Here is a 55,986-nt window from a genome sequence, read left to right as displayed (position 1 = left end):
TCTGCTCGAGGAAGACACGAGCCTGCAAGCAGCTGAAAAAGTGCTGACACAGGCGGACGTGTTGAATGCGCAAGCGCTAATGATCTGCAATGCGCTGCGTGGGGCGATGCCGGCGCGGCTGGTTCATTAGAGCGCGGACCGGGCCGCGGCCGCTTGTATAACGAGACGGCAGAGCGATAAGTGCTCGATATGCAAGGGCGTGAGCGGTGGTGAGCGCTGTGAGCACGCTCACGCTATTTGGCTCACGAACCGTAGCACCATCCAGCCTGCGCCTTCGTCACCGTCGTCGCTTGCGCGCTACGACCGGCGCACCGACCGACATCGCGGCCCTTGGTCGCCCGATATCCGCGCCGCCGACCTGTGCTTAAAAAGTGTGCTCAGGCCCAGGAAACGTCCCATCCTTCACTGCGCGCACATAGGCTTCCACCGCCGCGAGGATGCTCGGCTGCCCGTGCATGAAGTCCTTCACAAAGCGCGGGCGCTTGCCCGGAAAAATCCCCAGCATGTCGTGCAACACGAGCACCTGACCCGAGCAATCGAGCCCCGCGCCGATGCCGATGGTGGGAATCCGCAACTGCTTCGTGACCTCGCTCGCAAGCAGCGTGGGTATGGCTTCCATCACGATGAGCTGGGCGCCTGCCGCCTGCATCGCCAGCGCGTCGCGCAGCAACTGGCTCGCACCCTGCTCGGTCTTGCCTTGCACCTTGAAGCCGCCGAACGCGTGGACCGACTGCGGCGTCAGGCCAACGTGCGCGCATACGGGAATCGAGCGTTCGACCAGAAAGCGCACCGTGTCGGCCAGCCACTCGCCGCCTTCGAGCTTCACCATCTGCGCGCCGGCGCGCATCAGTTCGACCGAGCTTCTGTAGGCTTCTTCACGCGTGCCGTAAGTGCCGAACGGCAGGTCGGCGACGATCAGTGCCGCAGGCCGCGCACGCGCCACACTGGCCGTGTGATACGCAATGTCCGCGAGCGAAACCGGCAGTGTGGTGGTCTGCCCTTGCAACACATTGCCCAGCGAGTCGCCGATCAGCAGAACGTCGACGCCCGCGCGATCAAGTAGCGCCGCGAAGCTCGCGTCGTAGCAGGTGAGCATGGCGATTTTCTCGCCGGCGTCACGCATGGCCTGCAGTTTCGGCACGGTGATCGCGTTGCGGCTCGTTTCCTGCAAATAGGTCATGGGTCAATCCGTTGAAAGAGAGGCGTGCGCTGCTTAGAGCGACGTGCCTTTGACAAAGAATTCCTTGCGTCCGCGCATGGTTTCGATGCGTTCGGCGAGCAGCGCAAGGTCCGCGTCGGAGTCGAGCGGATTCAGATGTTCGGCGTTGACCGTGAGCACCGGCGTGCGGTCGTAGTGGTAGAAAAACTGGTTGTACGCGTCGCACAGCGCGTGCAGATATGCATCGGAAATCTGTAGCTCCATAGGCACCGCGCGTTTCTGGATTCGCGAGAACAGCACCTCCGGGCTCGCCTGCAGATACACGACGAAGTCCGGCGCGGGCGCGCTCACCTCGAGCCGCGCGGCAAGCGCGCGGTACAGATGCCACTCGTCTTCCTGGAGCGTGAGGCGCGCGAAGATGTCGTTCTTCTGCGTCATGAAATCCGCGATGAGCGGCGTGCCCTCCATGTGCGCGGCGCTCACTTCCTGCGCCTGTTGCGCGCGTTGCAACGCAAAATGAAGCTGGGCGGGCAGCGCATAACGCGCGGTGTCGCGATAAAAACGTTCGAGGAAGGGATTGTCCTGGGGCCGCTCGAACAATTCCTGCATCGACCAGCGTTGCGCGAGGCGCCGGGCAAGCGATGTCTTGCCGACGCCGATCGGCCCTTCAATCGCGAGGTAGCCGAACGGAGGCCGCAATTGCGGCGCGGTCACGGTGAGAGGCGGTGAATTCATTCGCAGCGGCCCTTGCCGGCGTTGAGTGCGTTGAGCGTCGGGCACTGACAGGGCCCTTTGATTTTCTCAATGCGTTGCGCGCGCACGCCGTCGAGCAGCGCGTCGGCGCGCCCGTGCCGCGGAATGACGAGCGCGGCGTCGATTTCGACGAGGGGCACCAGCGCAAACGCGCGTTCCACGAGGCGGGGATGCGGAACGATCAGGTCGGCTTCGTCGATGGATTGATCGCCGTAGAGCAGGATGTCGAGATCGAGTGTTCGCGGTGCGTTGCGAAAGGGCCGCTCCCGGCCGAACTGATGCTCGATCTTATGGCACAGCGCGAGCAGATGCCGTACGGGCAGCGTCGTGTCGATCTTCACGACGCAGTTGAAATAGTCGTCGCCGCCCGCGTCGATCGGGGCAGTGCGATACAGGCTCGACTTGGCGAGCACGGTGATGGTGTGCTGTTGTGCGAGGCACACCACCGCGTCTTTCAGGGTCTGGCGCGCGTCCCCGAGATTCGCGCCGAGGCCGAGATAAGCAACCGTCATGGCATAACTTCCTGCAACTAACGTTCGACGGCTTCAGCGAAACGCTGCGTCAATCTTCGTGCGGGCTGTCGTGGCCCGCTTCGGTATCCGCGCGTTCGGCTGGCGTGCCGCCCTCCATTCCGTCGCCCGATTTGCGGTTTCTGGCGCCACCGCCGCGCCGCCGTCGTTTTCTGGGGCTTCGGTCCTTCCCGCCTTGCGTGAGCAGTGCTTCACGCGCCGCGGCGTCTCCTTCTATGAACTCCGTCCACCACGCTCCGACCGACTCGTCGAGTTCGCCCGACTCGCAGCGCAACAGGAGGAAATCATACCCCGCTCTAAATCTTTGGTGTTCCAGCAGCTTCAGCGCGCTTCTTCCCGAGCGTTTCTCGAGGCGCAGCTGCAAGCCCCAGATTTCGCGCATATCCGACGAGAACCGCTTGTGGATGGCGAGTTTCTCGGTTTGCATGTCGAGCACTTCGTCCATCGCGCGATGCAGCGCGGGCACCGGGTATTCGCCGTTCGCTTCGAACTTCTGCCAGCGTTGCTGTACGTCGTGCCACAAAAGTGTTGCGAAAAGAAAACCCGGCGACACCGGCTTGCCGGCTCGCACTCGCGCGTCGGTATTGTTGAGCGCGAGCGTGATGAATTTTTCGCCGGTGGGCTGTTCGAGCACCACGTCGAGCAGGGGCAGAAGCCCGTGATGCAGACCTTCCTGACGCAGGCGCTTCAGGCACGCGAGAGCGTGACCGGAGAGCATGAGCTTGAGCATCTCGTCGAACAGACGCGCGGCCGGCACGTTGTTGATCAGATCGGCCATGCTCGCGATCGGCTCGCGCGTCGCCGCGTCTATTTCGAAGTCGAGCTTGGCGGCAAAACGCACCACGCGCAGCATGCGCACCGGGTCTTCGCGATAGCGCGTGGCCGGATCGCCGATCATGCGCAGCAGACGCGCACGCACGTCGGCCATGCCGTTGTGATAGTCGAGCACGGTCTCCGTGGCCGGATCGTAATACATCGCGTTGATCGTAAAGTCGCGGCGCGTGGCGTCTTCGTGCTGCTCGCCCCAGACGTTGTCGCGCAGCACGCGGCCGCTCGCATCAACGGCGTGCGTGCGGCGGTCGAGCTCGTCGCGCTTCAGGCGCCGCGGCGGCGCAGCGTCCGCCGCGGGCGGATCGACCAGCGCGCGGAACGTCGACGTTTCAATGATCTCCTGGCCAAACTGCACGTGTACGATCTGAAACCGCCGGCCGATGATGCGCGCGCGGCGAAACAGCTTCTGCACCTGTTCCGGCGTTGCGTCGGTCGCGACGTCGAAATCTTTCGGCTTGATGCCAAGCAGCAGGTCGCGCACCGCACCGCCGACGATAAACGCCCGGTGCCCGGCCTGTTGGAGCCCTTCGGTCACCCGAATCGCGTTGCGCGAGATCAGCGCGGGGTCGATGCCATGCACGTCGTGCGGAATGATGACCGGCACGTCCGGGTCGCGCACCGCCTTGGCGGGCGCGCCGCCGCGGGCCGGCTTGCGGCGCGCGCGGCCTGCACCGGCGGCGCCTGCTGCGTTGCGTGCCGGTGCGCTGCCGGCTTCGTCTGCGTCGGCTTCAGCCGGCAGCGTGTCTTCGGCGGAAGCTGTGTCCTGCCCGAATAGCTTGCGAATGAGTTTTTTGATCACGTGGGTTGAAAGAGTTCGAGGATGCGCCAGCCTTTGGCCTCTGCATGGGCACGCAATGTGTCGTCGGGATTGGTCGCGATCGGGTCGGTGACCTTTTCGAGCAGCGGAATGTCGTTGTGCGAGTCGCTGTAGAAATAGCTGTGCTCGAAGTCGCTCCAGTTCTTGCCGAGCGACGCGAGCCATGCCTCGGTGCGCACGATCTTGCCTTCCTTGTAGCTCGGCGTGCCGGTGGGGCGGCCGGTGTAGGCCGAATGCGGCTGACCGTCGACGGTTTCAGCTTCGCAGGCGATCAGCGTGTCCACGCCGAATGCGCTCGCGATGGGACGGGTGATGAATTCGTTGGTGGCCGTGACCACGCAGCACAGGTCGCCGGCTTCGCGGTGTCGCTTGACCAGTTCGACCGCCGCCGGAAGGATGGCCGGAGTGATCACCTCATGCATGTACTGCGCGTGGAAGTCGGCGAGTTGCGCGCGCGTGTATTTGGCGAGCGGCGTGAGCATGGCGATCAGGTACGCGTGAATGTCGAGCTTGCCGGCCTTGTAGTCGGCGTAAAAGCGGTCGTTTTCACGGGCGAAATTTTCGGCGTCGACCATGCCGTGTTTCACCATGAAGCGACCCCATTCGTGGTCGCTGTCAGTAGGAATGAGCGTGTGGTCGAGGTCGAAGAGTGCGAGATTAGCCATGGGGGTCTATTTTACTTGAAGCGGCGGACGACGCGGCGGGCGCCTCCTGGGCGGGGGAAGCCAGCATCGTGCGCAAAAGCGGCAGCGTGACCGCGCGCTTCTGTTCCAGCGAAAAACGGTCGAGTGCGTCGAGGAGCGCCATCAGGCTCGGCATGTCGCGGCGAAAATGCGTGAGCAGATAGGCGGGCACGTCGTCGGCGAGCATGATGCCGCGCTCGCGCGCCGCGCGCTTTAGAACCGCCGCCTTGGCCTCGTCGGGCAGCGGCGCGAGATGGAACACGAGGCCCCAGCCGAGCCGCGTGCGCAGGTCCTCGCGCACCGTCATGCCGATGGGCGGCGCGTTGCCGGTGGCGACGAGCGCACTCGTGGGGTGCGCGCGTACCTCGTTGAAGAGGTTGAACACGGCGATCTGCTGTGCGGCGGAAAGAGCGTCGCAATCGTCGATCGCATAAAGCGCCACGCGCGGATCGAAACCGAACGCGGCGAGGCTGCTTTGCGGACCCGCGAAGCGCGCATGGCCTGGCGGCGCTTCGTGCACCAGCGCCTGCAATAGATGTGTGCGGCCGCTGCCCGCTTCGCCCCATACGTAGAAGGTCCGGTCGGCGAGCGGCCCGGCGGCGAGCGCGCTGTCGAGCTCGCGCAGGCGCGTCACCAGCTCGGCGTTCGCGCCGGCGAAAAAATTGTCGAATGTCGATGGCGGCGGAGTGCCGAGATCGAGCGTCAGTTGACGAAGCACAGTAGGTTAATGCCGAAAATAGGGCTCGCGCCGCAAAGCGCCGCACGAGCCGGAACAGCGAAGCAAAAAATCAGTTGTTGTACAGCGTGCTTTGCAGATAGCTTTGCCGCAGCTCGCGCACCGCCACGGAGAGAATCGCGCTTACCGGCAATGCGAGCAGCACGCCGAAAAAGCCGAACAGCTGACCGAACGCGAGCAACGCGAAAATGACCGCGAGCGGATGCAGTCCGATGCGCTCGCCAACCAGGCGCGGCGTGAGGAAAAAGCTCTCGACGATCTGCCCCACGCCGTAAATCAGCGCGACGGCGCCGAAGCCGTACCAGTTGCCGAACTGCAGCAAAGCCGCGAGCAGCGCGAGCGCAAGACCGGTCGCGAAGCCGACGTACGGAATGAACACCGCGAGCCCCGTGAAAATGCCCACCGGCAGCGCGATCTCGAAGCCGGCAATAGACAGCGCGGCCGCGTAGAACACGGCCAGCACGCCCATTACGAGCAACTGGCCGCGCAGGTATTGCGAGAGCATCTGGTCCATGTCGCGCGCGAGTTGCAGCGTCTTGTCGAGCCAGCGCCGCGGCACCACGCTTTGCACGCGCAGCAGCATGCGGTTCCAGTCGTACAGCAGATAGAACAGCACGAGCGGCACCATGATCAGGTTGCCGATTACCGCCATCATGACGTTGCTGCTCGTCACAATGGAGGTCCACGCATAGCGCGCGACGGTCTGCGCGCTGCCTTCGAGCTGTCCCATCACGAGATCGCGCACGCTTGCGAAGTCGAGCGAATCCGCGAGGCCGAGCAGCGCGAGCTTGGGTTGCAGCCATGCGTTGACATGGGTGAAGAGCAACGGCACCTGCTGGCGCAACTGCGGCCCTTCTTTCTGGATCACGGCAAACACCAGCAGCACGAGCAGCGTCATCAGCAGCGTGAACAGCAGCATCATCAGCAAGGCTGCGAGCGCGCGCGGCACGCGCCGGCGCACCATCCACGCAACGCCCGGTTGCAGGATGTACGCGAGAATCGCGCCGAGCAGAAAGGGCGTGAGAACCGGGCTCAGCAGCCACAGCAGAATGCCGACGCCGAGCGCAATGGCGAGCCAGATGAAGGCGCGGCGCTGCACCGGAGTCAGTATCGGGGCGTTCTGTTGCAAAGTTGTTTCCCTGGTGTCGTTGGAACCGGACGAGCTAATTCCAGCCAGCCGGCCCGCAACGCTGTATGGACCGCAGTCAGCGCCAAGCGCCAACTCTGGATCGGCATCGGGTAAAATCGCATTTTACCGACCTTCGAGCACTCCCCCCATGAATCAACCGAAATCCGCCCCGAATTCCACTGATTCGGCCCAAGGGTTGTCGTACCGCGACGCTGGCGTGGACATCGACGCGGGCGACGCGCTGGTCGACGCAATCAAGCCTTTTGCCAAAAAGACGATGCGCGACGGCGTGCTTGGCGGCATCGGCGGATTCGGCGCGCTGTTCGAGGTGCCCAAGCGGTACAAGGAGCCTGTGCTCGTGTCGGGCACGGACGGCGTGGGCACCAAGCTGCGCCTCGCGTTCCAGTTGAACAGGCACGACACCGTGGGCCAGGACCTGGTCGCGATGAGCGTGAACGACATTCTCGTGCAAGGCGCGGAGCCGCTCTTTTTCCTCGACTACTTTGCGTGCGGCAAGCTCGACGTGGGCACCGCGGCCACGGTCGTGAAAGGCATTGCGCAGGGTTGCGAACTCGCAGGGTGCGCGCTGATCGGCGGCGAAACGGCTGAAATGCCGGGCATGTATCCGGACGGCGAATACGACCTGGCCGGTTTCGCGGTCGGCGCGGTGGAGAAAAGCAAGATTATCGACGGCAGCACGATCGCCCCGGGCGACGTGGTGCTCGGTCTCGCCTCGAGCGGCATCCATTCCAACGGTTTTTCGCTGGTGCGCAAGATTATCGAGCGCGCGCAGCCCGATCTGAACGCGGACTTCGACGGCCGTTCGCTCGCCGACGCACTGATGGCGCCCACTCATATCTACGTGAAGCCGCTGCTCGCGCTCATGCAGCAGATCGCCGTGAAGGGCATGGCGCACATCACGGGCGGCGGGCTGGTCGAAAACATTCCGCGCGTGCTGCGCGAGGGCCTGACGGCCGAGCTCGATCATCGCGGCTGGCCTCTGCCGCCGCTCTTTTCGTGGCTGCAGAAGCACGGCGGAGTGGCCGACGCGGAAATGCATCGCGTATTCAACTGCGGTATTGGCATGGCAGTCGTCGTGTCGGCTGCAGATGCGGACGCCGCGATCGGTCTGTTGTCGGCTGCGGGCGAGCAGGTCTGGAAAATCGGCGTGATTCGCGAGAGCGCGGCTGGTGAAGCACAGACGGTTGTCGTCTAACTGCGCGTTTTATAGGCGCTTTTTATAGGCCTCGGTTCATAGGCCCGTCTCACGGGCCGGTTTCATAGGGCCGTCTCACAGGCGCGCCGTAAACCGCCACAGCCTGCACGGCGCGAAGGTCGCCGTCGCCGTGCAGGTTTCAGGATTCCGGCCGCACGATCGCGCCATTGCGCGATCGCTCAATAGCGGCATCAAGCGCCAATCAGTCTTTCGACCACCTCGAGCACCCGCGCCGTCGCCTGTGGGTCGCAGCAGTCCACCACCATCCGCTCATTCATGCCGCGCAGCCATGTGAGCTGCCGCTTGCACAGTTGCCGGGTCGCAAACACGCCCTTGTCGCGCATGGTCGAATAGTCGACCGCGCCGTCCAGATACTCCCATACCTGCCGGTATCCGACGCAACGCATCGACGGCATATCTGGCGACAAGTCTCCGCGTGCGCGCAGCTTTACCACTTCATCGACGAAACCGTTGGCCAGCATCGCGTCGAAACGCTGTTCGATGCGCGCGTGCAGTACGCTTCGCTCGGACGGCTCGAGCGCAATCGGCACAAAGTGCCATTGGGCCGCGACCTCGTCGGGGCGGGTCGGGGCTGCGAGCAGTGCCGACATGGGTTCGCCGGTCAGCAGGAACACTTCGAGCGCGCGCTGGATGCGCTGCGAATCGTTGGGCGCGAGGCGCGCCGCTGTCGCCGGATCGACGGCCGCGAGCCGCGCATGCAGCGCGGGCCAGCCGTCGCGCGCGGCGTCGGCGTCGAGTTGCGCGCGCACGGCGGCATCGGCGGCGGGCAGGTCGTTGAGCCCCTGGGTCAGCGCCTTGTAGTACAGCATTGTGCCGCCGACGAGCAGCGGCAGTCGCCCGCGCGCGCTGATTTCGGCGGTCAGACGCAACGCGTCGGCGCGAAATTGAGCGGCTGAATAAGCGTCGGCAGGATCGACGATATCGATCAGATGATGTGGCGCGACCGCCCGTTCCCCGGCGCTTGGCTTGGCGGTGCCGATGTCCATGTCGCGATAGACCAGCGCCGAATCGACGCTGACGATTTCGACCGGGTGCCTCGCCGCCAGCGCGAGCGCGGCCGCCGTCTTGCCGGACGCGGTCGGCCCGAGCAGACAGGGAACCGGCGTGGACTTGCGCGCGCTCATGAGCATGCCGCCGCTCGCGGCGCAGGTTGCAGAAAACGCACGGTCACTGTCCGCGCATGAACAGGCGGTCGAGATCGGCAAGCGTCAATTGATACCACGTGGGACGTCCGTGGTTGCATTGATCGGCGCGCTCGGTTGCCTCCATCTGACGCAGCAGCGCGTTCATCTCATCGAGCGTGAGGCGCCGGTTCGCGCGCACCGCGTGATGGCAGGCGAGCGTGCCGAGCAGTTCATGCTGACGCTCGGTCAACACGCGCGAGCCGCCGTACGCATGCAGATCGGACAGAACCGCGCGCGCCAACGCCTGCAGATCGGCGTCCTTGAGCAACGCCGGCACCGCGCGGATGGCGAGCGTGGTCGGCGACAGCACGGCAAGATCGAAGCCGAGTGCGTCGAGCGTGGCGCGCTCTTCTTCGACGGTGCCAATTTCCACCGCGTCGGCCTGCATGGTCTGCGGAATCAGCAACGGCTGCACGGCAATCGAGCGATCGGCAAGCGCATTCTTGAACTGCTCGTACAGAATGCGTTCGTGCGCCGCGTGCATGTCGACAATGACGAGGCCGTGCGCGTTCTGCGCGAGCACATAGATGCCGTGAATCTGGCCGAGCGCGAAACCGAGCGGCTGGTCGTCGGCGGGATTGAAGGCGGGCGGCGCGTAGGGCGCCGACGGGTTGTAGGGCGACGAACCTTCGGCGGCGGAATCGCGCGCTTCGAAAAGCGTCGCCGCCTGCGGCGAGCCCGCCTGGGTGTCTTTGCGGCCGAACAGGGCGTCGTAGAAGGCGAGCGGCTGAGCGACCGGGAGCGTGCCTTGGGTCATGCGCGACTGGCGCATCCACGTATTGCCGGGCTGCGACTGCGAAGCGTTGAAGCCACCGGTTGCCGGACCGGCTGATGGGTTATGAGCGAAGCCGCCCGCGCTGCCTGCGCCGTTCCCGGTGTTCATCGCGCCTGCAGCGCCCGATCCGACACCGCCCACAGGCGACGCGCCGAACGAGACCGCTCCGCCAGCGGAAGCCTGCAAATGCGCTGCGTGGCCGCCCGCGGTGGTCTCCGGCGACGCGCCCGCATGACGCGCCAGCGCCCGCTGGACCGCATGAAACACGAATTGATGGATCGAACGCGAGTCGCGAAAGCGCACTTCGATTTTCGACGGATGCACGTTCACGTCCACCGCTTCGGGCGGCAAATCGAGAAACAGCACATATGATGGGTAACGGTCGCCGTGCAGCACGTCTTCATAAGCGGCGCGCACCGCATGCGTGAGCAGCTTGTCACGCACGAAGCGCCCGTTGACGAAGAAGTATTGCTGGTCCGAGCGCCCGCGGCTCGCGGTCGGCAGACCCGCGCAACCGTAAATGGCGAGCGGACCGGCGGATTCGTCGAGCGGCAGATGAGCCGTCGCGAAGGTTTCGCCGAGAATCTTCGCGACCCGCACCGGCGGCTCGCTTGCGTTCCAATGCTCGACGGCCTTGCCGTTGTGCAGCACCGAAATCGCGACGTCCGGGCGCGCGAGTGCAGCGCGGCGAATCTGTTCGAGGCAATGACCAAGCTCGGTCTGTTCGCTCTTCAGGAATTTGCGGCGCGCCGGCGTGTTGAAGTACAGCTCGCGCACTTCAATGGTCGTGCCTTGCGCGCCCGCTGCCGGGCTCAGAACGCCGGTTTGCGCATCGACGCGCATCGCGTGCGGCGCCTCGGCCGTGCGGCTCGTGATGGTCATTTGCGCGACCGACGCGATGGATGCCAGCGCCTCGCCGCGAAACCCGAGCGTGGCGACTGCCTCCAGTTCGGCGAGCGAGCGGATCTTGCTCGTCGCGTGGCGCATCAGGGCGAGCGCCAGTTCGTTCTCGGGAATGCCGCAGCCGTCGTCGGTAATGGAAATACGTTTGACGCCGCCTTCGTCGAGCAGGATGCGCAGCGTGCGCGCGCCGGCATCGAGCGCGTTCTCGAGCAACTCCTTGACGACCGATGCGGGCCGCTCGACTACTTCGCCGGCGGCAATCTGACTGATGAGCTGATCGGGCAGCGGCTGGATTGCGCGCAGCGGCCGCGGGACTGGCGCAGCGGCAGCAGTGGGCGGGGCGTCGGCGCGGGCGGCCGTTTCGGAGAATTCGGACATGGCGAAATTATAGCGATTTGAGCGCGGCGGCCGCCAAATGGCGGAAACATGCCCGAGATTTTTCAGGCCCGCCCGGGCACTTTCGGTATCATGACGCGGTCAATTTGTGGCGACAGGCGATGCCTGACGCTATCACTCGCAGATCTTTGCCGAACACCCCGCCGCAATCACTCTCGCTTCATAAAGGACGCTTTTTGGACACGCTGCTACATCTCGCCAACCTTGTGCTGCACATCGACAAGTTCCTCGGAGAATTCATCCACGTGTACGGCGCCTGGGTCTATGCGGTGCTGTTCCTGATCGTTTTCTGCGAAACCGGGCTGGTGATCCTGCCGTTTTTGCCTGGCGATTCGCTGCTGTTCATAGGGGGGGCATTCTGCGCGTCGGGACAGATGAGTCTGGGGCTGCTGATCGTTCTGCTGGTCGTCGCGGCCACCACCGGCAATACCGTCAACTATATGATCGGGCGGGCCATTGGTCCGAAGGTTTTCAATTCGCGCATTCCCATGCTGGAGCGCTTTCTGGACCGGCGCGCGCTGCAGAGAACGCACGACTTTTATGAAAAACATGGCGGCAAGACCATCGTGCTCGCGCGCTTCATTCCGATCGTGCGAACATTTGCCCCGTTTGTCGCAGGCGCTTCGGCAATGACGGTCAGCCGCTTTCAGCTTTTCAATATTGCCGGCGCGCTGTTCTGGGTGTTGCTGCTCGTGCTGCTTGGCTACTTCTTCGGCAACATCCCATTCATTCGCCAATATCTGAATGTGATCGTGCTGGTCGGCATTGGTGCCGCGATTGTGCCGGTCGTGCTCGGCGCGTTGTGGAAGATGATGCGCAAGAACGCGTCAAAGCCAGGTTGAGAGGGAGGACGCGCGGTCTACTCGCCGCGTTGGCAGCATGAAAAAACGGCGTCGCGATCTTTCTCGCGACGCCGTTTTTGTTTGCGTGCTGCGCACGCTCGAACGGCTGCGCCGCTCACATCGGCAAATGAGATTTCGAATACGGCGATGTGGGGATGACGAGGCCTGCGCGCGGGCTGGCGTTGGCCGGCTGGTTGCGGCGGCGCACGCTGTTCCAGGCGAAGGCCACAACGACAGTCAGCGCGTATGCCGCGCTGCGGACGACGAACGCCGATGGCGTGCTGAACTGGCCATAGCGCGTCCGGGCGTCGGCGAATACGAGAAAGGTGAGCGCGGCGTCCAGCAGCACCGCTGCGCACGCAAGCGCTGCAAACACGCGCGGACCGTTCAGCGCAACGCCAGGGATCAGCCGATTGCAGACATGGCACGCAATGACGACGATCGCCAGCAATGCAAGATTCGAGACGAGATCGAACAGAAAATTGGTCATATCCATGAAATGAAGGCGCCGCGCATTGCGGTGTTGCGGGAGCGTCTGCCTGCGCTGATGGACAGCGGCCGGGCCAGACGGCGGCGATCATTGCACGTCTTTGTGTCTCAATAAATGCTCAGGTTCGCAGTCCGTAGCGTTGTCGGAAGGCGCGAAGTCGGGCGGACGAAAGGGCGGGGCTTGGTGTGGGAAATATCCTGGAAGCGCTGCAGGACTGCGGCTTTCCGGCTGATGGATTTTGCTTGGAAGGAGCGACGACAAGTTGTGGCCCGTTGCAGACGGAAACCGCGACGCAAAAAAGAAAAGGGCTTACGACGCCAACGCGTGTAAGCCCTCGAATCTTTTGGTAGGCCGTACGGGATTCGAACCTGTGACCAACGGATTAAAAGTCCGCTGCTCTACCAGCTGAGCTAACGACCCAAAAGAGAAGCGAAATTATAGCGATGGCCCTAAGGAGCTGTCAACCCATTAGGCGTATCGGGCAACCGCAGCGCCGGGAAGTAGTTCAGATAGTGAAAAGCCCGGGCACGAGACCCGGGCTTTTCAGCGAGAGGCGCGCGTGACTATCTTGCCTGCACGTAGACACTGCGCGTTACTGCCTACTGCTAGACGTCACTAGCGGAACGCGGCCACCGGAAGGCAGCCACCGGAACGCAGCCACCGGAACGCAGCCACCGAACCGCGGCCACTGAACCGTGACTGTGCCGACGCAACTAGCCAACGCGGACAGCCAGCACAATCAGCCAACGAATTCTGCAACCGCCGGCCTACTTGATTTGCGACAGCTTGCTTTGCGCGGACTGTGCAACGTTCGAGCCGCCATATTGCGCAACGATCTGCTCGAGCGTTTTCTTGGCCGCAGCCTTCTGGCCTTGCTCGATCTGATTGTTGGCAATTGCCAGCAATGCTTCCGGCGCCCGCGGATGCTGCGGATAGTTCTTCACCACACCCTGCCACGTCGCGGTCGAACCCTTGTAGTCGCGCAATGCATACTGCGCATTGCCGAGCCAGTACTGCGCGGTCGGCTGATACGGGCTGTTCGGGAACTTCGCGATAAAGCTGCGGAACGACGCCGCCGCGCTCTTGAAGTCTCCATTGCGAAACTGCTGTGAAGCCGCGTTGAACGCATCGGTTTCGCCCGGCTGGACCTCGCCCTGAACGCCGTCCACCGTTTGTTGCTGCGGCTCGAACTTCTTCAGGCGCGTGTCCAGATCGGTGTAGTAGTCCTTCTGCTGTTTTTGCAGCGTGGCGAGCTGATTGCCCATGTCCTCGTTCTGCCCGCGCAGCGTCGCAACTTGCTGGTTGAGCTGGTCGAGACGGTTGGACTGATCGAGGATGGTGCGCTGGGCTGCCGACAACTGGCTCGACAGACTGTCAGTCTTCGCCCGCAGATCGAGAATGGCCTGGCGGGCCTGATCGTCGTCGAAGATGCCGGCATGCGCGGGCACAGCCACGAGGACCGTGCCCGCGACACAGGCCGCTGCGGCAAACCGCGGCCAGGGGAAACGATGCGTCATTCGGCTCATCACCCGTTACTTACTGTTGATACACGAGATCGGCGCGGCGGTTTTGTGCCCACGACGATTCGTCATGACCCGTGGCTTGCGGCTTTTCCTTGCCGAGGCTCACGGCTTCCATTTGCGAGTCCGTCACGCCCATCAGCGACAGCGAGCGACGCACAGCCTCAGCACGCTTCTGGCCGAGCGCCAGGTTGTATTCGCTGGTGCCGCGCTCGTCGGTGTTGCCCTGGATCAGCACGTGGCGTTGCGGATGGCTCTTCAGGTATTGCGCGTGTTGTTGCAGCAGCGACTGGTAGTCGTCCTTCACCGAGTAGCTGTCGAAATCGAAGTAGATGCTGCGCTTCGCGAGCGGGCTGTTCGGGTCGTTCAGCGGGTCGACGTTCACTTGCGCGACATCGTTCGGGTTCGGCTGCGTGGAGACAGCGCCACCCTTGTTGGCGTTTTCATCGAGCTTGACGCCCGAATGGCACGCGGCCAGTGCACCGACCATCAGAACTGCAAATGCGAAGCGAAGTTTGGACATCATTTTTTACTCTCCTTGTGTTATTGCATCAACGTTATTGCATGAATGGGCCCCAGGACGGCTCGCGTACGCTGCCCCCCTGCACTGACAGGACCTGCCGGGTGCGACCGTCGGTCGAAACCGCAGCCAATACGCCACGGCCGTTCACCTGAGTGGCGTAAAGAATGTACTGACCGTTCGCCGCGAAGCTCGGCGATTCGTCATGTGTCGTGTCCGTCAGGCCCGTGGCGGTCCCGCCTTGCAGGTCCTGGATGTACAGCTTGAAGCCGCCGCCGACGCGCGAAATATACGCGAGTTGTTTGCCGTCTGGGCTCACGCGTGGGCTCGTGTTGTAGCTGCCGGTGAAGGTGACGCGCTGCGCGGCGCCGGCGCTTTCGCCCTGCGCCGACATCTTGTAGATCTGCGGCTGGCCGCCACGGTCGCTGGTGAAGTAAATGGTCTGGCCGTCCGGCGAGAAGGTCGGCTCGGTGTCGATCGAGCTGCCCTGCGTGAGGCGGCGCAGGCCGCTGCCGTCAGCATTGACCGCGAAGATCTGGGTGTTGCCGGTACGCGAGAGCGCCACGGCGAGCGTGCGCCCGTCCGGCGACCATGCAGGCGCGCTGTTATTGCCCTTCTGATCCGCCACGACAATGCGGCGGCCCGTGGGCAGATCGTGAATGTAGACGATCGGCTTCTTCTTCTCGAACGACACGTAAGCGACCTTGGTGCCGTCAGGCGACCATGCCGGCGAGATGATCGGCTCAGGGCTGGAGAGTGCGATGTGCGCGTCCTGGCCGTCCGAATCCGAAATTTGCAACTGATAGCGGTTGCCGGTTTTGATGACATACGACAGGCGCGTGGCGAACACGCCGCGGCCGCCCATCAGCTTCGCGTAGATGTAGTCGGCCACCTTGTGTGCGCTCATGCGCAGGCCGCTTTCCGGGCTCACCAGCACGAGGCCGCCCAAGCTTTCGCCCTTGACCGTGTCGTACAGCTTGAAGCGCACTTCGTACTGGCCGTTCGGCAGGCGGTTCACGCTGCCGGCGACAAAAGCATTGGCGCCTTTCGCCTTCCAGCTGCCGAGGTCGACCGAAGCCGTTTCGGGCACAGGCGCAGAACCCGCGTCGATATTCGTGAATTTGCCGCTGCGTTGCAGATCCTGACGCACGATGGTGCTGACCTGCTGCGGCGAGCTCGCTTCATTGGCGAAATTCGCCGTTGCGATCGGAAACTGGGTGGACCCGACGCCCGTGACGAGCACGTTGAGTTGCGCGTTCGCGGCGCCGCCGACGGCGATCAGGCACGACGCTACAAGTGTCCGCAGGCCTAGCTTGGTCATCAAACTCATGCTGTATGGTTTCCCCAAAAACGGTTTTACTAAAGCTTCGCGACAGCAGACAGACCGGAAAAGAACTATTTCGTTCCCGGGTGCGCCGCGCCGGGCGAGGCGCGGTGTCTGCCGTCAAGATACTGTCAGGCTTGCCATCAGCCTGCCGGCCGCAACGTGATCCGGAAGCTCGCCGGTGTTTTGCCGTCGATGTCCTGAGGCATTGGATCCGAGCGCTGAACCGCCCGCAGCGCTGCATCGTCCCAGGCCGAGTTGCCACTGCTGTGCGCGATGGTTGCGCTCAACAGCGTGCCGGTCGGCGAGCAGCGAACTGCGATAACGGTCTCGAGACCCTCCGTCTCGCCGCCCCACGTAATGTTCGGCCGCACCACGCGGCGCACCTTGTCCGCATAACCGGGCGATGCCGCCGTGCCGCCCGAGCCGCTGCCCGTGCCGCTCTTGCCGAGGCCATTGCCGGTGGAACCCGGAGGCCCTGCCATGCCCTGCATCTGCGCGAGCCGGGCGCGACGCTCAGCGTCGAGCTTCTTCGCTTGGGCTGCGGCTTCGGCTTGAGCCTTGGCCTTTGCCGCCTTTTGGGCTTCTGCCTTTTTCTGTGCTTCGGCTTCAGCCTGCTTTTGCGCCTCGGCCTGCTTCTGCTGTTCCTCTTGCTGTTCCTTCAGTTGCTGCTTTTTCTGCTCGGCGAGTTGCTGTTGACGCAGCTTCTCCGCCTGCTGCTGTTGCAGTTGCTTCTGCTTTGCTGCCGCGGCCTTTGCGGCCTGTTCGGCCGCAAGTTCCTGCTGACGCCTGGCTTCCTCTTCCTGCTGAGCCCGCAGCTTCTCCTGACGCTGCTGCTCGGCGAGTTGCGCCTCACGCGCGGCTTCCTGTTGCTTGCGTTTCTTCTCCTGCAGCGCGATGTCGGCCTGTTCGTCGCGCACCGGTGGAGCAGGCGCGACCGGCACCGGCGGTGGCGTGACGGGGCGCGCAATCGCGCTGTCCGGCACCTCGGTCCACAACTCGGCCTCCGCGCCCTCCGGTGTGCTGTTCTGCCACTGAATGCCGTGATACAGGAAGAACCCGAGCAGCGCATGCATCACCAGCGCGAACACAAAGGCTCGCCCGGTGCCGCGTTCACGCGGTGGCTGGAGCGGATATTCGGTGTTCTTACGGATCATTGCGATTTGACGAGCAGTCCAACGCGTTTGACGCCCTGAGCCTTCAGCTCGGACATCACGTTCATCACGGCTTCATATTTCACGGTTTTGTCGGCTGCGATCACGACGGGTTGATCGGGATGCGACTGCGCGCGATCGGCGATAAAGCCGTTGAGGCCGGCTTTCGTCATGTCCTCCTGCTGTTGCGCGCCGGAGTCGTCTTTGTACTTGACGCTCATGTTGCCGTCCGCGCGAATGTTGACGATCACCGGCGGAGTTTGCTGCTGCGGCGCCGCGCCGCCGACGGTCGGCAGATTGACGATGGACGGCGCGACGAGCGGCGCGGTCACCATGAAGATGACGAGCAGCACGAGCATCACGTCGATATACGGCACGACGTTGATGTCGGACATTGCGCGGCGCGAGCGGCCGCCGCGCATGCTGGAGGAGCGAGAGCCTGCCATCGTGGACTCCTTAGTGCGCCTGGCGCTGCAGGATGTTCGAGAACTCTTCGATGAAGGTCTCGAAGCGGATCGCCAGACGGTCGATGTCGTGCGCGTAGCGGTTGTACGCGACCACGGCCGGGATCGCGGCGAACAGGCCGATGGCGGTGGCGGTCAGCGCCTCGGCAATACCTGGTGCGACGTTCGCCAAGGTTGCCTGCTGCACGTTGGCGAGTCCGCGAAACGCATTCATGATGCCCCACACGGTACCGAACAGACCGATATACGGGCTTACCGAACCCACCGACGCGAGAAACGCCAGGTTCGCTTCAAGCACGTCCATTTCACGCTGGAACGCCGCACGCATTGCACGGCGGGCGCCGTCGAGAATCGCGCCCGGGTCGTTCAGTCGTTTTTCCTTGCCTTTGAGGAATTCGCGCATGCCGGATTCGAAAATACGCTCCAGCGCGCCGATGGTGTGGCGGTTATTGGCCGCGCTCTGATAAAGCGCCTGCAAGTCGCCGCCCGACCAGAAATCGCGTTCGAAACGCTCAGTTTGCGCGCGGGCGCGGCGGATCGCAAACCACTTGCGGAAGATGAAAGTCCACGACAACAGGGACAACAACAGCAGGAGCGCCATGACGGCCTGCGCCAGCAGGCTCGCATTGAGTACGAGAGAAACGATCGACAGATCTTGTGTAGTGTTCATAAAGGTTCGTTTTAACGTCCCGAAAGGGGGCGTCCGGCTTTGCAAGGCCACACGAAGCTTGCCGTGAGCAAAACGGAAGCATCGGCTGTACTGCAAGCCGAACCATGCTTGGTGCTGCTTGATCGATGCGAATTCACTGGCCCCGTAACAACGGGAGTCAGCCTGGGTTCGTTGACACGCCGCCGCTCGCGCCCGGTCCGCGCCGCAAGGCGGCGAGCACCGGCGGCGGAATCGGCGCGGGGCGCAACCCCGTGCGCGCTACGCAGCCGATCCGGATCGAGCCGGTAGCAAGCAGCGTGCCGCCGCGCCAGGCTTCCTGCGCGAAGTCGACGGACGCTTTGCCGAGGCGCTCGATGCGGCTGACCACTTTGACAATATCGTCAAGACGCGCGGGCGCACGATAGTCGACAGCCGTGCTGCGGACAATGAAGATTGCGCCCGTTTCGTCGGCGAGCCGGTTCTGTTCGATCCCGCAGGCGCGCAGCCATTCGGTGCGCGCCCGTTCAAAAAACTTCAGGTAGTTCGCGTAAAACACGATGCCCCCGGCGTCGGTATCTTCGTAATACACGCGGATGTCCCACGTGTGGCCGATTTCCGTGCCGGGCTGGCTTGTCGTCATATTCATGCGGCGCATTTTACCGGAACGCACAACGCGAGGTCTGTTTCAAGATGTGCGCGCGCCCGGGCGGGCTTTAGCCGCGATGAACGCTCAAACCGGCGAACGATTGCGCGACCGGCATCAGTTCGATCGTGTTGATGTTGACGTGAGCCGGGCGCGTGGCGATCCAGTAGATCGAATCGGCGATGTCCTCGGCCGTGAGCGGCTGCACGTTTTCGTAAACTTTGCCCGCCTTTTCGTCGTCGCCGCGATAGCGCACGTTCGAGAACTCCGTGCCGCCGCACAGCCCCGGTTCGATGTCGGTCACGCGCAACGCGGTGCCGGCCAGGTCGGCACGCAGGTTCAGGCTGAACTGCCGCACAAAAGCCTTGGTCGCGCCGTAGACGTTGCCGCCGGGGTAGGGCCAATGCCCGGCCACCGAGCCGAGATTGAAGATATGGCCGCGGTTGCGCTCCACCATGCCGCGCAACAGCACATGCGTGACCTGAACGAGGCCGGTGCAGTTCGTTGCGATCATGGTCTGCCATTCGTCGAGGCTTGCCTTGTGAGCGGGCTCCACGCCGAGCGCGAGGCCCGCATTGTTGACCAGCACGTCGATGGCGGCGAATTCCGCGGGCAAGGCTGCCGGGACCGCTTCCACGGCCGCGCGGTCGCGCACGTCCAGTTCGTACGGCAAAAGCGCGTCGCCCAGCTCGTCGGCAAGCGCTTGCAGACGGTCTTTGCGGCGTGCGGTGGCGACCACGCGGTGGCCGCCCTTTACGAAGGCACGAGCGATGGCGGCGCCGAATCCTGCGGACGCCCCGGTGACGAACACGATCATTGCAGTTCCCTGGTCGGTAGGAGAGAAAGGTCCCAAGCCTACTTCCAATGCGGCGCTGCGGCAAGGATGCACGAGTCGCAGAAGCCGCGTCGCAAGGCGCGCGCAAGCTCCGGCCGGCGGGCCTGCGCGGGACGGTTCGGCCTTGCCCCGGCCGCCGTCCAAAGCCCCTTGGTGGGCGCCCTGCATGGCAGCGCAAAGCCGGTTGCCTATTCGATCCTCTTCCAATAAACTAACGCGCTCATCCCTGCGTAACTGGCGATAGAACCGATTCAACCAATCGGGTTCAAGGTGGAACAACCCACCGTGAAGCGCGGGGTGCCGTTTTGCCGTTCGCCTGGGCAGCCGTGATCCGCGCGCATTCATCTGCGCTGACGGTGGCTGGCCTGCCTCGCGTGTGCGGCGATTCTCCCCCCGCCACGTCAGGGCTGGCCCAGCCGCCAGCAGCGCCGCGTACCCTCTACGCAAGATTCGGCGCAAGATCCGGTCAACCTGAACACATTCAACGGAATCCGTATGTTTGACAGAGCCCAAAGCACCATCGCCAACGTCGACCCTGAACTCTGGAAGGTGATCGAGCAGGAAAACCGCCGTCAGGAAGAACACATCGAACTGATTGCGTCGGAGAACTACACGAGCCCGGCTGTCATGGCTGCGCAAGGCTCGCAACTCACCAACAAGTACGCCGAAGGGTATCCGGGCAAGCGCTACTACGGCGGCTGCGAATATGTCGACGTGGCCGAGCAGCTTGCTATCGACCGGGTCAAGCAACTGTTCGGCGCGGAAGCGGCCAATGTCCAGCCGAACTCCGGCTCGCAGGCAAACCAGGGCGTGTTCTTCGCCATGCTCAAGCCCGGCGACACGATCATGGGCATGAGCCTCGCGCACGGCGGCCACCTGACTCACGGGTCGCCGGTCAACATGTCGGGCAAGTGGTTCAACGTGGTGAGCTACGGCCTGAACGAAGCGGAAGACATCGATTACGACGCTGCCGAAAAGCTCGCTCAGGAACACAAGCCGAAGCTGATCGTCGCCGGCGCGTCGGCGTTTGCTCTGCGTATCGACTTCGAGCGTCTGTCGAAGATCGCCAAGTCGGTCGGCGCATACTTCATGGTCGACATGGCGCACTACGCCGGCCTGATCGCCGCGGGCGTCTATCCGAACCCCGTGCCGCACGCCGACTTCGTCACCACCACCACGCACAAGAGCCTGCGCGGCCCGCGCGGCGGCGTGATCCTGATGAAGGCCGAGTTCGAAAAGCAGATCAACTCGGCAATCTTCCCGGGCATTCAGGGCGGCCCGCTCATGCACGTGATCGCCGGCAAGGCGGTGGCGTTCAAGGAAGCGCTGTCGCCGGAATTCAAGGTCTACCAGCAGCAGGTTGTCGAAAATGCACGCGTGCTTGCCGAGACGCTCGTCAAGCGTGGTCTGCGCATTGTCTCCGGCCGCACCGAGAGTCATGTGATGCTGGTCGACCTGCGTGCGAAGAAGATCACCGGCAAGGCCGCCGAGGCCGCGCTGGGCGCAGCGCATATCACCGTCAACAAGAACGCCATTCCGAACGACCCGGAGAAGCCGTTCGTGACGAGCGGTATCCGCCTCGGCTCGCCGGCCATGACCACGCGCGGCTTTGGCGTCAAGGAAGCTGAGCAGGTGGCCAACCTGATTGCAGACGTGCTGGAGAACCCGGAAGACGCCGCCACGATCGAACGCGTGCGCGGGCAAGTTGCCGAGCTGACGCAGCGTTTCCCGGTCTACCGCTAAGCCGCCATGCATTGCCCTTTCTGCCGTCACGCCGATACGCAGGTTGTCGACTCGCGTGTCTCGGAAGACGGCGCGACGATTCGCCGGCGCCGCCGCTGCCCGGCCTGCGACAAGCGTTTCACGACGTATGAGCGGGTCGAGCTGGCGTTGCCGGCTGTCGTCAAGAAAGACGGCAGTCGCACGGAATTCGACCGCCGCAAGATCGTCGCGAGCATGCAACTGGCGCTGCGCAAGCGTCCGGTTGCAGCGGACGCAATCGACGCGGCCGTCGCCCGCATCGAGTATCAGCTGCTCGGCAGCGGCGAGCGCGAAGTGCGCAGCGAGCGCCTCGGCGAACTCGTGATGAACGAGTTGCGCGCGCTCGACACCATCGCCTACGTGCGTTTCGCCTCTGTTTACCGGCGCTTCGAAGACGTCTCGGAATTCGAAGACGTGATCGAAGAGTTCCGCCGCGCCTCCTCGCCTCCAAAGCCTTCCCGCAAGCGCTGATCCGAAGCGTGCCGGCGCGCGCTTCGTACATGTCGTTGGTTGCCGCGAGGCCTGACCTTTCTGCATCTGCCGCTCCCTTTGTTTGCGTCGCGTGAATTCTGGCGCGCGCCAGCGTCTGAATGCCACCTGGCCATTCGGCCGATTGTTGAGTCGTTCGCGAGCCGCTAGATTGGCTGCATTCTTCGAAAACATTCAGGGATGCAGATGAAACCGCATGCAATCGCTTCGCCGCCGTGCGGCGCCTTTACGCTCGTCGAAACGCTTGTGGTGCTCGCGCTGCTCGCGGTGATCCTCGTGATGGCGACGCCGTCGTTCGTTGCATGGCGCGTGCGCGATCAGGTCGACGCACGCGCGAAGGCGCTCGTCTCGACTCTCGCGTATGCCCGCAGCGAAGCATTACGCCGCGGTGCTCGCGTGACCGTGTGCAGAACGGACGCCGCGCGGCACTGTCTGCCCGCCGGGCAACCGTGCGGCAATGCGATCAGCGACTGGTCGTGCGGCTGGGCCGTTCTCGCCGAGCGCGGCGGCGCGTCGACGCTGTTGCGAGCGCACGGCTCGCTGGCAGCGGTGAGCATCGTCGGCGTCCAGACGAATCTGACGTTCACGCCGCCTGCCGGCCAACTCATCGGTACTTTCCGCAGTTTTGAGATTGCGCCGCGAACGCCGTCCAAAGCGACGCAGGGCGATAAATGGCGGCGCTGCATCCGTATCGCAGCGGGTGGCCGTACGCGCATCGTGGAAGGCGCATGTGGAGCAGCGTCATGAGCGTGCTCATCAGGCGGTCCGTGGCGTTTGCTCAGGCGCGCGAAAGCCAGATGCTGAGGCAGGCGCGGCTGTGCGGAAAAGACAGGATGCCGCGCGTGTGGCCGCATCGCTTTCGCGCAAGGCGCGGCGGCAGTTCGCTGATCGAAGTGATGCTCGCCGTTGCCGTAATGGCCGCGAGCGCACTAGGGCTGATCGCCGGCCAACTATGGATGGCACGCGAGGCACGAGCCATGTCGATGCGCGAGCACGCCGCGTGGATTGCCGATTCCGTCGTTGAAGCCGCGTGCGCGCCCGCGTCCAGCGATTCCGCCTTGAACGCGTGGCGCACGCGAGCTGCGACGCTGTTGCCGCAAGGCGACGCGTCAGTGACAGGTACTGCAGGCGTAGCGGTGGCGCGGGTCACATGGACGGCGTTACGCAACATGCCGCGCGCCGACGACATGATGGACAAACCCGAACCCTGTGGCGGAGTGGATGCCCCCGCAGGCTCGTCATGTGTCGCGCTGGCGTTCGTCAAATGATGTTGCCCGTGCGTGATGGACGCGGCCATACGCTCATTGAGTTCGTGATCGCGGTGGCGCTCGGACTCGTGGTGACCGCAGGCGTCGTCTCGCTTTATTCGACGCAGCGCACGGCGTTCGACAACGCTAACAATGCATTGCGTATGCGCGACGCGGGCTTGGCCGCGCTGACCGTGATCGGGCAGCAGTTGCAGATGGCGGGCTTCGTGCCGGCCGGCGTCGCGCAATATCGCGCGCCCGCGCCACTGTTCGGTTGTTCGGGCGGCCATCCCGCGGGCACCGACGACAGCCGTTTGACGTGCGAAACATTGACTGGCAAATCAGACGGCGTCGCGGTGCGCTATGTCGGTGACAGTGTGTCGACGTGGCCGTCGTCCACCGGACAGACAACGGACTGCCTCGGCCAGGCTGTGACGGGCACTAGCGCCGCGCTTGGCGATCGCGGCGTGCCGGTAGTCAATCGCTTCTATGCGAAGCCGAGTAGCTCGACCGGTGAGCCCGAGCTTTATTGCGAAGGAAACGGCAAGACGGGCTCCGCGCAGCCACTGGTCGAAGGCGTGGAACGCTTGCGCATCAGATACTGGCTCGCGGGCGCGGCGAGTGCCGTGGACGCGTCGGCGGTGATAGCGGATCAATGGTCGACGGTCGTCGCAGTCGACCTGTGCGTACTCGTGCGAGGTGCGCCGCAGCGGCAGCACTCACGCTATACCGACTGCGACGGCGTAGCTGGCGTTGCGACCGATTCGCGGCCGCGGCAGGCGTTCTGGCGGCGCGTCGCGCTGCGCAACCATGCGGAGGGCGGTTTGTGACGGTAAGACAAAGCAGGGCAGGGTGCTGCTGCGGCGGCGAGGCTTGTTGGAGCTATCAATCGCAAGGTGCTGGCGGAGCGGTCGCATCCGCCGCGCCACACAAACATCAGCACCACCACAAGCACCACCGAGCACCTCACCACCGTCAGCAGCAAGGCGCCGTGCTCCCCATCGTTCTGCTCATTTCAGCCATGCTCCTCGCGAGCTCGGCCGCGTGGTTCGAGGCATCGCTCGCAGCGGCGCGCAGCGCGGTGAATGTGCGCGAGTACTTGCAGGCCTTCCACGCCGCAGATTCGGCGTTGACCTTATGCACCCGAAACGCCATCGCATCCACGGCTACGGGTGTGATCGCAGCCCAGGCTGCTGCCCGCGAGCCGACGCAATGGAAACTCGAAGCAGTATTTGAAGGCGCGGCCACGACGCCAGTCGCTCAATGGCCGGGGTCGCTGCGCCCGCCGCAATGCCTGATAGAAGAGTGGCGCCTCGCGGGCCGACAGGACGCGCGAGCGTATCTGCTCACGGCGCGTGGCTTCGGCAACAACAGGGACTCGCAGGTGTGGCTGCAGATGCAACTGGTGGTCGACGGCGACAAAGTTGAACGCCACTGGCGGCGAGTCGCTGCAAGGCCTTTTTAGGAGGTGGACATGAGAAGGCCGCAGCTGTGCGCATTCACCTTGCTCGAACTGGTGATCACGCTCGCGATAGTTGCCGTACTGGCCGTGTTCGCCGTGCCTTCGTATCGCAACCAGATCGCGCGAACTCACAGGGTCGACGCGGCATCGGCGCTCATGAGGGCAGCTCAATTCGTCGAAGGCGCGGCAAGCACCGGCACTGTGGCGCTGCCGCCGGGCTTCGACCGGGCGCCGCAATCGGGCACGGCTGTGTATCACCTGCGCGTGTTGCCGGCCGACGATACCAACGGGGGCTACTCGATCGAAGCGGCCCCGGACGACGCTGGGCCCATGCGAGACGATCCGTGCGGCGTCTTCACTCTCGACGCGACCGGGTTGCGAAGCAACAGGAATGGGGCGAACGGTTCGGCGCCGCTCGCCGCGGATTGCTGGGGGACGGGCTAACGCGTACCGTGATCGACCGCCTGAGGCAACTTCAACCCTGGTCGGGCGAGTCGACGGTAGCGCGCGAGGCGCCCTTGATCTGCTGCCACACCCGATACGCTTCCCACGCGGCGAACGCAAGGCTGCCCCACTTCAGTGCCGGTTTCGCACCGGCTGCGACCGTGGCACGCAGCGGTTTAGCAAGCACCAGTGAAGCGAGAGAACTGATGAGCGGGTATTGCTTGAGAAGAGCGCCGATCGTCCCGGCGTTCAGAAAGCTGGTTTTCGCGCCGCTGCCCATACGCAGTCCGCCGAACCCGGGCACGATGAACTTGAGCCAGCTGAAGTGCGTGACGGCCTCGCGCAGTTCCATCGTCGCCTGCGCGAATTCCATGCGTTCGACGTCCGCGCGCACGAGCAACAGTTCCTTGCGCAGTGCTCGCAGTTGCGGTGCGCTCAGGTCTCGCGCCGGCTGGCGCTTGTTACGGTATGCGGTATTCGAGTAGCTTTGGCTCATGGCGTGTGGGGCAGTGAGAGAGCAGAAACAGCAGTACGAACGGCTCGTGAGACCTCGCGGCATCGCGGCACAATGTTTGCGGTCCGCACCGCTGCATGAGCCGCGCGGCAACTCGTCGCGCTATGCGTATTCACCGCGTTACGGTCTGCGAAACACGTCGCGGTCTTTCTCGAATTCGGCGATGGTGGCCTCGAAAACCATCGGCGCAGTGCGCAGGCCGCTGCGCGCCTTGAGCGCGCACACCAGTCCCGCAATCGCATAAACGAGCGTGATTCCCGCAAGCGCCTGCCAGCGGTAGGTGTCCCAGAACGCAATGGCGACGAGCGCGGTGAGTGCGATGAGAGCCATGGTGGTCAGCATCATCGCCGCAAGGCCAAGAAAGAGCACGCCGAGTAGGCGATCCTTTTCTTCGGCAAGCTCAATGCCGATCAGCTCAAGGCGCGTTTGCAGAATGGCCGACACCGAACTGATGATGCGGCGTAATGGACTATGTTGTTCGCGCTGTGATTGTGTGTCGATCGTCATGGCTGTGGGCGTTGCGCGGATTGGCCTAAGCGACGCGGAGAAAACGTGCGCGCCGGGCTAAGCGGACCGGCCGGGCATGCGCCGGTCAACTCTATGGGATCGCATGCCGGAGCTGACTTTTCCGGCAGCGCGCAGAGTTACTTGCGGTTGATCAGCAGACCCAGCAGCACGCCGGCGCCCGCCGCAATGCCAATGGATGCCCAAGGATGCTCGTGCACGTAGTCGTCGGTCGCGCGAGCAGCCTTCTTGCCTTTCTCGACCACCACGACTTGCACGTCGGCGGCTTTTTCCCTGGCTTGCTTCAGACGGGACAGCGCCGTTTCGCGCAGTTCCGAGGCGCGCTCGCCCGTTGCGCTAGCGGCCTGTTTCAGCAGGTCTTCCGCGTCCGCGAGGACGGTTTTGATATCCGACATCAATCTCTCCTTGTTGACTTCCGACATTGACAGCTCCCCCTTCGTCTCACGCCACGCGTGAATCGTAACCAAAGAAACGGCGACTGGCGAGCGTACTGCCCGGTTGCACCAGGCGAACGCACGAACCGTTCCCGGCGAGGCGGAGTTCCCCAACAACCATTGCCCGACCTTGAAGGCGATGTTAATGCATGATGGAGTTGATCTGTCCCGCAAAGTTTCCACTAAATCGGCGAAAATTACAAAACCGCATAAAGTAGTGAGCCGATGTTGGTTCTGCATTCACGCTCGCTGCCGTATGCTTTATCGTTGCGGAACGCTGCGGGCAAAAGCCCGCGCAAGTTGGCCAGATACCTTAAGGAGATGCACATGAGTCTACGTCTTGGCGATGTCGCACCGGATTTCGAGCAGGAATCGAGCATCGGGCGCATCAAGTTTCATGAGTGGCTCGGCGACAGCTGGGGTGTACTGTTCTCGCATCCTGCGGACTTCACGCCCGTCTGCACCACTGAACTTGGCCTGACCGCCAAGCTCGCCGAGGAATTCGAGAAGCGCAATGTGAAGACCATTGCGTTGTCGGTCGACAGTGCCGAGTCGCATAAGGAATGGATCAAGGACATCAATGAAACGCAGGCTGCCAATGTCGGATTTCCGATTCTGGCCGACGGCGATCGCAAAGTGTCTGAGTTGTACGACATGATTCACCCGAATGCGAACGAAACCCTCACGGTGCGCTCGCTGTTCGTGATCGATCCGAAGAAGAAAGTGCGCCTCATCATCACGTATCCGGCGAGCACCGGGCGCAACTTCGACGAGGTGCTGCGCGTGATCGATTCGCTGCAACTCACCGACAGCCACTCGGTGGCCACGCCCGGCAACTGGAAGCAGGGCGACGACGTGGTGATCGTGCCGTCACTGAAAGACGAAGAAGTGATCAAACAGAAGTTTCCGAAGGGCTACAAGGCATTGCGTCCGTATCTGCGCATGACGCCGCAGCCGAACAAGTAAGCTCGCGCTGAGCGCGTCGGAAATGGCGCGTCGCGCCAACGAAAAAGGCCGGTTCATTGTCAACCGGCCTTTTTTTTCGCCATGCCGGAGCGCCTATGCACCGCCGGCAACTTCGCATTTCACGTTGAGATTCAGAAGAACGCCTGAATTCCCGTCTGCGCGCGGCCAAGAATCAGTGCGTGAATATCGTGTGTGCCTTCATAGGTGTTCACCACTTCGAGATTCACCAGGTGCCGCGCAATGCCGAACTCGTCCGAGATGCCGTTGCCGCCCAGCATGTCGCGCGCGAGCCGCGCAATGTCGAGCGCCTTGCCGCAAGAATTGCGCTTCATGATCGACGTGATTTCGACGGCCGCCGTTCCTTCGTCCTTCATGCGGCCGAGGCGTAGCACGCCTTGCAGGCCGAGCGTGATCTCGGTCTGCATGTCGGCGAGCTTCTTCTGGATCAACTGGTTGGCCGCGAGCGGCCGGCCGAACTGCTTGCGATCGAGCACATACTGACGCGCAGTGTGCCAGCAGGCTTCCGCAGCGCCGAGGGCACCCCACGCAATGCCATAGCGCGCCGAGTTCAGGCATGTGAACGGACCGCGCAGGCCGCTCACTTCCGGAAAGCGGTTTTCTTCCGGCACGAACACTTCGTCGAGCACGATCTCGCCTGTGATCGACGCGCGCAAGCCCACCTTGCTATGGATGGTCGGCGCGGAGAGACCCTTCCAGCCCTTTTCGAGAATGAAGCCGCGAATCGTGTCCTTGCCGTTCTCCTCGAGCTTCGCCCACACGACGAAGACATCGGCGATCGGCGAATTGGTGATCCACATTTTCGAGCCCGACAGCGAATAGCCGCCGTCCACCTTCTTTGCGCGCGTGACCATGCTGCCCGGGTCCGAGCCGTGGTTTGGCTCGGTCAGCCCGAAGCAGCCGATCCATTCGCCGGTGGCGAGCTTCGGCAAGTACTTCTGCTTCTGCGCCTCAGAGCCGAATTCGTAGATGGGCACCATCACGAGCGAGGACTGCACCGACATCATCGAGCGGTAGCCGGAATCGACGCGCTCCACTTCCCGCGCAATCAGGCCATACGCTACATAGTTGAGCCCCGGCCCGCCGTATTGCTCGGGAATGGTCGGGCCGAGCAGGCCGAGTTCGCCCATTTCGCGAAAGATCTCGATGTCGGTCTTTTCATGACGGAACGCTTCGAGCACGCGTGGCTGGAGCTTGTCTTGCGCATAGGCCGCGGCGGCGTCGCGCACCATGCGTTCGTCTTCAGTGAGCTGCTGATCGAGCAGCAAGGGGTCTTCCCAGTGAAACTGCGCGGCCTCGGCCATGACGTATCTCCTGATGCTTGCCTGATGCAGGCTTGACTTGAGTTCCGCTATGCGAAACAATGTTTTGCAAACGACACCCGAGTGTATCATCGCATGACGCCCGCAGCCACTTCCACCGAACCGCTCGACGAACGCAAATTCGTCGTTGCCCTCGCGCGTGGGCTCGATCTGCTGCGCGCCTTCAGGCCCGGCGAGACGCTGCTCGGCAACCGCGATTTCGTCGAGCGCACAGGCTTGCCGAAGGCCACCGTCAATCGCCTTGCCTATACGCTGACCGTGCTCGGCTACCTGCGGCTCGACGAGTCGGTCGGCAAATACGCGCTGGACGCGGGCGTGCTGTCGCTTGGCTTCGCGCTTCTTTCGGGTACCGACACGCTGGAACTCGCGCGCCCGCACATGCGCACGTTCGCGCGCGAGGTGGGGGCAGCGGTCTCGCTTGGCTGCCGCGACGGCCTCGACATGATCTACCTGGACACGATTCGTAGCGAAACGGCGCTGACGCTCGGCCTCGCGCCCGGCTCGAAACTGTCGATGCTGACGAGTTCGATGGGACGCGCCTATCTCGCCGTGCAGCCCGCGGACGTGCGCGACGCGCTGCTCGCGGAATTGAAGAAAGCGGCGGGCAAGGGCGCAACGGCGCTGGTCGCCGACGCCATGAAGGAAATTGCCGGGTTCGCGAAAGAGCGCTGCTGCTATTCGTTTCGCGCCTGGCACGACGATGTGAACGCCGTCGCGGTGCCGTTTCGCGAGCCGCGGGACAAGCGCTGGCTCGTGCTGAGTTGCAGCGGGCCGGCTTCGTCGATGGGAGAAGATGTGTTTCGCGAAAGAGTGGCGCCGCGGCTAAAGGCGCTAGCGCGGCGTCTGGGCGACGCGGGCTGACCAGCGGCTGAACCGAACCGGGCGAGCACCGAGCGGCCAGCGAAGAAGCCGGGCCGAACTCCTGCCGAGCTAAAGACGAACCGAAGCCGGACGGACGCCGAACGCAAGCCTAGGCCGAACCCATACGTAGGCTGAACCGAAGCCTAGGCCGAACCGAAGCCGAAGCCAAGCTCAAGCCCAGGCTCAAGCCAAACCCGCCCCAAACCCACCTCAAGCCGCACGATCGTGATAATGGGCGTTGAAAAGCGGCCCCTGCACGAAACGCACATCATATTGCTGCAGCGCTTCGAACTGTGTTGCGTCCATCACGCGGTTGAAAATCAGCGGGATGCGCAGCCGGCTTGCATAGCCGACTAGCGGTTTTACTGTCGCGTCGCGCAGCGCGCTAGCCGCATCCATCTTCAGAAAATCGAGCCGCGCCGTGTCCGACACGGAAAGAATCTGTCCGGCGTTGGAGAGATTGCCGGCCACCTTGAAGCCGTAGCGCTGATAGCTTTTCGTCAGATAGCCGAGAAAGGTCTTGTGCGCGACGGCCGCCGCGGGCAGCTCGATCACTATCCTCGACGGGTTCAGACCGAACGACATCAGCACGCTCGAGAAGTGCCGCCCGTGGTCGTACTTCACGCTCTTCAACAGCCGCTCGTGCACCCGCAGAAACAGCAGGCCGTGCCGCTGCGCGCCGAAGAAATTGATCGCATGCAGCGCGCGCGACATGCGGTCTAGCGCGACCAGTTCCTGATCGTCGGCGATGCGGTCGAACGCCTCGAACAAGTCGAACGGAGCGGCGTCAAGCCGCTGGGTGACCGCCTGGAAGCCGAGTTCATCGCCGAAACGATCCACGTTCTCCACGTCCGACGAGAGCGATTGCGCCAGCGCGTGCACGCTGATGTCGAAGATAGGCTCGTAGGCGCTCGTCAATTCGAGCTCGGCAAAGCGCGCCACGACGACGTCTGCGTGCGTGCCGCGCGCCATCGCCAGATGTTTGCCGAGAAAAGGATGCTCGGATGCGCGCGCAACGAGGTGGGGAATGGTCGGCGGAATCATTTAGGAGATTGGAGTACTGGGGCAGCGCGAGGGGCACTGGAACCGGGCACGAGCGCCGCGTCCTTCGATGGTAGCAGTCCCCGCCCAAGCCACATGGACAAAATGCTTATAACCATATCCGCCGAAGGCCCTCCGTGCGGGCCTGGGCGCTGGTCGAAGGCCCTCTTCAGGGTATACGTTAATTTCACGTAACGTAATTCGTTTTACTATGCGTAAATTCACAGAGCCCCATACTTTGGAGACAGCCCCAATGCGCGCCGAGCCGGCCCCAGCAAACGCCAACGTGATCGAGGTCGAGCGTGTGCTCGCCGAAACGCGTCACCCCGCGTTCCAGTTCATGCTGCTCGCCTTGTGCGGGCTCTGTCTCGTGATCGACGGCTTCGACGCGCAAGCCATGGGCTACGTGGCGCCCAGCGTGATAGGCGAATGGCACGTGTCGAAGGCGGCGCTCGGCCCGGTTTTCAGCGCGAGCCTGCTCGGCATGCTGCTGGGGGCGCTGGGGCTTTCCGTGCTGGCCGACCGTATCGGCCGTCGTCCTGTGCTGATCGGCGCGACCTTTTTCTTCGCGCTGTCGATGCTCGCCACGCCCTTCGTCTCGACCATTCCCGCGCTGATCGCGCTGCGCTTCGTCACCGGCCTGGGTCTCGGCTGCATCATGCCGAATGCGATGGCGCTGGTCGGCGAATTCTCGACGCCCGCGCATCGCGTGAAGCGCATGATGCTGGTGTCGTGCGGCTTCACCGTGGGCGCGGCGCTCGGCGGCTTTATCAGCGCCGCGCTGATTCCGGCCTATGGCTGGCGCGCGGTGTTCTGGGTCGGCGGCGTAGTGCCGTTGCTGCTCGCCGTCGCCATGCTTGCGCTGCTGCCGGAATCGCTGCAGTTTCTCGTGCTCAAGGGCCGCAGCGACCGCGCGCTGCGCTGGCTGGCGCGCTTCAATCCGCACCTGCGGATCGACGCCGACACGCGCGTCGTGGTGCGCGAGAAGGGCAACGACGGTGCGCCGGTGGCAGAGCTGTTCCGCGCGGGCCGCGCGCCGGTCACGCTAATTCTTTGGGCGATCAGCTTCATGAACCTGATCGATCTTTACTTTCTCTCGAACTGGCTGCCTACCGTCATGCGTGACGCCGGTTATTCGCCGAGCACGGCGGTGATCGTGGGCACCGTGTTGCAGACGGGCGGCGTGGTCGGCACGTTGCTGCTCGGCTGGTTCATCGAACGTTTCGGCTTTGTGCGCGTGCTGTTCGTGTGCTTCGCGGGGGCGGCGCTCGCCGTGGGCACCATCGGCACCGTTGCGCATGTATTGCCGTGGCTTTTGCTGGTGGTGTTCGCAGGAGGCTTCTGCGTGGTCGGCGGACAGCCGGCCGTGAACGCGCTGGCCGGGCACTTTTATCCCACCACGCTGCGCTCCACCGGCATTGGCTGGAGCCTTGGCATCGGGCGTATCGGTTCGGTGATCGGACCGCTCGTCGGCGGGCAGTTGATCGCGCTGAACTGGTCGAACGAATCGCTGTTTCATGCGGCCGCCGTGCCGGTGCTGTGTTCCGCTCTGCTGGTGGTCGCGCTGGCGGCGGCGACACGGCAACGCAGCCGCCCGTCCGAGCCGCAAACCGCGTGAGACACCAACCGTAGCAACGGAGAACCTTGCATGCATACCCCAACCCGTGAGCCGAACACGCTGAGTTCGCGGCTCGAGATCGAGCCAGGCTATCAGTCCGGCTTTGCCAACGAATTCGCGACCGAGGCGCTGCCTGGCGCGCTGCCTGAAGGGCGCAACTCGCCGCAGCGCGTTGCCTATGGTTTGTACGCCGAACAGTTGTCGGGCACCGCGTTCACCGCGCCGCGCGGCCATAACCGGCGTTCGTGGCTGTACCGCATCCGTCCGGCAGCCGTGCACAAGCCGTTCACGCGCCTACCTTCGGAGCGCATCGTCGCCAATTTCGCCGATGTACCGCCAACCCCGCCTGACCAGTTGCGCTGGGACCCGTTGCCCATGCCGACCGAGCCGACCGATTTCGTCGACGGCTGGGTGACGATGGCGGGCAACGGCGCGGCCGAATCGATGAGCGGCTGCGCAATTCACGTGTACGCCGCGAATCGCTCGATGAGCGGGCGCTTCTTCTACAACGCGGACGGCGAGCTGCTGATCGTGCCGCAGCAAGGGCGGCTCGAGATCGCCACGGAGCTGGGCCGGCTCGACGTTCAACCGTTCGAGATCGCAGTGATTCCGCGCGGCGTGCGCTTTGCGGTGAACCTGCCGGACGGCGAAGCGCGCGGTTACATCTGCGAAAACTTCGGGGCGTTGCTGCGCTTGCCGGACCTGGGCCCGATCGGCTCGAACGGTCTTGCCAATCCGCGCGACTTCCTCACGCCGCATGCCGCCTACGAGGACCGCGAAGGCAATTTCGAGCTGGTCGCGAAGATGAACGGCAATCTGTGGCGCGCGGACATTGGCCACTCGCCGCTCGACGTGGTGGCGTGGCACGGCAACTACGCGCCGTACAAATACGACCTGCGGCGCTTCAACACAATCGGCTCGATCAGCTTCGACCATCCCGATCCGTCGATCTTTCTCGTGCTGCAATCGCAAAGCGACACGCCGGGCGTCGACTCAATCGACTTCGTGATTTTTCCGCCTCGCTGGCTCGCCGCCGAAGATACGTTCCGCCCGCCGTGGTTCCATCGCAATGTGGCGAGCGAGTTCATGGGGCTCGTGCATGGCGTGTACGACGCGAAGGCCGAGGGCTTCATGCCGGGCGGCGCGAGCCTGCACAACTGCATGTCCGGCCACGGCCCCGACGCCGAGACCTTCGAGAAAGCGTCGCGCAGCGATACGTCGAAGCCCAACAAGGTGGGCGACACCATGGCCTTCATGTTCGAAGCGCGCACGCTGATCAAGCCGACGCGCTTTGCGCTCGAAACCGCGCAACTTCAGGCGCATTACTACGAGTGCTGGCAGGGTCTCAAGAAACACTTCAATCCGGAGCAACGATGAGCGCAGTGAGCAGTCTTCAGGCAACGCTTGATCCGTTACGCAAGAGCTGGGTCGAGTCGGCCAACCAGCCGGGTCACGACTTCCCGATTCAGAACCTGCCGTTTGGCATCTTCAGCGATACCGGCAACGCCGCGCGCCGCGCGGGCGTGGCGATAGGCGATGAAATCGTCGATCTGGCCGCATTGCAGGCGGCAGGGCTGCTGAAGGTGCCGTCGGGCGCCGACGTGTTTGCGCGCGATAGCCTGAACGACTTCATCTCACGTGGCCGCGACGTGTGGCGCAGCGTGCGCATCCAGTTGAGCGACCTGCTTGCGCGGGACACGGCCACGCTGCGCGACGCCGCCGCGCTGCGCGCCAAAGTGCTGGTGCGTGCGGCGCATGCGCGGCTTCATCTGCCGGTGCAGATTCCCGGCTACACCGACTTTTACTCGTCGAAAGAACACGCGACGAACGTCGGCTGCATGTTTCGCGACGCAAAGAACGCACTACTGCCGAACTGGTCCGAGATGCCGATTGGTTACAACGGACGCGCGTCGTCGGTCGTGGTGAGCGGCACGCCGGTGCGCCGGCCCAATGGCCAGCTCAAGTTGCCGGATCAGGAACGGCCGGTGTTCGGCGCGTGCCGCAAGCTCGACATCGAACTGGAGACGGGCTTTGTGATAGGCAGCGGCAACGCGTTGGGCGAGCCGATTGCATGTGCGGACGCCGAAGCACACATCTTCGGCATGGTGCTGCTGAACGACTGGAGCGCGCGCGACATCCAGCAATGGGAATACGTGCCGCTCGGCCCGTTCAATGCCAAATCGTTCGCGACCACCATCTCGCCGTGGATCGTCACGCTCGACGCACTCGAGCCGTTTCGCGTCGCGCAGCCGGTGCAGGAGCCGCAGCCGCTGGCCTACCTGCGGCATGACGGTCAGCATGCGTTCGACATCAACCTGGAAGTGAAACTGCGTCCGCAAGGCGCCAGCCAGGCCACAACCATCACGCGGACCAACTTCAGGCATATGTACTGGACGATGGCGCAGCAGCTCGCCCATCACACCGTGTCGGGCTGCAACACGCGAGTGGGCGACCTGATGGGCTCGGGCACGATTAGCGGTCCGACCGAAGATTCATACGGCAGCCTGCTGGAACTGACGTGGAACGGCAAAAAGCCGCTCGAGCTGAAAGAGGGCGGCACCCGCAGCTTCATTGAAGACGGCGATGAATTGACGCTTGCCGGTTGGTGCCAGGGCGACGGTTATCGCGTGGGGTTCGGCGCCTGTGTCGGCGAGATTCTCGCGGCGCACGAGTGATGCCAAGGCGCGCCGGCTGCAGCACGAGGCCGGCAGGCGCGCGCGAGGCACCCTTGAACCTTTGCACCTATGCACCTTTGCACCGCGCTTACCCCGCCACGGCCATGCGCTGCGCGCGCCGGTCGATGGACACCGACCACAGCGTCAGCGCGAGCGCGCCAATGGATGTCGCCACCCCGACCCACGGCAGCATGGTCAACGGCGCACCCGCGTCGATCGCCATGCCGCCCAGCCACGCGCCCATTGCATTGCCGAGGTTGAACGCACCCTGGTTTAACGTCGACGCAAGATTCGGCGCGTGGCTCGCGCGGTCGACAATCAGCATTTGCAGCGGCGGCACGATGGCGAACGCCAGAACGCCCCACGCGAAGATAGTGACCATCGCCGGGATTTCGGCGTGCATGGTACCCGCAAAAATCGTCAGGATCACGACGATGGCGAACAGAAATGCCACCAGCGAAGGCATGAGCCGCCAGTCGGCGAGCTTGCCGCCGAGCGTGCTGCCAACGGTCAGACCAAGGCCGAACAGCAGCAGCACCAGCGTGACCGCGTGCGGCGTAAAGCCGGTCACGTCTTCGAGAATCGGCGTGATGTAGGTGAACGTCGAGAACAGGCTGGCCGACGCCAGCACGCTGATGCCGAGCACCATCAGCACTTGCGGATTCTTCAGCACGCTGAACTCGCGCACGAGGCTCGCTTTCTGCATCTCGATCTTCGCGGGCAGGCACACCGCCAGCGCGGCGGCCGCGGCAATGCCGATGCCGGTCACGGCCCAGAACGTCGCCCGCCAGCCGGCGGCCTGGCCGAGCGCGGTGCCAAGCGGCACACCCAGCACGTTGGCTAGCGTGAGGCCCGTGAACATCAGCGCGATGGCTTGCGCGCGGCGGTTCGGCGCGACGAGCCCGGCGGCCACCACCGAGCCGATCCCGAAAAACGCGCCATGGCAAAAGGCGGTGACGATGCGCGCGGCCATGAGCACCGCATAGCCCGGCGCGAGCGCACACAGCAGATTGCCGACGATGAATACCCCGATCAGGCTCATCAACGCTTTCTTGCGCGGCATGTTGGCGACCGCAATCGCCACGATCGGCGCGCCGATCGTCACGCCCAGCGCATAGGCCGAGACCAGCATGCCTGCCGCCGGAATGGAGACCGACAGGTCGCGCGCGACATTGGGCAAGAGCCCCATGATGACGAATTCAGTGGTGCCGATGCCAAAGGCGGCAACGGCGAGTGCAAGCAGGGGCAAAGGCATGTCGGTGGGCTGCTGGTGGGCGGTGAGTCGGCGCGGCGCAGGCGCCGCGCGGCCGGCGCGCGTCTTCGGAACGAGAGCGCATGCGCCAAATCAGGCAAATAAGTCAGGGATTCTACCTAAGTCAAAACGATAGTGCTGAGCGGTCGGCCGCCGCGTCCGGCGCCGGGCCTAATCCCACCGCCCAATCCGGACGCTGGCTAGCCCCGGCCGTCTTGCGGACCCAGTGCTTTCCCTTGCCGCTCCGCGCTCCGTGCAAAACGCTCGGCGCCCGCAAAGCCTTCCTCTAATACCGCCTGATAGCCGCCCGCGCCCTCCCGCCGCAGGGCCTCCGCGAGATTTTCCAGCGGGCTGTTTTCCAACGCCGAGCGGCGGTCGGCCAGCAGCGCCGCCTGCGGAAACGCGGCCAGTTCAGCCGCGAGTCGCTCCGCCGACGCGCGCGCCTCGCCGGTGCGGACCACGCGATTGGCCAGCCCGAAGTCGAGTGCCTCCTGCGCGCTCACCGCGCGTCCGGTGAGAATCAGGTCGAGTGCGCGCGACAGGCCGATCAGGCGAGGCAAGCGGATCGTGCCGCCGTCGATCAACGGAATGCCCACGCGGCGGCAGAACACGCCGAGCACCGCGTCCTCCTCGACGACTCGCAGGTCGCACATGGCCGCCAGTTCCAGCCCGCCCGCGACTGCATAGCCCGTGATTGCGGCGATGACCGGCTTCGTGAAATGCATGCGCGTGGGTCCCATCGGCCCTGAGCCGCTGCCGTCCGCGCTGATCTGGTTGCGGCGCGCTTCGTCGGCGAGCGCGCTCAAGTCGGCGCCCGCGCAAAAGGTGCCGCCCGCGCCGAACAGCACGGCCGCGCGCCACGCCGGCTCGGCCTCGAAGCACTGGAAGGCCGCGGTCAACGCATCGGCGACGTGGCGGTCTACTGCATTACGGCGCTCCGGACGCTCAAGCACGATAGTTGCTACGCCGTTATCGTGATTAGCCTCGATGCGCACATGCTGATTGAAATTTCGCGTGTCGGTCATCGTTGTGTCCTTGAAGGTCCGCGCCCGCCCGTTTCGCTCGTTTGAACGGGCGCCTTGCAGCGCTCATGCAGAGCAGTTAATACCGTGGCTTGTCATGCTTCTTTCACAATCGACTCGTAGCGTTAGCGCTCTCTTAACGCGCTGGCGCACTGCTGCCAGCTTATCGAGCCTGCCTTTGCCTTTGTCCAATTTATCGTCCGCGGATGCGCGGGCCTGCGTCGAAACAGTCTGGATCGTGCCGCTCGATCGGCATTCATGGTACGACCATGTGCGGCTGAAACGCGTCTTCGTCGCGGACGGCACGCGCCATCAGGTCGTGCTAGTCGACGTGCGCAAGCTGCTCGCGTGCGCCGATCGCGACAACACCGATTATGTGCTGAAGCCCGTTGCCGAATGGCATGCGGGAAAAGTGCGCGGCATTCGCGAGTTCCTCGCTCCCGACAATCCGCGTATTCCGCAAATGCCGTATGTAACTATCACGACGCGCCGTGCGCCCGGCTTGCTGGGCTGGCTGGGCCTGCAACGCGAGGGCGTGGTGGCGTTTCGTAATGGCCAGCATCGCGCGCGCTATCTCGCTGAGGCGGGGGCGCGCTGGTTTCCCGTCGAAGTGCATGAGCGCGAGTCGGCGTTGCTGCGTGAGTTGTGCGGGGCAGCGGACGACGCCCGCACGGCGATCCGTTGCGTTACGTCCGGTGGGGGCGGCGGGTAGGTGCTCCGCTTGGCGGCGAGCCAGGTCCGCCGGGTCAGTCGCGTTCGCGCGGTTCGCCGCAAAGGCGGATCTAACTGTTGGCGCGCACCGCATTGCGCGGCGTGCCGGCCTGCCACGCCGCGACGTTCGCGAGTGTGGTCTGCGCGATCTCGTTCATCGCCTCCCGAGTAAAAAAAGCCTGGTGCGCGGTCACGATCACATTCGGGAACATCAGCAAGCGGGCGAGCACGTCGTCTTGCAGCGGTAGATTCGAATGGTCCTCGAAGAACAAGCCGCCTTCTTCCTCGTAGACATCCAACCCCAGGTGACCGAGCTGGCCATCCTTCAGCGCACCGACAAGCGCGTTGCTCTCGACCAGGCCGCCGCGCCCGGTGTTGATCAGCATCGCACCGCGCTTCATTCTGGCGAGCGCCGCCGCGTCGATCAGATGGTACGTGGCCGGCACCAGCGGACAATGCAGGCTGACAATGTCCGATTCAGCAAGCAGCGTGTTCAGCGCGACGTAGCGCGCGCCGAGCGCGAGCAGATCGTCGGCGGGCGGGCCTGGATCGTGCGCAAGCACGCGCATGCCGAAGCCCGCCATGATGCGTGCGAACACGCGGCCAATCATCCCGGTGCCGACTACGCCGACCGTCTTGCCGTGCAGATCGAAACCGAGCAGCCCGTGCAGCGAGAAATCGCCTTCACGGGTTCGCGCGACGGCGCGCGGAATGCGCCGGTTCAACGCAAGAATGAGGCCGACGGCATGCTCGGCAACCGCGTGCGGCGAATACGCCGGTACGCGAGCGACGGCGATACCAAGGCGCTCGGCCGCCGCGAGGTCGACGTGATTGAAGCCCGCGGAGCGCAACGCGATCATGCGCGTGCCGCCTGCGTGCAGCCTTTCCAGCACCGCAGCGTCGACGCGGTCGTTGACGAACGGGCACACCACGTCATAGCCGTGCGCGAGAACGGCTGTTTCGCTATCCAGATGCGATTCCTGGAAATGCAGTTCATAGCGATGCGCGGCATTCGCTTCAGCGAAAGTTTCGACATCGTATTGACGGCTGCTGAACAGAATCATGCGCATTGCTTACTCCAGAAAATCGCGCGCGGCCGCGCGGTCATTTCGCGCTTAATGCAACCTGCGCCTAGCGCTTGGTGTGAACGAGTATAACCAGCTTACTGCAATCCCAATCTGATAAAGCGCATAAGGCTGCGTTTTGCATAGGTCCACCTTTTGCGAAGTTCAAGGATAACCCCCGAGAAAAATAGCATTGACAGGTGTCCTGAACTTTCATAATTTAAAAAAGCTCGTGAGCTGAATGTCAGCGCTTTGGCACTTGCGGTTCGGGGTTGCTTCGGTTTGCTGTTTCCGCCCGCAGCGCTGCTCATAATTGGAATCGCTAATTACAGCGACTGAATGCCGCTTGAGCGTTTTTCTAACTCCCCGTGGAACATGACGCTAATGATTTTCAGTCGGGCGGTTTAGCCAGATAGCTATCGAACGAAGAGTACGCATCATTTGACTGCGCAATCTATTTGCGCAGATCGCAAACGAACGCGTGAATCAGTCATCCCACTATGAGCGGAATTGCCGAAGAATCGACCGCAGATCGCGCTATTCACGAGCCTTGTAATCGGAATTCGTTCGTTTTGTCTCCGCGTGCGTCATGCAGCCTGTCTGGCGGATATCGACTTATTGGCCTTCATGCAGACGTTGACCAATGGCTCGCAATACTTCGCTCATATCCGCCAGGCGTCACGCTCACTCCCGCGCCTTCACCCCCTTTTACTCACGTTGGGACCGGTCATGGCCGCTCCCGCCGCCCATTCACGTCGAACGGTCCGCTTTGCCGCACGCGGCCGCAGCGCCATGCAATCAGCAAGACCAACTACCGAGCGAGGGCATGATGGACTGGCTACATCACGTTTTTCAGAAATCACCGGAGATGGCGCTGTTTTTATCGTTGGCAGCGGGGTACTTCATCGGCCAGATCAACTTCGGCAAGTTCCAGCTGGGCGGCGTGGGCGGGTCGCTGCTGGCGGCCGTGGTCATCAGTCAGGCCGGTGTGACGATCGACAACGGTGTGAAAAGCGTCATGTTCGCCGTCTTCATCTACGCGGTCGGTTACGACTCCGGACCGGGCTTTTTCAATTCGCTGAACCGCAAAACGTTACGTGAGATTGCGATGGCGGTGTTCCTCGCCGTCACCGCGTTGATCACGGTGGTGGTGTGCGCGAAGCTGTTCCATCTGAACAAGGGACTCGCGGCCGGCCTTGCGGGCGGCGCGCTCACGCAGTCCGCGATTATCGGCACCGCGGGCGACGCAATTGCACGCCTGGGCCTGCCCGCCGAGGAGGTGAAGGCGCTGCAGTCGGACGTGGCGATCGCCTATGCGGTGACATACGTATTCGGCTCGCTCGGCGCGATTATCGTGTGCGTCAATATCCTGCCCAAATTCATGGGGCAGAGCTTGCGCGATGCCTCCATCGAGGCGGAGCGCGAACTCACGTCGGGCGGATCGTCACGCGGGCCGGGACAGGTTCTCGCGCTGCCGGAACTGATCGGGCGCGCATACCGGATCGACGTCAGCGCAGGCAAGTCGGTCAAGCAGGTGGAGACGCTGCACCGCGACCTCCTGACCATCGAACGCGTCAAGCGCGGCGGCCACGTGCTCGACCCGGCGCCGGATCTGATACTCGAGCCCGACGACGTGGTGCTGGTGGTGGGCCGCCGCGAAGCCGTGGTCGAGTTCGGCTCGAACGGCAGCGAGGTCGCCGACATCGGCGACGTGGGCGTGGTCATGCAAACGCGCGAGGCGGTGTTCACGCGCAAGGGCATGAATCACACGACGATTGCCGCCGCGCGCGAGATCGTGGATCGCGACATGCGCCACGGCGTGTACATCCAGAACGTGTCGCGCGCCGGCCAGCCGTTGCCGCTGCTACCCGAGACGAAGCTTGAACACGGTGACGTGATCACCTTCTACGGATCGCCGAAAGACACTCAACGCGCCGTGCAGGCCGCCGGCTACGAACTGCCGTACACCAACAAGACCGACTTCATCTACATGGGCGTGGGCTTGGTGCTGGGCTTGCTGGTTGGCCTGATCGTCGTCGATGTCGGCGGCATTCCGCTCACGCTCGGCTCAGGCGGCGGCTGCCTGCTCGCGGGCCTGCTGTTCGGCTGGATGCGCGGCAAGCATCCCATGTACGGCGTGATGCCCACGGCGGCGTCGCAGTTGCTGAAGGACTTCGGACTCGCGGCTTTCGTTGCCGTGGTCGGCCTGAATTCCGGCTTGCAGGCGGTGGTCACCGTCAAGCAGAGCGGCATGACGATCTTCCTGCTCGGTGTGTTCGTCACGCTGTTTCCGCTCATCCTCACCATGCTGTTCGGCCGCTATGTGCTTCGCTACAACAACGCGGCCATCCTCGCGGGCGCGCTGACGGGCTCGCGCAGCGCCAATCCGGCATTCGGCGGCGTGCTCGACAAGGCGGAGAGCGCAGTGCCTACCGTGCCGTTCGCCATCACGTATGCGATTGCAAACGTCGCATTGACCCTGCTCGGGCCGCTGGTGGTCGGGCTTGTCTAGCAGCGCGCTTTATCGGTCTCTTCTTGCGCTGGCCGCAGCCTCACGCAGGCAGCGCGCGGCGGCGCTTTCATCTGGCTCACTGGAGAACGCATCATGGCAAAGGAAAAGGGCGACAGCAAACGCGGCGATATGGCGCAAGCGGGTTTTGAGGCACTCAGTCCGTTCGAGCTTAAGGACGAGCTCATCAAGGCCGCGGGCGGCGGCGTTGTCGAGCGTCCGGCCAACGTTGCAATGCTCAACGCGGGGCGCGGCAATCCGAACTTCCTCGCGACCATTCCGCGTCATGGCTTCTGGCAACTCGGGCTCTTTGCGATGCGCGAGTCGGAGCGCTCGTTCGCCTACATGCCGGAAGGCGTCGGCGGATTTCCAAGGCGCGACGGGCTCGAGGAACGCTTCGACCTGTTCCTGCGCGAGAACAAGGGCGTGCCTGGTATCGACTTCCTGCGCGGGGCGGTGTCGTATGTGCGCGACCAGTTGGGACTGTCCGCCGGCGACTTCCTGTATGAAATGTGCGAAGGGATTCTGGCCTCGAACTACCCGGTGCCCGACCGGATGCTCAAGTTATCCGAAATAATTGTCGGCCAGTACTTGCGGCGCGAGATGATCGGCGCGCATCCGTTCGTCGGCGAGTTCGACGTGTTCGCCGTCGAAGGCGGCACGGCGGCCATGACGTACATCTTCAACACGATGCGGGAGAATCACCTCATCAAGGCGGGCGACACGATTGCGCTCGGCATGCCTATCTTCACGCCGTACATCGAAATTCCTCGTCTGAACGACTACCAGTTGAATGTGGTGAATCTCGAGGCGGACGTCGCGAACGGCTGGCAATATTCGAAGGGCGAGCTCGACAAGCTGCGCGATCCGAAAGTGAAAGCGTTCTTCCTCGTCAATCCGAGCAATCCGCCTTCGGTGAAGATAGACGACGAAAGCCTGCGCTACATTGCCGACATCGTGAAGGAACGGCCCGAGCTGATTCTCCTGACCGACGACGTATATGGCACGTTCGCCGACGGTTTCGTTTCGCTGTTCGCGCTCGCGCCGAAGAATACGATCCTCGTGTATTCGTATTCAAAGTACTTCGGCGCGACCGGTTGGCGCCTCGGCACCATCGCGACGCATCGCGACAATGTGCTCGACAGGCTGATCGCCGAGTTGCCGAAGGACGTGAAGAAGCAGTTGCACGAACGCTACGAGTCGATTACCACCGAGCCCGAAAAGCTCAAGTTCATCGACCGTCTGGTGGCCGACAGCCGGACCGTCGCGCTCAATCACACGGCGGGGCTGTCCACGCCGCAACAAGTGCAGATGGTGCTGTTTTCGCTGTTCTCGCTGATGGACACGCCCGACGCCTACAAGAACGCGCTCAAGCGCCTGATCCGCAAGCGCAAGCAGGCACTCTACGAAGAAGTCGGCATTTCGTTCGCCGACGACGACCCGAACCAGGTGGATTACTACACGATTCTCGACGTCGAGTTCCTTGGCGAGCGCGCGTACGGGCGCGAGTTCGTCGACTGGCTGCTGAAGAACACCGAGCCCTCGGAGCTGCTATTTCGGCTTGCGCGGGAGGCGCGCGTCGTACTGTTGCCCGGACGCGGCTTCGGCACGCAGCATCCGTCGGGGCGTGTGTCGCTTGCCAACCTCAACGAGTCGGATTATCGGCAGATCGGTCGGTCCATGCGTCGGCTGATCGAGGAATACGTGGAGCGCTTCAATGCGGCAACCGGCAAGAAACTCGACAAGAATGCGGTGAAATGACGGCGGCGAACGGTGCCGCGATGGCCTCGCCGCGGCACCCTTGCGTGAGGCAGGATCAAAAAACTTGCGCAATCGCGCGGATCGGTGAATGATCGAACGACGGCCTCGCCAGCGTGACTGCTCGCGAGGCCGTTGGCTCCTGTGCGTTTATCTTGCGTTTTCCTTCAAGTACCGATCATGCCGACTTCATCATCCAAGCTTACGTCCGCTGTTGTGCCCTGTCCGGCTGTCGAATCGCTCGACGCCATTCTTCCCGAAGAGCCGTTGCTGATGATGGGCGCCGGCCCCGTGCCGATTCCGGCCGCCGTCGCCAAGGCCAATACGATCGTGATCAATCACCTGGGCGCGACCATGGTGAAGGTGATCAGCCAGGTGAAGACGATGGCGCGCTACGTGTTCCAGACGCATTCGAAGTGGGTGCTGGGCGTCGCCGGACCGGGCTCGGCCGCGATGGAAATGGCGATCTCCAACCTCGCGTGGGAAGGCACGCGCATGCTCAGCATCAAGAACGGCTTTTTCAGCGGACGGATGGCCGAGATGGGCCGCCGCGTCGGCGCGCGCGTGAGTACGCTGGAGGTGGCGGACAGGTCGGTGGCGAGTCTCGACGAGATTGCCGAGGCGATTCGCCGCGAGCGTCCGGAGATCGTCACCGTCGTGCAGGGCGAGACGTCGAACACGGTGTGGAATTATCAACTGAAGGACATTGCTGCGTTGGCGAAGGCGGCGGGCGCGCTGGTGATAGTCGACGCTGTGTGCACTTTGAGCACCATGCCGCTCGCCATGGACGCATGGGGTATCGATGCAGTGATCACCGGTGGACAGAAGGGCTTGTCGTCGATTCCCGGCGTGTCGCTCATTGCGTTTTCCGACGCGGCCTGGGAACGCGTAAAAGGGCGCACGGCGCCGAACGCGCACTGGTGTCTGGATGCGTCGCTCGCGGAGAACTTCTGGCACAACGCGGGGTATCACTACACCGCGCCGGTTTCGGGCGTGCTCGCGTTGCACGAGGCGTTGCGGCTTGTATGCGCGGAAACGCTCGAAAAGCGTTTTGCGCGGCACCAGAAGTGTTCAGTGGCGTTGCAGGACGGCGTGACGGCACTCGGCTTGCAGTTGTATGCGCCGAAGGAGTGCCGGTTGAATTCGGTGGTGGGAATCGAGGTGCCCGCGGGTCTGAGTCCGGGCGATGTGTGCGCGCACATTTCGCGGCAACATCAGGTGGAAATCTCGGGTTCGTTCGGCTTGCCGATTGTACGGATTGGACAGATGGGCGAGCAGTGCCGCGAGCACAACCTGTTTCGCACCGTGCACGCGTTGGGACGGACCATGGTGGACCTGGGCGTCAAGGTGGATTTGCCCGCCGGCGTCGCGGCGCTGGAAAGGGCGTTGTCCGAAGGAAAATAGCCCTGTGCCGGACGGCCGACCGGCCGCGCATCGCGGATGCGTTGCGCGGCTGCAGACCCGCGGGTCTTTTCACCGCTCGTTCGCGGCGGCAGGCGCCGGATGGTTCCGACGCCCGCATGCGCTGCAACCGATACCTGCGTTCAGGCGCGTTGCAGATGCGCGTTCAGCATCTCGAGCCGCGTCTGGTCGTGCGTCATGCCGCTGCCTCGTACTCGGCAGCGCAGTCGCTGTCGAAGTCGACGCTAATGCCTGTTTCGTCCGAATAGCCGAGTCTGATTCGCGACGGCAACTCATGGCTTGCAACGCGCTCGAGCAATTCGCGTGAAAGCACCGGAAGGATCTGCTGATCGAGCAGGCTGTCGATATTGCGCGCGCCCGAGTCGGGCAACAGGCACGCACGCACGAGTTCCGCAATGAGCGCATCGTCGCAGACAAGCGGTACGGCAAAGCGCTTTTCGATGCGACGTGCGACCTTGTCGAGTTTCATCTGCACGATTTGCGCGAGCGCTTCAGCCGTGAGAGGCCGGTACACGACGGTCTGAAAACGCGCGAGCAATGCCGGCTGAAAATGTTCGACCAGTAGCGGGCGAATGGCCTTCATGAGCATGGCGCTGGTCGGTTCGGCATGGTGTGCCGGTGCCTCGTTTGTGTCTGCTGTCGCATCTTCGTTCGCAGTTTCCGATGCGGCCTCGACGGCGGCCATGATCTGCTCGCTGCCCAGGTTCGACGTCATCACGATGACGGTGTTGCGAAAGTCGATTACGCGCCCTTCGCCGTCGCGCATGAACCCGCGGTCGAACACCTGATAAAACAGATTCAGGACGTCGCGATGGGCCTTTTCCACCTCGTCGAGCAGCACCACGCTATAGGGCCGTTGACGCACCGCCTCCGTCAGCACGCCGCCCCGGCCATAGCCGACGTAACCGGGCGGCGAACCCTTCAGTTGCGAGACCGTGTGCGCTTCCTGATACTCGGAGAGGTTGATCGTAATCAGCGCGCGTTCACCGCCGAACATCAGGTCGGCCAAAGCCCGTGCCGTTTCTGTCTTGCCTACGCCCGAAGGGCCGACGAGCAGAAATACGCCGAGCGGCGCTTCGTCGGACTTCAAGCCGGCCTTGGCGGCACGCAGCGTTTTGCCCAATGCGGCGAGCGCGTCCTGCTGGCCGACGACGCTGCCCGCGAGCCGCGTCTCCAGTTCCAGCAGCGTGGTGAGTTCGTCTTCGAGCAGGCTGCCGACCGGCACGCCGGTCCAGTCGGCAATGACGCGTGCTATCACGGCCTCGTCGACCTCGGCATGAATCAGCGCGCCGTTCGCGTCGCGGGCGAGGCGCGCATGCGCCGCCCGGATAGCCGGCTCCAGGTCGTGTCGCGCCGAGTCGTCGGGCGCGTCGCGCCATTTTGTGCGCAACTCCGTGAGCGACGTGATGGCAGCCTTCTGTCCGGCGTAGTCCGCGTCCAGCTCCTCGACCTCATGAGCGAGGGCAGAGAGGCGTGCGTCGATGCCGCGAAGCCGCTCGCTCATATCCACGGATGTCGCGCCCTGGTCCGCGACCAGCGCCTCGCGCTCCACGCGCAGCGCGGCCAGTTCCGCATGACGCGCGGCAATTGCGACCGGCGTCGCGTCCATGCTCATACGCACGCGGGCTGCCGCGGTGTCGATCAGGTCGACAGCCTTGTCGGGCAGTTGCCGCCCGCTCAGATAGCGGCGCGACAGACGCACAGCCGCGCTGACGGCGGCCTCCGTGATATGCACGCCGTGGTGGCGCGCGTAGCGGTCCTTCAGGCCGCGTAGCATCAGGCATGCGTTCTCGTCGTCGGGTTCGTCGACCTTCACCGTCTGGAAACGGCGTTCGAGCGCTGCGTCGCGCTCGAAGTACTGCTTGTATTCGGACCAGGTGGTCGCGGCAATCGTGCGCAGCTCTCCGCGTGCGAGCGCCGGCTTCAGCAGATTGGCCGCGTCGCCGCTGCCCGCCGAGTTGCCGGCGCCGATCAACGTATGCGCTTCGTCGATGAACAGCAATATCGGCGTCGGCGATTGCTGTACCGCCGCGATCACGTTCTTCAGACGCTGCTCGAACTCGCCTTTGACGCCCGCGCCCGCTTGCAGCAGGCCGAGGTCGAGCGTGAGCAGGCGCACGTCGCGGATCGCGGCGGGCACGTCGCCCTCGGCGATTTTCAGCGCAAGGCCCTCGACGAGCGCCGTCTTGCCCACCCCGGGCTCGCCGACCAGGATCGGGTTGTTCTTGCGCCGGCGCGCGAGGATGTCGATCATTTGGCGGATCTCGACGTCGCGGCCGAACACAGGGTCGATGGCGCCTTCGCGCGCTTTCTGCGTGACGTCGATAGTGAAGCGGTCGAGCGCCTCGGACACCGGCTTGGCGAGGCCGCCCGCGCGCGCGACGGCGGGGAAGGGATCGGAGTCGGGCTCATCGGGGAGCGCGCTGTCCGCTGTGTCGTGCGCGTTCGGTACGTTGTCCGGCTCCTGTGTGCAGGGGCTGCTGGCCGGCGCTTCGACGGACGTCCAGTTGAGCTCGGGCGTGAGGCGCTCGATCTGCACGGACGACAGTGAAAGCAGCGCCCACGCGTCCGGCGCACGCAGCAATTGCGGCATGTCCGCCAGTGCCGCCAGCAGATGCGCGGAGCGGATCAGCGGTGTTTGCGCTTCGAGCGACGCCCGCAGCCAGGCCGCTTCGAGCAGTTGCCCGAGCCGGGAGGACAAGCCGGGCTTGCCGCGCAGGTCGTGTGGCAGGCGGTCGATTGCACTTAGCAGGCCGTTCCACACTCCGTCCACGTCGAGCGTGTAGCGGCGCATGATTGCGACGATGTCCCCGTCGCCCAGTTCGAGCAGCTTGATCAACCAGTGTTCGACTTCGATGTCACGATGGGCACGCGTCGCGCACAGACTCGCGGCGTCGGCGAGCGCGCGGGCGCAGTGATCGTTGAGACGGCGCAGATACGGAGAGAGGTCGCGATGAGTCATGGCGGCAAGCGGCTAGTGAGGCGGCGGATGAGAGGCGATGAAGGAACGATCGGGAAGCGATAGCGAAGCCATACGAGCGCGACGCAAGCGCGGTCGGCTGCGCCGGTAGGCGCGTGCCGCCCTGCGCTGGCCGCTCAATGGCTGCTCGATGGCTGGTCATGGGCTGATCAACGATGGTCCGATGAGGGTCCACAGGAGGTCCAACGATGGTCCAATGACGGTCCCATGACGGTCCAATGGCTGACAGGAACCGGTCCGAACCGCCGCTGAGCGGACGAACCGGCGCCCGCACAGCGCAGGACGCAGCGCGTCATCAGGAGCGTTCGTTCCAGGTGTCGGTGTGGATGATGTTGCCGTCCTTGTACGACCACGTGATCTTCTCGTAGCGCAGTTGCACGTCTTCGAGATGATTGTGCTTTTCGAACTCGGGGTTCTTGATGTCGTGCATCTTCGGGTTCACCGCCACGACCTTCACGTTGTCGAGCTTGGTGTTGAAATACTCTTTCTCTTTGCCCGCGTCGTCGATCTTGTACCACTTGATCTCGATCGACTTGAGCGTCTGACCGCTGGTGACGGCCTTGTACAGATACGGCGACGAGGCGTCCGTCTCCTTCGTGAAGGTGATCGGCAGGTGTACGCGCGTGCCGGTCAGTTTGCCGGTGTTCGAATCGGTCGGAATACTGACGCCATGCTGAAGCGCCACCACCTCGACGCTGCCTTCGCGACCCTGAACGGTGACCGAACCCTTGATGTCGGCGCCGCCATCGTCCTTGATCCACATGTATGCCGGAATTGCCATTTTCTTCTTCCTTTTACTCCAGTGAACAGGCCGTGTGGCCTTGGGGGATGGAACGGCTGTTGCCGTTCCTGCTTTCCTCGAACGTGTCCCGGCAATCCGGGACCAGTGTGATTTCGACCCGGCGGTTGGCCGCGCGGCCTGCCTCTGTCGAGTTGGGCGCTTTCGGACGCGTGTCGCCGTAGCCTTGAATGGCGAAGCGCGTCAACGCAATGCCGGATGCGTCCGCCAGCCAGTCGCGCACGGACGCTGCGCGCGCCTCCGAGAGTTTCAGATTGCTGGCCGGGGTGCCGACGGAATCGGTATGGCCCGCCACCAGTACGCGCTTGTCCGGATGCGCCTTGATCATTTCGAGAGCGCCGATCAGCACACGGTTAGAGCCGGGGCTCAGCACCGCGCTGCCGGAACGGAACAACGACATGCTGTCCAGTTCGATGGTGGGCGGCGGAACGGGCGCAGGGGGCGGCGGCTGATAGCTGGCGATCAGCGCGTTGACCGGTTGCTGCAGCGGGGCTCCGCGGTACAGGCCCAGTCCGAGCCGCGGCGGCACGCCGAGGCTCGCATAGCGTTCCAGCTCGTCGCGATCCCGCTTGACGGCTTTGAGCGCGTCGACGCGGGCGGCGTCTTCGGCGGGCGCAATCGCCCGGTAGCGAGCCATATCGGCGACCATCCGTTCCACCAGCGCCCGATTCTGCCAGGCCGATGCCGCCGCGGCCGCGCAGAAGCAGGCAGTGAGCCACACGAACGCATGCGCGAGCGCACGCGGCAGCGCGCGCCTTACGGGCTGAGGCTCGATGCCGCGAATCAACGGGTCGGGCAGCGGGTACGAGCTGAGCGTGGGCGGCTGCGGAGTTTGCGGCTGCGGAGTTTGAGACTGCGACGGGTCCGCTTGAACCGCTCTTACTGCTTGTGCGTGTGCGGCGCTCGCACGCCGTGCGCGACCGTCTGCGCTCGCGAGCGGCAAGTCGGTGATGCCGGTGACGAATTGGCCGAACAGGGAGTCAGCGGCCGGTCGCCCGCCGACTGCCGTCACGCCCAGCGCGGCCAATCGCAACGCGCCCCGTGGAGCATGGGTGAAGGCCGGCACGATAGTCTGGCTTGCCCAACGCACGATGGCGTCGAGGCGCGCGGCGCGGTGCGCGCGCAACTCACGCTCTTCCGCTATCTCGGGGCTCGCCATGTGCGTGTACTGGGCGAGTCTCCCCGCGATCAGGTCGACGAGCGCGTCTGGCTGCATTCCCTCTGCACCCGAGACGCCGAACCACGGCGCGTCTTCTTTCGCTGGTCCCGTTTCGCGCGCATAGAGCGCAACGCATAGCGGCAGCGCATAGCCTATCGCGCGGCTTGCCTCACCGATCGCCGAACACCAGCGCCTGAGCGCGGCCTGCAACGTAAGGGTGCCAGTGGCCTCGTCGATAGCCAGCAGATACGCGATGGCGTCGGGCCCCTGGCCGTCACGCCAGCGCTTGAGCGCATCGGCCAGATACATGAGCCGCGCCGGGTCATCGTTGCGTACCCAGATGACGGAGTCCGTCATGCGAACGAGCGCGGGGCCAAACAGACGGTCCAGTTCGCCGCTGTTGTCGCCCACGGCGATCACCAGCGGCGTGTTGTGTTTCAGCTCGGCGGGCAGCGAGCCCAGCGCGGTGTCCGCGGCGTCGAGCACTTGGCGGGTCGCCTCGCGACGGGCGTGCACACGCCTCGTCGCCAGCACGACGGCAACGAATGCGCAGAAAATCACGAGCGCAGCGAAGACCGCGTTCCACCCGGCGGACAGGGGCGAAGACAGCGCAAGCCAGATCAGCGCCAGCAGAGCGACCCACACGAAGAGCGTGCGGTATGGATAACCACTCGGGTAACCAGTCAAACGCGGCTCCATCAATGTGCTATCCGGGCGACGGAGGCGTTGAGCCATTGATCCAGCGCGACGTACACGACGGCGGCGACGACGCACGCGCCGACGACCCACGTCAGCGGCGTAAGCCGCTCGGTCCAGCGCGTCGAGCCGGGCGCTTTGATGACGATGGAGCTTGACGTGTCCTGAGCGCGGCCGAGCCGTTCGCTGAGCGCCTTGACGAGCGCGGCGCGGGCCTCGCGGCCAGCGAATGCGAATTTGCCGGTGAACCCCAGGTCCAGCACCGCGCAGAAGATGGCCAGCAGCGGCAGCACCGGTTGCGGCTCAGCCAGACGGCGCTCGATACGCGCAATCAGTTCATGCCCCGCGTCGTTGCTGTGGAATTCGTCGACTTGCAGCGGCAGACGCTGCCAGGCGTCACGATCGTCGCCCCGCAGATTGCTCAACGCTGTTTCGTCGAGCAGCGCGCATTGGGCGTAAGCGGCGTCTTCGATTACGCCTTGCGGATGCCCCGCGGATTGCATTTCCTCGCGCAGCCTGCGCACCTGCTGCTTGCATTTGTCGCGAAAGGCGCTGAACGACTGCGGCGCGGGATCCGTAGCCAGCAATGCGACTGTCAGCGCCGTGTCGCGCAACGCGACGGGTAACAAAGAAGGCGGCAGCGTGGCCGCGCGGCTTGTCGATGCGTACGTCATGTCGGCAGCACCGCGTAAAGTTCCAGCGACACATCGGGCATGGAGGCCGGGACGTAGAACTGGCACGCGCGCGCATCCACCATACGTTTGAACGCGGGGTGGGCACCGTCGAGCGCGAAATACTGATTTTCGATGCGCACAGGAATGGCGGCGGGAAGCCGCGACATGGTGCGCAACGGAATGCCGGAGAGCGCCGAGTTGACGATCTGCTCGACCTCGTCCGGCGCGCCGGCCTTGCACAAACGCGGCAACTGTTCGAGCAGCGCGTGCGCGGGCAGGGCAGAGCGGACCGACAGGTAGTAGTCCGCGCCTTCGACGAGCCGCTCGTCGTTGATCTTGCCGAGCCACGCCGTGTCACGAATACGTTCGAGGGCGATCGGCACGACGCGCGACGGAATCACCGTATCGAGCAGCGTTCGGATCAGCGACTCCAGTTCCGCAAAAACCGGTTCCGGCGCGCCGTGCGCATACGGCGGAATGGCTCTTAGCGTTTCGGTAGTGGAGAACGTGAGCAGCGAGCCGGCCAGTCGCGCCAGCACGCTATACAGGCGCTCGGGATGCTGATCCGGCGCCTGGCACAAGCGTGCAAGATCGGGCCACGTACTGTTCACGCTGTGCAGCAGCCAGAACAGCGAAACGTCGGCGACCGCGTAGTCGGCGATCTGGTCGGAGCGCTCGCGCCGGCGCACGGCGAGACTTGCGCTTTTCGCACTCAGGATTTCGGATAACCGGTTCATGCGGCCCGTCAACTGGCTGCTCGCGGACAGCACGAGGCACGGCGGGACGAATGCTGCGTCAATCTCGAAACGGCCTTGCGCATTGCGCACGATCCTGCCGATGGGGCACGTCACATAGCCGCCTGGCTCCTCGAAGTCGAACAGCAGCGCAAGCGCGTGACGCTCGACGCTGATCTCCTCCTTGCCCTCGCCGTTGAGATCGGCGACTTGCAGGAACTCCCGCGTGTAGCGGCGCGGACGCGCAGGCTTCTCACCAGCTTCGATGCAGTTTCCACCCTGCGGGTCGACGAGCGGCAGGGCCGCAAGCACGACGACCGCTTCCGTGTGCGCAGGCACCTCGCTTAAATCACGAGGCGACGGCAGTCGGTCGGCGGATTCGGTATCGAACAGGGTGCCGTCGGGCAGACGCAGATCCAGCGACGCCAGTTGCAGACGGTCGATCGATAACGCCTGCGTGTCGAAGGCCACCCGGTTCACTCCCCAAGGGTCGGGACTGCCGATGCGCGCCGTGCGCTCGTCGGCGTACCGCTCCCACAGCGCCTGTTGCTGGAAATGCTGGGGCGTCATGAAAATGCCCTGCGCCCACAGCGGTCTTGTAATCTTCATCGTTATGGTTGATGCCTGAAACGTCCCTCAAGCCAATCCCCTGGGACACGGTTTCGCATACGAATGCGCACCGCGCGGCACCTCTTGAGCGCCGCGCGGGAACTACCGAACCAGCTCTTGCAGTCAGTCTCTAGTTCTTTGCTTTTGGCATTTGCGAGACCAGCGAGAGATTGATGTCCATGCCTTCGATCTGGAAGTGCGGCACGATGAAAAGCTTGACGCGGAAGAAGCCCGGGTTGTCCTCGATGTCCTCGACAATGACCTTTGCTTCGCGCAGCGGGTGCGATGCCTGCAAGTCGTCGCCCGGATCGGTCATTTCAGTGACGAGGGACTTGACCCACGTGTTCAGTTCCAGCTCGAGCAAACGACGATCTTTCGTCGTGCCGATGTTCTCGCGCTGAATCAGCTTCAGATAGTGCGCGATTCGCGAGAGCAGGAAGATATACGGCAGACGGGCATTGACGCGGCTGTTCGCCGTGGCTTCTTTGGTGTCGTACACCGCCGGCTTTTGCGCCGAGTGTGCCGAGAAGAAGCACGCGAAGTCGTGATTCTTGTAGTACGACAGCGGAATGAAACCGAGATTGGAGAACTCGAACTCGCGCGTTTCGGGAATCAGCACTTCGCTTGGAATCTTGGCCTGGTTGCCGGTGCCAAGGTCGTACAGGTGGATCGGCAGGTCTTCGACCAGACCGCCTGCCTGCGGACCGCGAATCTGCACGCACCAGCCGTTCTTGATGAAGCTTCTCACCATGTTGGCCGCAAACGCGAACGACGCGTTGGCCCACAAATAGCGCGTGTGGTCCGGGCCCTTGACGGCTTCCTCGTAGTTGAACGCGCGCACCGGCGTAGTGTCGGGGCCGTACGGCAAACGCGCGAGGAAGCGCGGCAGCGTGAGACCGATGTAGCGGGCGTCGTCCGATTCGCGGAAGCTCTTCCACTTCAGATATTCGGCGCGGTCGAAGTAATTGCCGATGTCGCGAATGCTTGCGACTTCTTCCATTGAATCCTTGCCGAAGAACTTCGGCGACACCGAGCCTATGAACGGCATATGAGCCGCTGCCGACACCTTCGCGATATTGCGCAGCAGCGCGATGTCCTGCGGGCTGCGGTCGAACTCGTAGTTCGAGATGATCGAGCCGATCGGTTCGCCGCCCGGCGTGTCGTATTCCTGAATGTAGGTGTGCAGGTACAGGCCGCTCTGAATTACTTCAGGCGTGTCCTCGAAGTCCTGGCGCAACTGTTCCTTCGATACGTCCAGCACTTCGATGCGAACGTTCTTGCGGAAATCGGTGCGATCGACCAGGAACTTCAGGCCGCGCCATGCCGATTCGATCTGCTGGAACGTTTCGTTGTGCATGATCGCGTCGAGCTGACGGCTGATCTGCCGGTCCAGATGCGCGATGTGGAAGTCCAGCAGACTCTTGTCGAGACGATCTACCTGTTGCGACGATTCGTTGATCATCTTCAGGAACACGCTCATGGCCTGCGCGACGCGCTCATCGAGCGAGGATTCCGACAACGAGTCCGCATTCTGGAACGAGTCGAACGGACGCGTTTGCTTAACCGGCGTCAGGTTGATCTTTTCGCAGAGGGATTCGTAGACGCTCTTGCCGGGCGCGTCCAGCACTACGGTGTCCGTCGTGGTTGCAGTCGAATCGTGAAGTGCCGTTTCGTTCTTTGCCATGTTCGTTATTCCTCGATAAGCGGCGATTACTGTTGCGTAGCCGGTGCGGATTCACCGATTTGCTGCAGGTCCGAGCGCAGGCGGTCGGACAGGGCCGGGTCCTTGAGGATTTTCTCGAGCTCGCGACGAAACGTTGCGTTGTCGAGCAGGTTGGATTTGAGGTCGCGCAGCAGGTTGCGAGCAGCCATCAGCGCGCGCAACTCCGGCACCTTGCCTGCCACGACATCCGGTCTGAAGTCGTCCATCGACTTGAATTCGAGGCTCACGGGCAGCTCCGAGCCGTCGCCTGCCAGCGTGTTTTCGACAGCGATCTTCGCCTTGGGGCTGTAGTCGGCAAGAACCGAATTGAAGTTGTTCTTGTTGATGTCGATCCTGGCGCGTTCCGCGAGTGCGCGCGTGTCCTGGCCGTTGCTGTAGTCGCCCATGACCAGCAGCTTGAGCGGAAGCTCCACCTTTTTCTGAGCGCCCCCAGTATGCAAGTCAAGCTTGATATTGATTCTTGCTTTCGGTACTTCGTTCTGGAAGCTGTTTGCCATTTTTTATGTCCTTAGGATCTTGAGTGTCGATACATCAATCAGTACAACAAACATGAATAGCGAATATGTACCACACGCATTTCGTCTTGAAATTGCGTTTTTGAAAAAAATGATCAAGACGAAAAAAATGGCTGTAATCCTATTCACAGAACAAGTCGGAAGAGTTACCGTTGCTCCCCAAAACTCACCTGGTGGTAATCATAAGCAGTACAGATAGTGTGAGTGCGCCGCGATACGAAGGGGGTAGCGAACGATGGCTGGTTTGAACAAACACGTCGGCGGGTCGGGACCGATTCCGCGAGCCGTAACGGGGCGGCAGTCATATTCTCTTGACGTAACCGGGCCTGCCAACGGTTGCGAAATTTCTGTCGTATCGTTCAGCGCTGTCGAGCGTATCGGCGAGCCGTATCGCGGGATTGTGGAGATTGCGCATCCCGGCTCGCTTTCGCGCGACGATTACCTGGGGCGCGATGCGACGTTAAGCTTCAGGAGAGCCGCGGCGGCGTGTCACGCTCCTGGGCACTGGCCTGGGCAAGGTGCCAATGCAGCTATCGGCGGCGCGCAGTTGCGCTTCTATCGCACAGCCGCCAGTCGTACTGTCTGAAGCAGGCAACCGACGGCTGACCTCGTAAGCCGGCCTTCATTGCGCCATCGCAGGTCCATTGCGACCGGCACGCCGGTCGTCGCGCAGCCCCTCTTTCACGCCTATGCTAACGAACCTTCTGAGCGCGCTATTCGGTGCGCGCACGCCGTCCGATCTTGCCCGTTCGACACAGGGTCAATGGGACGACTGGCTGCGTCCCATCAGCGATAGCGCGCCCACCGGGGCCGACCCCGGTTATGACGACGACTTCCTCGCGATCAAGGAAGAAGTCGCCCGACTTTCCGATATCGACGACACGCTGATCGTCGAAACAGCCGAGCGCCTGCTCAAGCACAGCGCGAAAGATGTACGTCTCGCGGTCTATTACGTGTATGGGCGTATGCGTCGCGATGGCGCTGAAGGCGTGGCGTGCGGCTTCGAACTGCTGTCGGCGCTCATCGACCGTTTTGGCGAAGCGCTACTGCCTGCCCGCGCCGGGACGCGCAAGGCCGCGCTGGAGTGGCTCGCGGGCAGCACCTTCGCGGACCGGCTGGAGCGTGTGCAGGGTCTGTCGGATTCGCTGCTGGAACGCACGCTCTCGGCGCTCGCGTTGATTGTCGAGCGCACCGCGCAATGGCCGGAAGCCGCGCGTCCGGAACTGGATGCACTGTTTCGCCGCTTCGAAAGTCGCGTGGAAACGCCGCAGCCTGCGCCAAGCGTCGGCAATGATATTCCCTCAAGCGCAACGCCGTCATCCGCGACCCTCGCGGCGGCGACGCTGGCCGCTGCGACCGAAGTCGCTTCGACCCGCGAACTGCTCGACCGCGCGCGCCAAATGGCGCA

At 63.6% G+C, this 55,986-nt stretch carries 53 protein-coding genes, 1 tRNA gene and 1 riboswitch (2 of these 55 running past the window's edge); of the genes, 20 read left to right on the top strand and 34 right to left on the bottom strand.

Going from position 1 to position 55,986, the window contains the following annotated elements:
* On the top strand, positions 1–130 hold the final stretch of the coding sequence (gene pabB, locus JNB89_RS17840) for an aminodeoxychorismate synthase component I (RefSeq protein ID WP_220363153.1). Its footprint begins 1,769 nt before the window's first position; the window shows 130 of its 1,899 coding nt (coding positions 1,770–1,899); its start codon lies off the left edge, out of view; the stop codon is at positions 128–130.
* Between the two features lie 234 nt (positions 131–364).
* Here the strand turns inward: pabB and panB are convergent, their stop codons facing one another.
* The 7 genes from panB to JNB89_RS17805 form a co-directional block, all read right to left on the bottom strand.
* Positions 365–1,180: a 3-methyl-2-oxobutanoate hydroxymethyltransferase gene (panB, locus tag JNB89_RS17835; protein ID WP_013338102.1), complete on the bottom strand. Its 816-nt coding sequence runs from the start codon at positions 1,178–1,180 to the stop codon at positions 365–367.
* Positions 1,181–1,213: 33 nt separating this feature from the next.
* Positions 1,214–1,894 carry a deoxynucleoside kinase gene (locus JNB89_RS17830; RefSeq protein WP_013338103.1) on the bottom strand — a complete coding sequence of 227 codons (681 nt, stop codon included), beginning with the start codon at positions 1,892–1,894 and terminating at the stop codon, positions 1,214–1,216.
* The gene (folK, locus tag JNB89_RS17825) at positions 1,891–2,424 is read right to left on the bottom strand and encodes a 2-amino-4-hydroxy-6-hydroxymethyldihydropteridine diphosphokinase (RefSeq protein ID WP_013338104.1); all 534 of its coding nucleotides are present in this window, start codon (positions 2,422–2,424) and stop codon (positions 1,891–1,893) included. Before folK ends, JNB89_RS17830 begins: the two co-directional genes overlap by 4 nt.
* Positions 2,425–2,473: 49 nt before the next feature.
* Positions 2,474–4,072 (bottom strand): polynucleotide adenylyltransferase PcnB, encoded by a 1,599-nt coding sequence (pcnB, locus tag JNB89_RS17820; protein ID WP_013338105.1) that lies wholly within the window; start codon positions 4,070–4,072, stop codon positions 2,474–2,476.
* Positions 4,069–4,755: an HAD family hydrolase gene (locus tag JNB89_RS17815; protein WP_013338106.1), complete on the bottom strand. Its 687-nt coding sequence runs from the start codon at positions 4,753–4,755 to the stop codon at positions 4,069–4,071. The genes pcnB and JNB89_RS17815 overlap by 4 nt, the downstream gene beginning before the upstream one ends.
* Positions 4,748–5,491 (bottom strand): DnaA regulatory inactivator Hda, encoded by a 744-nt coding sequence (gene hda, locus JNB89_RS17810; RefSeq protein ID WP_013338107.1) that lies wholly within the window; start codon positions 5,489–5,491, stop codon positions 4,748–4,750. Before hda ends, JNB89_RS17815 begins: the two co-directional genes overlap by 8 nt.
* 70 nt (positions 5,492–5,561) lie before the next feature.
* Positions 5,562–6,638: an AI-2E family transporter gene (locus JNB89_RS17805; protein WP_220363152.1), complete on the bottom strand. Its 1,077-nt coding sequence runs from the start codon at positions 6,636–6,638 to the stop codon at positions 5,562–5,564.
* 148 nt (positions 6,639–6,786) lie between these two features.
* Between JNB89_RS17805 and purM the strand changes: the two genes are divergently transcribed.
* Positions 6,787–7,854 (top strand): phosphoribosylformylglycinamidine cyclo-ligase, encoded by a 1,068-nt coding sequence (purM, locus tag JNB89_RS17800; RefSeq protein WP_013338109.1) that lies wholly within the window; start codon positions 6,787–6,789, stop codon positions 7,852–7,854.
* 191 nt (positions 7,855–8,045) lie between these two features.
* Here the strand turns inward: purM and miaA are convergent, their stop codons facing one another.
* A complete protein-coding gene (miaA, locus tag JNB89_RS17795; RefSeq protein WP_220363151.1) occupies positions 8,046–8,999 on the bottom strand; it encodes a tRNA (adenosine(37)-N6)-dimethylallyltransferase MiaA in 954 nt (317 codons plus the stop codon).
* 43 nt (positions 9,000–9,042) lie between these two features.
* Positions 9,043–11,115, bottom strand: coding sequence for a DNA mismatch repair endonuclease MutL (mutL, locus tag JNB89_RS17790; RefSeq protein WP_220363150.1), 2,073 nt, complete (start codon positions 11,113–11,115; stop codon positions 9,043–9,045).
* Between the two features lie 194 nt (positions 11,116–11,309).
* On the opposite strand from mutL, the gene JNB89_RS17785 reads away from it, so the two are divergent.
* The gene (locus tag JNB89_RS17785; RefSeq protein WP_220363187.1) at positions 11,310–11,975 is read left to right on the top strand and encodes a VTT domain-containing protein; all 666 of its coding nucleotides are present in this window, start codon (positions 11,310–11,312) and stop codon (positions 11,973–11,975) included.
* Between the two features lie 115 nt (positions 11,976–12,090).
* Here JNB89_RS17785 and JNB89_RS17780 read toward each other — a convergent pair whose 3' ends face one another.
* The 10 genes from JNB89_RS17780 to ydfG form a co-directional block, all read right to left on the bottom strand.
* Complete coding sequence (locus tag JNB89_RS17780; protein WP_220363186.1) at positions 12,091–12,465, bottom strand: hypothetical protein; 375 nt, start codon at positions 12,463–12,465, stop codon at positions 12,091–12,093.
* Positions 12,466–12,809: 344 nt separating this feature from the next.
* Positions 12,810–12,885: transfer RNA gene (locus JNB89_RS17775), tRNA-Lys, on the bottom strand.
* Between the two features lie 347 nt (positions 12,886–13,232).
* The gene (ybgF, locus tag JNB89_RS17770) at positions 13,233–13,982 is read right to left on the bottom strand and encodes a tol-pal system protein YbgF (protein ID WP_013338114.1); all 750 of its coding nucleotides are present in this window, start codon (positions 13,980–13,982) and stop codon (positions 13,233–13,235) included.
* A 19-nt stretch (positions 13,983–14,001) separates the two neighbouring features.
* On the bottom strand, positions 14,002–14,511 hold the full coding sequence (gene pal, locus JNB89_RS17765; protein WP_013338115.1) for a peptidoglycan-associated lipoprotein Pal: 510 nt from the start codon (positions 14,509–14,511) through the stop codon (positions 14,002–14,004).
* A gap of 31 nt (positions 14,512–14,542) precedes the next feature.
* Positions 14,543–15,835, bottom strand: a complete 1,293-nt coding sequence (gene tolB / locus JNB89_RS17760; RefSeq protein WP_220363149.1) for a Tol-Pal system beta propeller repeat protein TolB — start codon at positions 15,833–15,835, stop codon at positions 14,543–14,545.
* A gap of 137 nt (positions 15,836–15,972) precedes the next feature.
* On the bottom strand, positions 15,973–16,986 hold the full coding sequence (gene tolA, locus JNB89_RS17755; protein ID WP_220363148.1) for a cell envelope integrity protein TolA: 1,014 nt from the start codon (positions 16,984–16,986) through the stop codon (positions 15,973–15,975).
* Positions 16,983–17,429, bottom strand: a complete 447-nt coding sequence (gene tolR / locus JNB89_RS17750) for a protein TolR (RefSeq protein ID WP_013338118.1) — start codon at positions 17,427–17,429, stop codon at positions 16,983–16,985. The genes tolA and tolR overlap by 4 nt, the downstream gene beginning before the upstream one ends.
* Before the next feature lie 10 nt (positions 17,430–17,439).
* Positions 17,440–18,117 (bottom strand): protein TolQ, encoded by a 678-nt coding sequence (gene tolQ, locus JNB89_RS17745; RefSeq protein ID WP_006047860.1) that lies wholly within the window; start codon positions 18,115–18,117, stop codon positions 17,440–17,442.
* Between the two features lie 157 nt (positions 18,118–18,274).
* Positions 18,275–18,751, bottom strand: a complete 477-nt coding sequence (gene ybgC, locus JNB89_RS17740) for a tol-pal system-associated acyl-CoA thioesterase (protein ID WP_013338119.1) — start codon at positions 18,749–18,751, stop codon at positions 18,275–18,277.
* A gap of 58 nt (positions 18,752–18,809) precedes the next feature.
* Positions 18,810–19,556, bottom strand: coding sequence for a bifunctional NADP-dependent 3-hydroxy acid dehydrogenase/3-hydroxypropionate dehydrogenase YdfG (gene ydfG / locus JNB89_RS17735; RefSeq protein WP_220363147.1), 747 nt, complete (start codon positions 19,554–19,556; stop codon positions 18,810–18,812).
* Between the two features lie 238 nt (positions 19,557–19,794).
* Positions 19,795–19,903, top strand: a riboswitch (ZMP/ZTP riboswitch).
* A 166-nt stretch (positions 19,904–20,069) separates the two neighbouring features.
* On the opposite strand from ydfG, the gene glyA reads away from it, so the two are divergent.
* From glyA to JNB89_RS17700, 7 genes are all read left to right on the top strand, one after another.
* The gene (gene glyA, locus JNB89_RS17730) at positions 20,070–21,317 is read left to right on the top strand and encodes a serine hydroxymethyltransferase (RefSeq protein WP_013338121.1); all 1,248 of its coding nucleotides are present in this window, start codon (positions 20,070–20,072) and stop codon (positions 21,315–21,317) included.
* 6 nt (positions 21,318–21,323) lie between these two features.
* Positions 21,324–21,806 carry a transcriptional regulator NrdR gene (gene nrdR / locus JNB89_RS17725; protein ID WP_006047856.1) on the top strand — a complete coding sequence of 161 codons (483 nt, stop codon included), beginning with the start codon at positions 21,324–21,326 and terminating at the stop codon, positions 21,804–21,806.
* A 204-nt stretch (positions 21,807–22,010) separates the two neighbouring features.
* Positions 22,011–22,571: a GspH/FimT family pseudopilin gene (locus tag JNB89_RS17720; RefSeq protein WP_220363146.1), complete on the top strand. Its 561-nt coding sequence runs from the start codon at positions 22,011–22,013 to the stop codon at positions 22,569–22,571.
* A gap of 86 nt (positions 22,572–22,657) precedes the next feature.
* Positions 22,658–23,092, top strand: coding sequence for a type IV pilus modification PilV family protein (locus tag JNB89_RS17715; protein WP_220363185.1), 435 nt, complete (start codon positions 22,658–22,660; stop codon positions 23,090–23,092).
* Complete coding sequence (locus tag JNB89_RS17710; protein ID WP_220363145.1) at positions 23,089–23,901, top strand: PilW family protein; 813 nt, start codon at positions 23,089–23,091, stop codon at positions 23,899–23,901. The genes JNB89_RS17715 and JNB89_RS17710 overlap by 4 nt, the downstream gene beginning before the upstream one ends.
* Before the next feature lie 191 nt (positions 23,902–24,092).
* On the top strand, positions 24,093–24,536 hold the full coding sequence (locus tag JNB89_RS17705; protein ID WP_220363184.1) for a pilus assembly PilX family protein: 444 nt from the start codon (positions 24,093–24,095) through the stop codon (positions 24,534–24,536).
* A 9-nt stretch (positions 24,537–24,545) separates the two neighbouring features.
* Positions 24,546–24,977 (top strand): type IV pilin protein, encoded by a 432-nt coding sequence (locus JNB89_RS17700; protein ID WP_220363144.1) that lies wholly within the window; start codon positions 24,546–24,548, stop codon positions 24,975–24,977.
* Between the two features lie 31 nt (positions 24,978–25,008).
* Here JNB89_RS17700 and JNB89_RS17695 read toward each other — a convergent pair whose 3' ends face one another.
* The 3 genes from JNB89_RS17695 to JNB89_RS17685 form a co-directional block, all read right to left on the bottom strand.
* A complete protein-coding gene (locus JNB89_RS17695; protein ID WP_013338127.1) occupies positions 25,009–25,473 on the bottom strand; it encodes a DUF3318 domain-containing protein in 465 nt (154 codons plus the stop codon).
* 138 nt (positions 25,474–25,611) lie between these two features.
* On the bottom strand, positions 25,612–25,998 hold the full coding sequence (locus JNB89_RS17690; RefSeq protein ID WP_220363143.1) for a phage holin family protein: 387 nt from the start codon (positions 25,996–25,998) through the stop codon (positions 25,612–25,614).
* Between the two features lie 137 nt (positions 25,999–26,135).
* Positions 26,136–26,438 (bottom strand): DUF883 family protein, encoded by a 303-nt coding sequence (locus tag JNB89_RS17685; protein WP_006047848.1) that lies wholly within the window; start codon positions 26,436–26,438, stop codon positions 26,136–26,138.
* A gap of 339 nt (positions 26,439–26,777) precedes the next feature.
* On the opposite strand from JNB89_RS17685, the gene JNB89_RS17680 reads away from it, so the two are divergent.
* A complete protein-coding gene (locus JNB89_RS17680; protein WP_220363142.1) occupies positions 26,778–27,416 on the top strand; it encodes a peroxiredoxin in 639 nt (212 codons plus the stop codon).
* A 131-nt stretch (positions 27,417–27,547) separates the two neighbouring features.
* Here JNB89_RS17680 and JNB89_RS17675 read toward each other — a convergent pair whose 3' ends face one another.
* Positions 27,548–28,738: an acyl-CoA dehydrogenase gene (locus JNB89_RS17675; RefSeq protein WP_013587212.1), complete on the bottom strand. Its 1,191-nt coding sequence runs from the start codon at positions 28,736–28,738 to the stop codon at positions 27,548–27,550.
* A 93-nt stretch (positions 28,739–28,831) separates the two neighbouring features.
* Here JNB89_RS17675 and JNB89_RS17670 point away from each other — a divergent pair, with 93 nt between their 5' ends.
* Positions 28,832–29,617: an IclR family transcriptional regulator gene (locus JNB89_RS17670; protein ID WP_220363141.1), complete on the top strand. Its 786-nt coding sequence runs from the start codon at positions 28,832–28,834 to the stop codon at positions 29,615–29,617.
* Positions 29,618–29,827: 210 nt separating this feature from the next.
* Here JNB89_RS17670 and JNB89_RS17665 read toward each other — a convergent pair whose 3' ends face one another.
* Entirely contained in the window at positions 29,828–30,661 is an 834-nt protein-coding gene (locus JNB89_RS17665) for an EAL domain-containing protein (protein ID WP_013338132.1), read from the bottom strand.
* Between the two features lie 250 nt (positions 30,662–30,911).
* On the opposite strand from JNB89_RS17665, the gene JNB89_RS17660 reads away from it, so the two are divergent.
* Genes JNB89_RS17660 through fahA form a run of 3 tightly spaced genes read left to right on the top strand, consistent with a single transcriptional unit; the run spans position 30,912 to position 34,951 of the window.
* On the top strand, positions 30,912–32,276 hold the full coding sequence (locus JNB89_RS17660; RefSeq protein ID WP_220363140.1) for an MFS transporter: 1,365 nt from the start codon (positions 30,912–30,914) through the stop codon (positions 32,274–32,276).
* A 30-nt stretch (positions 32,277–32,306) separates the two neighbouring features.
* Positions 32,307–33,653: a homogentisate 1,2-dioxygenase gene (hmgA, locus tag JNB89_RS17655; RefSeq protein WP_220363139.1), complete on the top strand. Its 1,347-nt coding sequence runs from the start codon at positions 32,307–32,309 to the stop codon at positions 33,651–33,653.
* Entirely contained in the window at positions 33,650–34,951 is a 1,302-nt protein-coding gene (fahA, locus tag JNB89_RS17650) for a fumarylacetoacetase (RefSeq protein ID WP_220363138.1), read from the top strand. Before hmgA ends, fahA begins: the two co-directional genes overlap by 4 nt.
* Before the next feature lie 88 nt (positions 34,952–35,039).
* Here the strand turns inward: fahA and JNB89_RS17645 are convergent, their stop codons facing one another.
* Positions 35,040–36,206, bottom strand: a complete 1,167-nt coding sequence (locus JNB89_RS17645; protein WP_013338136.1) for an MFS transporter — start codon at positions 36,204–36,206, stop codon at positions 35,040–35,042.
* 197 nt (positions 36,207–36,403) lie between these two features.
* A complete protein-coding gene (locus JNB89_RS17640; RefSeq protein ID WP_220363137.1) occupies positions 36,404–37,228 on the bottom strand; it encodes a crotonase/enoyl-CoA hydratase family protein in 825 nt (274 codons plus the stop codon).
* Positions 37,229–37,322: 94 nt separating this feature from the next.
* Between JNB89_RS17640 and JNB89_RS17635 the strand changes: the two genes are divergently transcribed.
* Complete coding sequence (locus tag JNB89_RS17635; protein ID WP_220363136.1) at positions 37,323–37,937, top strand: plasmid fertility inhibition factor family protein; 615 nt, start codon at positions 37,323–37,325, stop codon at positions 37,935–37,937.
* 70 nt (positions 37,938–38,007) lie between these two features.
* On the opposite strand, the gene JNB89_RS17630 is transcribed toward JNB89_RS17635, so the two are convergent.
* Positions 38,008–39,006 carry a 2-hydroxyacid dehydrogenase gene (locus JNB89_RS17630; protein ID WP_220363135.1) on the bottom strand — a complete coding sequence of 333 codons (999 nt, stop codon included), beginning with the start codon at positions 39,004–39,006 and terminating at the stop codon, positions 38,008–38,010.
* An 823-nt stretch (positions 39,007–39,829) separates the two neighbouring features.
* Between JNB89_RS17630 and aspT the strand changes: the two genes are divergently transcribed.
* The 3 genes from aspT (at position 39,830) to JNB89_RS17615 (ending at position 44,671) form a co-directional block, all read left to right on the top strand.
* Positions 39,830–41,512 (top strand): aspartate-alanine antiporter, encoded by a 1,683-nt coding sequence (aspT, locus tag JNB89_RS17625; protein ID WP_220363183.1) that lies wholly within the window; start codon positions 39,830–39,832, stop codon positions 41,510–41,512.
* Positions 41,513–41,605: 93 nt separating this feature from the next.
* Positions 41,606–43,270 (top strand): bifunctional aspartate transaminase/aspartate 4-decarboxylase, encoded by a 1,665-nt coding sequence (locus JNB89_RS17620; protein ID WP_220363134.1) that lies wholly within the window; start codon positions 41,606–41,608, stop codon positions 43,268–43,270.
* A 177-nt stretch (positions 43,271–43,447) separates the two neighbouring features.
* A complete protein-coding gene (locus JNB89_RS17615) occupies positions 43,448–44,671 on the top strand; it encodes a pyridoxal-phosphate-dependent aminotransferase family protein (RefSeq protein WP_220363133.1) in 1,224 nt (407 codons plus the stop codon).
* A 193-nt stretch (positions 44,672–44,864) separates the two neighbouring features.
* Here the strand turns inward: JNB89_RS17615 and tssH are convergent, their stop codons facing one another.
* The 7 genes from tssH to tssB form a co-directional block, all read right to left on the bottom strand.
* Complete coding sequence (gene tssH / locus JNB89_RS17610; RefSeq protein WP_220363132.1) at positions 44,865–47,651, bottom strand: type VI secretion system ATPase TssH; 2,787 nt, start codon at positions 47,649–47,651, stop codon at positions 44,865–44,867.
* A 313-nt stretch (positions 47,652–47,964) separates the two neighbouring features.
* Complete coding sequence (locus tag JNB89_RS17605; RefSeq protein WP_013338144.1) at positions 47,965–48,450, bottom strand: Hcp family type VI secretion system effector; 486 nt, start codon at positions 48,448–48,450, stop codon at positions 47,965–47,967.
* A 13-nt stretch (positions 48,451–48,463) separates the two neighbouring features.
* The gene (locus tag JNB89_RS17600; protein WP_220363131.1) at positions 48,464–50,326 is read right to left on the bottom strand and encodes an OmpA family protein; all 1,863 of its coding nucleotides are present in this window, start codon (positions 50,324–50,326) and stop codon (positions 48,464–48,466) included.
* A complete protein-coding gene (locus tag JNB89_RS17595; RefSeq protein WP_220363130.1) occupies positions 50,326–50,997 on the bottom strand; it encodes a DotU/TssL family secretion system protein in 672 nt (223 codons plus the stop codon). The genes JNB89_RS17600 and JNB89_RS17595 overlap by 1 nt, the downstream gene beginning before the upstream one ends.
* Positions 50,994–52,340: a type VI secretion system baseplate subunit TssK gene (tssK, locus tag JNB89_RS17590; protein WP_220363129.1), complete on the bottom strand. Its 1,347-nt coding sequence runs from the start codon at positions 52,338–52,340 to the stop codon at positions 50,994–50,996. The genes JNB89_RS17595 and tssK overlap by 4 nt, the downstream gene beginning before the upstream one ends.
* A 130-nt stretch (positions 52,341–52,470) precedes the next feature.
* A complete protein-coding gene (gene tssC, locus JNB89_RS17585) occupies positions 52,471–54,024 on the bottom strand; it encodes a type VI secretion system contractile sheath large subunit (protein ID WP_220363128.1) in 1,554 nt (517 codons plus the stop codon).
* 26 nt (positions 54,025–54,050) lie between these two features.
* Positions 54,051–54,560, bottom strand: a complete 510-nt coding sequence (tssB, locus tag JNB89_RS17580; protein WP_013338149.1) for a type VI secretion system contractile sheath small subunit — start codon at positions 54,558–54,560, stop codon at positions 54,051–54,053.
* Between the two features lie 707 nt (positions 54,561–55,267).
* Between tssB and tssA the strand changes: the two genes are divergently transcribed.
* On the top strand, positions 55,268–55,986 hold the 5' end (the start) of the coding sequence (gene tssA, locus JNB89_RS17575) for a type VI secretion system protein TssA (RefSeq protein WP_220363127.1). 883 nt of this gene lie beyond the right edge of the window; 719 of the gene's 1,602 nt are visible here — the first part of the coding sequence; it begins with the start codon at positions 55,268–55,270; the stop codon falls past the right edge of the window.

This window comes from Paraburkholderia phenoliruptrix (assembly GCF_019511605.1).
Classification (GTDB): Bacteria; Pseudomonadota; Gammaproteobacteria; order Burkholderiales; family Burkholderiaceae; genus Paraburkholderia; species Paraburkholderia phenoliruptrix_A.
Note: the sequence above shows the minus strand (reverse complement) of the source record. Positions and strands in the feature narration are given on the sequence as shown.

Excerpts from the sequence above, each read along its gene's own strand:
- tolR (WP_013338118.1), bottom strand. The coding sequence starts at position 17,429 with ATGGCAGGCTCTCGCTCCTCCAGCATGCGCGGCGGCCGCTCGCGCCGC.
- JNB89_RS17690 (WP_220363143.1), bottom strand. The coding sequence starts at position 25,998 with ATGACGATCGACACACAATCACAGCGCGAACAACATAGTCCATTACGC.
- tolQ (WP_006047860.1), bottom strand. The coding sequence starts at position 18,117 with ATGAACACTACACAAGATCTGTCGATCGTTTCTCTCGTACTCAATGCG.
- tssB (WP_013338149.1), bottom strand. The coding sequence starts at position 54,560 with ATGGCAAACAGCTTCCAGAACGAAGTACCGAAAGCAAGAATCAATATC.
- JNB89_RS17685 (WP_006047848.1), bottom strand. The coding sequence starts at position 26,438 with ATGTCGGAAGTCAACAAGGAGAGATTGATGTCGGATATCAAAACCGTC.
- ybgC (WP_013338119.1), bottom strand. The coding sequence starts at position 18,751 with ATGCGCCGCATGAATATGACGACAAGCCAGCCCGGCACGGAAATCGGC.
- JNB89_RS17620 (WP_220363134.1), top strand. The coding sequence starts at position 41,606 with ATGGCAAAGGAAAAGGGCGACAGCAAACGCGGCGATATGGCGCAAGCG.
- tolA (WP_220363148.1), bottom strand. The coding sequence starts at position 16,986 with ATGATCCGTAAGAACACCGAATATCCGCTCCAGCCACCGCGTGAACGC.
- JNB89_RS17645 (WP_013338136.1), bottom strand. The coding sequence starts at position 36,206 with ATGCCTTTGCCCCTGCTTGCACTCGCCGTTGCCGCCTTTGGCATCGGC.
- nrdR (WP_006047856.1), top strand. The coding sequence starts at position 21,324 with ATGCATTGCCCTTTCTGCCGTCACGCCGATACGCAGGTTGTCGACTCG.
- aspT (WP_220363183.1), top strand. The coding sequence starts at position 39,830 with ATGGACTGGCTACATCACGTTTTTCAGAAATCACCGGAGATGGCGCTG.
- JNB89_RS17710 (WP_220363145.1), top strand. The coding sequence starts at position 23,089 with ATGATGTTGCCCGTGCGTGATGGACGCGGCCATACGCTCATTGAGTTC.
- JNB89_RS17600 (WP_220363131.1), bottom strand. The coding sequence starts at position 50,326 with ATGGAGCCGCGTTTGACTGGTTACCCGAGTGGTTATCCATACCGCACG.
- JNB89_RS17715 (WP_220363185.1), top strand. The coding sequence starts at position 22,658 with ATGCCGCGCGTGTGGCCGCATCGCTTTCGCGCAAGGCGCGGCGGCAGT.
- tssK (WP_220363129.1), bottom strand. The coding sequence starts at position 52,340 with ATGAAGATTACAAGACCGCTGTGGGCGCAGGGCATTTTCATGACGCCC.
- JNB89_RS17815 (WP_013338106.1), bottom strand. The coding sequence starts at position 4,755 with ATGGCTAATCTCGCACTCTTCGACCTCGACCACACGCTCATTCCTACT.
- pal (WP_013338115.1), bottom strand. The coding sequence starts at position 14,511 with ATGATGTCCAAACTTCGCTTCGCATTTGCAGTTCTGATGGTCGGTGCA.
- JNB89_RS17780 (WP_220363186.1), bottom strand. The coding sequence starts at position 12,465 with ATGACCAATTTTCTGTTCGATCTCGTCTCGAATCTTGCATTGCTGGCG.
- JNB89_RS17595 (WP_220363130.1), bottom strand. The coding sequence starts at position 50,997 with ATGACGTACGCATCGACAAGCCGCGCGGCCACGCTGCCGCCTTCTTTG.
- JNB89_RS17830 (WP_013338103.1), bottom strand. The coding sequence starts at position 1,894 with ATGAATTCACCGCCTCTCACCGTGACCGCGCCGCAATTGCGGCCTCCG.
- JNB89_RS17630 (WP_220363135.1), bottom strand. The coding sequence starts at position 39,006 with ATGCGCATGATTCTGTTCAGCAGCCGTCAATACGATGTCGAAACTTTC.
- JNB89_RS17695 (WP_013338127.1), bottom strand. The coding sequence starts at position 25,473 with ATGAGCCAAAGCTACTCGAATACCGCATACCGTAACAAGCGCCAGCCG.
- JNB89_RS17700 (WP_220363144.1), top strand. The coding sequence starts at position 24,546 with ATGAGAAGGCCGCAGCTGTGCGCATTCACCTTGCTCGAACTGGTGATC.
- ybgF (WP_013338114.1), bottom strand. The coding sequence starts at position 13,982 with ATGACGCATCGTTTCCCCTGGCCGCGGTTTGCCGCAGCGGCCTGTGTC.
- glyA (WP_013338121.1), top strand. The coding sequence starts at position 20,070 with ATGTTTGACAGAGCCCAAAGCACCATCGCCAACGTCGACCCTGAACTC.
- mutL (WP_220363150.1), bottom strand. The coding sequence starts at position 11,115 with ATGTCCGAATTCTCCGAAACGGCCGCCCGCGCCGACGCCCCGCCCACT.
- tssC (WP_220363128.1), bottom strand. The coding sequence starts at position 54,024 with ATGGCAAAGAACGAAACGGCACTTCACGATTCGACTGCAACCACGACG.
- miaA (WP_220363151.1), bottom strand. The coding sequence starts at position 8,999 with ATGAGCGCGCGCAAGTCCACGCCGGTTCCCTGTCTGCTCGGGCCGACC.
- JNB89_RS17675 (WP_013587212.1), bottom strand. The coding sequence starts at position 28,738 with ATGGCCGAGGCCGCGCAGTTTCACTGGGAAGACCCCTTGCTGCTCGAT.
- tolB (WP_220363149.1), bottom strand. The coding sequence starts at position 15,835 with ATGAGTTTGATGACCAAGCTAGGCCTGCGGACACTTGTAGCGTCGTGC.
- JNB89_RS17670 (WP_220363141.1), top strand. The coding sequence starts at position 28,832 with ATGACGCCCGCAGCCACTTCCACCGAACCGCTCGACGAACGCAAATTC.
- JNB89_RS17660 (WP_220363140.1), top strand. The coding sequence starts at position 30,912 with ATGCGCGCCGAGCCGGCCCCAGCAAACGCCAACGTGATCGAGGTCGAG.
- panB (WP_013338102.1), bottom strand. The coding sequence starts at position 1,180 with ATGACCTATTTGCAGGAAACGAGCCGCAACGCGATCACCGTGCCGAAA.
- JNB89_RS17680 (WP_220363142.1), top strand. The coding sequence starts at position 26,778 with ATGAGTCTACGTCTTGGCGATGTCGCACCGGATTTCGAGCAGGAATCG.
- folK (WP_013338104.1), bottom strand. The coding sequence starts at position 2,424 with ATGACGGTTGCTTATCTCGGCCTCGGCGCGAATCTCGGGGACGCGCGC.
- fahA (WP_220363138.1), top strand. The coding sequence starts at position 33,650 with ATGAGCGCAGTGAGCAGTCTTCAGGCAACGCTTGATCCGTTACGCAAG.
- JNB89_RS17665 (WP_013338132.1), bottom strand. The coding sequence starts at position 30,661 with ATGATTCCGCCGACCATTCCCCACCTCGTTGCGCGCGCATCCGAGCAT.
- JNB89_RS17605 (WP_013338144.1), bottom strand. The coding sequence starts at position 48,450 with ATGGCAATTCCGGCATACATGTGGATCAAGGACGATGGCGGCGCCGAC.
- JNB89_RS17615 (WP_220363133.1), top strand. The coding sequence starts at position 43,448 with ATGCCGACTTCATCATCCAAGCTTACGTCCGCTGTTGTGCCCTGTCCG.
- purM (WP_013338109.1), top strand. The coding sequence starts at position 6,787 with ATGAATCAACCGAAATCCGCCCCGAATTCCACTGATTCGGCCCAAGGG.
- hmgA (WP_220363139.1), top strand. The coding sequence starts at position 32,307 with ATGCATACCCCAACCCGTGAGCCGAACACGCTGAGTTCGCGGCTCGAG.
- JNB89_RS17705 (WP_220363184.1), top strand. The coding sequence starts at position 24,093 with ATGCTCCTCGCGAGCTCGGCCGCGTGGTTCGAGGCATCGCTCGCAGCG.
- JNB89_RS17640 (WP_220363137.1), bottom strand. The coding sequence starts at position 37,228 with ATGACCGACACGCGAAATTTCAATCAGCATGTGCGCATCGAGGCTAAT.
- JNB89_RS17720 (WP_220363146.1), top strand. The coding sequence starts at position 22,011 with ATGAAACCGCATGCAATCGCTTCGCCGCCGTGCGGCGCCTTTACGCTC.
- tssH (WP_220363132.1), bottom strand. The coding sequence starts at position 47,651 with ATGACTCATCGCGACCTCTCTCCGTATCTGCGCCGTCTCAACGATCAC.
- ydfG (WP_220363147.1), bottom strand. The coding sequence starts at position 19,556 with ATGATCGTGTTCGTCACCGGGGCGTCCGCAGGATTCGGCGCCGCCATC.
- JNB89_RS17635 (WP_220363136.1), top strand. The coding sequence starts at position 37,323 with ATGCTTCTTTCACAATCGACTCGTAGCGTTAGCGCTCTCTTAACGCGC.